Source organism: Chlorogloeopsis fritschii PCC 6912, from assembly GCF_000317285.1.
GTDB lineage: Bacteria > Cyanobacteriota > Cyanobacteriia > Cyanobacteriales > Nostocaceae > Chlorogloeopsis > Chlorogloeopsis fritschii.
The window spans coordinates 115,344-173,014 of the sequence record NZ_AJLN01000037.1; the positions used below are offsets into that span (position 1 = coordinate 115,344).

Below are 57,671 nucleotides of genomic sequence, written 5' to 3' on the forward strand. Positions count from 1 at the left end.
CAATTCCCAAAACCTACGAACTGCATTTTTAGGCCCCGATAACTCTGTTTTAAATAGAGTAGAAGAGTTCAAGCTTTGACTGCCTTCATGAAAATGAGTCCAAACGCCCTGAGCAAGCATCATGCTAGTTTCGCCCAAGCTATACCCCAATGCACAATCAGGCTGCAGTTGGAAGTAATTCCTCAGTATTGCACTCAACAATCCGGCAACACCCATTTCAGATTCGAGCATTGCAACTGGATCGTCTATTAATCGCTGTTCTAGGGCTTCCAATTGCCTTTTTGATAATTTGTTCAGGCTGCGGGGATAAAGGATTTTCTCTATATTGGCGACACGACTGTAAACGCTTTTGATAATTGGATCGTCGTGAATTTTGGGAAACAAGCGAAAGAGGTTACGGGCAATTCCAATATAAGAACTGTAAGCACCAGGGTAAACAAATGCAACAGTACCTTTTTTACCCAGTGGTTTGGACGTAAAATAACTACCTACAGGAGTTTGCCAGTCTTTACCTGTATCAAAAGCATCGGCAACACCCTTGAGAGCACGCTGAATTTCTCGCGTCAATTCATCGTGGTTGCGTCCAACAATTACCACTGTGTAAGCAGCATTTTGACGCTGTTGAAAGCCTGCAAAGGTAAGGCTTGCGGCAGTGGATAGGGAAGGGGAAATTGCGATTGTTTGTTCTAAAGCGTGGATCTGCTCTAATAAGGTTGGGCAATCATCACCAGCAAGTGGGAAAAGATAGAAAGGCGTTTGCTCTAAATATCTACTGCTGCGTTCTTTTTGAGTTGCCTCCTCTGACAAAATTAAATGCGCGTAGCTACCATCCATCTCCATACTATTTATGGCAGCGATTCTTTTAGTAGCTCCTTGTTCTAAAAACCACGGTTTTGATTCGGTAGCTACATAAAAAGGGGTATTCTGCCACAGTTCGGGCATTTTGGGAGCAGTCCACTGGGGTACACCGGGGATGTAGCGATGATACAAGCAGAGCGCAGTTTTAATTAAACTGACAATTCCTGATGCAGTGTAGGTATGACCAATATTGGCTTTAACACTGCCAAGGGCACAAGTCAGCTTGGGTTCGCAAGTTCGATAAGCCTGGAGCAAACCTTTAATTTCTGATTCATCTTGCTGGGGAACTCCACTGCCGAAAACTTCTAAATAGCCGATGTCTGTGGGCTTGATACCTGCTGAGTCAAAAGCTTGATGGCAAACTTGCGTTACTGCTGCCTCCTCAGGGAGTGTGTTGGAGGTGGAATCTTGTTTTAAGATATTGAGGGCGTCAATCACCCCATAAATGCGATCGCTATCTTTTTGTGCCGTTTCGTGGAGCTTTAACACCACCGCAGCTGCACCTTCACCTACCATCCAGCCATTAGCATCGCGATCGTAGCTGAGAGTATTAACGCCGGTGTTGACTTTTGCCATTTGATTTCGTGCTAAAACACTAGCACTGCTCCCAGCAAGCTCGACAGCACCGACAACAACAGCATCTACTTCTTTAATAGAAAGTAGCTTTTGTGCCACTTCTAAAGCTTTGAAGACAGAATTTTGTTCGGCAGTAAGTGTGAATGAAGGGCCAGCAAAATTCCATAAATTGGAAATACTACATAAATTGGCAATACTGTCTTTCGCTTCTTGTTTAATCAGACGAACAGAAAGTTTTGCTGACACAACAATCACAACTCCGACTCTGCTCCCTCGGTTGAGTTTTGCATCTTTCAGGGCGCGATCGGCTACCTTGAGCATCAACAATTCTTGAGGATTTAATTTGTCTGTCGTCTCAGGTGCTAATTGAAAATCTGAAAAATCTATTTCAAAATCTTTTATGTATGCACCTTGGGGTGTATTGCTGCTTTCAAAGCCATAGTTTTTTAGCAAATACTCTTGCTTTTCTACTGCTTGCCATCGTTGGGGAGGAACATCTATAAAGTGTTGGGTTCCTTCATAAACACTGCGCTCAAAAGCATCTAATCCCTTGCAGCCTCCCAAAAAGCAATCCATACCAACAATTGCTATCTTGGGATTTTTGCCTTGTTCACTTATACCCATTACTTAATCTCCTCGTACCAACGCATATTTTGAGAAACTCGTGCCTACTCCTGAAAGGAGTGGGGGGAGGGGGAGTGGGAGCTAGAAAATTAAAAATGCAATCGAGCAAAATTTTTACTTTTTAATTTTTAATTGATCTGTCCCCTTTCCCCTATCCCTTATCACCTTTTCGTAGATAGAATAGTTCCTTTTGCTCCTATCATGCGAGTATATATTTTTCCTTTCAAGTCATGTGCATAAACATCAGCAATCACAGATGACTCTGTTTTTGACTTTACTTCACAGGAAACATAAAACTTTTCATCAAATGGAATGGGTGCGAACTGTTCAAAAGTTTTGATTTCCGAAGGTAAACAACCTTCTCGATGGAAATATTGCGTCCAAATCCACAGTGAATGAATTTGAACATCCGCAATATAGGGATTAAATGTTATTACTGGAAATTGCCCTTGTTGTCTTTCTTCTAGGTTTGGTAAAACACATTCTATAGTTACTTGATCAGGGCTGGCATTTAAGATAGTTTTTACGCCCTGGAAATAAGGGCCGTGAAACAAGCTCATTGATCCATTTTGATAAAGTGAGTTACTGGAACCAAAGATGATTTCTTGCTGTTGTAAATTCAAGGAATCATAATTAGGGGTAACTGGAATTTGACGTTTAAGCTTTACTTGGCTGCTAAAATGATAGCGGATTTTTCCTTCTCGATTCTGGCTCCAGATTTTAGCATCAAGCTCTATCTCATCTGCATCGTTTTTAGCAATCTCTTGTAAATCTATCGTGTATTCACTGGCAAGATTTTCATCAAACACTATTCCCTTCAAAACCTTATAGTTTAGACAACTAAATGATTTATAACCGGGATAAAGTTGTTCGCAGGTACTTGCAATCCATGATAAGGCACAAGTGGCAGGTAAAACTGGGTGACCAGCAATCACATGATCTTGTAAAAATGGGTTGGCTGCTAATTTTAATCGCCTCTGGATGCGAAATTTTTGTAACTCAGGATTAAATGACTTGGGTTTGTATGTGAGGGGACTACCAATTACTACTTGCACAGTTTGTTGGTTGCTTTGTGTTAGTTCGTTAACCAACATTTGAGTTCCAACTTCTATAGGAATAGTCTCAATACCTCGTTCGGCAAAAGCTTTCTTTAACTCTGGAGTTACCATGCCACTTTCCCAAGGCCCCCAATTAATCGCAACTACGTGACAATTGGGATAATTGCGTTTAACTAGATGGGCTGACTTGTTGAGAATTTCGTTGGCGATCGCATAATCTGACTGACCAATATTCCCATAAAAACCTACTACAGAGGAAAACAGGACTAAATAATTCAGTTGATTGGACGACACACAGCGCAGCAGATTTTCTAATCCTTTAACTTTGGCGGCGTAAACCGTTTCAAAATCCCGTTCTGATTTGTTTTCAATTCGTTTGTCTGCTAAATTGCCAGCTCCGTGAATAATTCCTGTTACTGTTCCCAAACGTTCTACTACAGTATTAACTTGCTCTTGGAGCAGTGTTGCATCAGTTATATCCACGCTCAGATATTCTGCTTGTCCACCTGCCTGCTCAATTGCTCGTAGTGTTGTGTCAATTTCTCGCCTGGATGCAATAGCCTTATACTTTTTCTGCACCATTGCAGGTGTAGGCTTGTCCCCTTTGGCTACAAAATCATCCATAATCCGCTTTTTCAATTCCCCTTCATTGAAGCAGCCTTCAGCCCATACAGGTTCAGGATCTACAGGAGAACGTCCAAGCAGAATAAATTTGCATTGATAATGTCGTGCTAGTTGAATAGCGCATTGAGCTGTTATCCCTTTTGCACCACCGCTGACGAGAAATACTTGGGATTGGGGATCGGGGATTGGGGATCGGGGATTGGGGATTGGGTATTCCCTAGTCCCCTCTTCACACACCAGCGTCGTTCGTCCTTGCAAACTGTATCCAACTTCTGCAATTAAACGATTGGGATCGTAGAGTTCGGCGAGGATATACCGTACTGATGCTTGAGTATCCAAATCGGGGCTGAGATCTAGCGCTCGGCAAAATACGGGTTCCCATTCTTGATTCAAGGTTTTAGTTAACCCAAACAGTCCACTACCAATGGCACCAAAGTTGGTTTTCTGCCCTAGTCCGAACTCACCATCAAGACGAGCAACGGTAAGGAAGCAGCTACGCCCCTTAGTTGCAGCTTGATTGAGTGGTTCTTTAAGATGTTTGGCAATCAGAAAGACTTGGCGGAGTAGGGCTTTCTCAGTTTCTAGATAACGGATGTCATTACTGGTATTGTCATGACTTGCAGGATTGAGGTGGATGAATGCGGCAATTGAACCATACTCAGCAGCGATCGCTTCTAACTGATTTTTCAAATTGTCTTCGCTTAAAGAAGCCAACACCACGCGATTTATTCCTTCTGGTAAAGGCAACTGTTTTGCAATTAAGGTTTGGGGAAAACTCAAGACAACCACTTTCCAACCGCGTTCATAAAGAGCAAGAGCTAGTTCTGAGGTAGTGAGGGAGCCATCATCAGTAAGCAGGGCAATATGCTTATCAGGCAATGTAAAATCTAAAACATCAGGTTCGGGAAGAAATTTGAGTTTGACTGGACTGCGAAGAATCTTACAATCTAGCTCAGATGGCTGGTTGCAAGGCTCGGCTGGAAGTGTTTTTTTTTCCAGCAGATTAGCCTGTTGTTTCATGTAGTCAACAATTTGACCAAGAGTACGTAATTCTCCGAGCTCTTCCGGATTTGGCTTGGGTAAATCTGGGCATAGCTCCAAAAGCGCTCCCAGAATTTCAACTCGTTTGATCGAATCAATTCCCAAGTCTGCCTCCATATCCATCGAGAGTTCTAGCATCTCGACTGGGTAGCCTGTTTTCTCACTGACAATATTGAGCAGAATTTGACTGAGATTATTTAAGTCAAGGGATGGAACTGGGGAAACCGATTCTTCTGGAGTAATGGCAATGGCAGGAACTGAGGAAGCTGGTTCTTCTGGAGTAATGGCAATGGTGGGAACTGGCGAGGAAGAAGCTAGGTGTATATTTTCCCTCTCCGCATCTTCTAAAACTGCGTTGCTACCTTCGCTTGTCTTTGCCTCATCCAAAGTAGCTTCTTGTGTTGTCTTCGTAGTTGCAGACTCAATTTGAGCAATTGCTGGTACAAGAGTCCACATATACTCTACGATTTGGCCAAGGGTACGTAGTTGTCCCAGTTCTTCTGGATTCGGCTTGGGCAAATCTGGATATAACTCTAAGAGCGCTCCCAAAATTTCAACCCGTTTGATTGAATCAATTCCTAAATCAGCCTCAATATCCATCGACAGTTCCAACATCTCGATTGGATAGCCTGTCTTATCGCTAACAACGTTTAGTAGAGTCTGACTAAGGGTGGCTTCATCAATTGTTGTTGGTGATGAAGGCGCATCTAAAGATGGCAGGATAGAGTTATCAAAGGTTGTTATTGTAACTGGTTTTGTGCCATTACTGACATCAGAATGAACACCATTAGTTGTAACATCTTCAGAGCTAGTTACTAGCTTTACATCGTTGTTTATATCGTGATGAACGCCGTTAGTTGTAACACCTTCAAAGGTAGTTACTAACTTTACATCGTTGTTTGCATCATGATGAACGCCATTAGTTGAAATACCTTCAAAGCTAGTTACTAACTCTTTAGTAGGTACACCAACAACAGAACTAGATGTTTCCTCTGATGGCAGAACTGCAGGATGTTTATCTATTTTCTGTTCCCTTTTATTGCCCGTGTTTGCAAGCAACAGATCGTACTGTTGCTGGAGTAATTGGAAAAAGTTTTTAGTTTGTTCTGTCTGATGATTTAGATATTGCTCATGAACGCGCAGGGTTTCACCTTGATGCTCGTGAAATCGCATGATGCTGCGTTCAGCGTAGGAGAGTCCTATATGTTTATTTTCTGTCTGTGGAAGAGCAGATTGGCTATTTTTGAGTAAGGAATTCTGCTGCTGCATCAATTGGAAGAAGGTTTTAGTATATTCCGTTTGATGCTGTAAAGATTGTTCGTGGACACGCAGAATATCACGTTGATGGCGATTGAATTCTATCAAAGTGTATTCTAAGCTGTCTAAAACTAGCTGATAATTTTGAGGCTCTGGTTGAGAAGTTGCTTGAGAAGATTTCATCATCTCAGAAGACTTTTCTGGTTTATTACCGTTTGTAGCTAATGTGGGTTTGCTGTTTTCTGTATTTACATATTGGGGGGTGTTTTTAACAGCAAGATTAGATGGGATATCCACCTCAAAGGAATTATCTTTTGGATGTGCAAAAGTGACTCGATGCCCATTTTGGTAAGTTTTCTTGCTAGAAGATTCTGCTGATTTACTACCGTTTGCAACTAGTACGGGCTGGCGGTTTTCTGAATTCATATACAAGGGGATGGGTGCCTTGTCTATGTTTAAGACAGGCAGAGTAGAGAAATTATCTTTTGCATATGCAATACTGACTTGATGCCCATTTTGCAGAGCTTTTGCAAAAGCTTGTTTGGTTTTTTCTGACAGGTAGTTACTGCCATTTAACCAAACATTTAAGAGCTTATTTTTGGCTACTTCTGGTGTTTGGTACTCAATTTGATAGGGATCGGGATTTTTTAAAGGCAATCCAGCAACGCGTAACTGCACAACAGCTTCTCGAAGACAGCGATCGCTATCTTTTTGCTGAGTGCCATTCAAAGCCACAGTTAAATGGGGTTTTTCTGCAAGGATATCTTTCACCAAGTTGGTGAGAATACTTTTAGGCCCAAATTCAATGAAGTAATAACCGCCTTCAGCGTAGATATTCTCAATCTCTTGCTTGAAAAGTACCTGATTAATCAGGTGTTGTTTGAGGATTTTTTGAATGGCTTGGGGTTCACTTGGGTAGCGTTCTCCTGTCACATTTGTGTAAACAGGGATTTGTGGCTGGTTGAAACTGACTTTCTCAATTGCTTGGGCAAAGGGTTTCTGTGCATGGGCTACCAGTGGAGTATGAAAAGCTGCCGAAACCGATAGTAGAACGGTAGAGAAAGCGCGATTATTCAGTTCTTCCTGAATTTTGGCGATTTCAGCTTTCGCCCCTGCCAACACAACTTGACGAGGAGAATTCAAGTTAGCAATGGTGACTAAAGGAAAATTCTTGACTACTTCTTCAACTTGGCTGACATCTCCTTTGACAGCCAGCATAGCTCCCGCATCAAACTCAGGATCGTTTGGTGCAGCCATAGCTTGTCCTCTGGCTTTTACCAAGAAAAAGTAATCTTCCTCACTGAGAACACCAGCAGCCCACAGAGCAGTCAATTCTCCAAAGCTGTGTCCGATCGCAAAATCTGGCTTGAACCCTCCCTGTTGCAATATTTTGTATAGAGCAACACTAAAAGCTCCGATTGCTGGCTGGGCATATTCTGTCTGCTGTAATGCTTCAACCTGTGCCTGTCTTTGAGCTGGCTCGAATACAGGGGGAGGAAAAACTATTTCTGAAAGGGGCTGCAACCCATCTTTACAGAAAAGATTATCCATGCAACTATAACTCTGTCGCAAGCAAGGGAAGTTAATTGCAAGTTCTCGACCCATTTCCAGATATTGAGAGCCTTGCCCAGAAAATAGAGCTACTACTTTCCCGGCAGTTGCGATCCCAGATTTGCGGTAGTAAATTCCTTGGGGATGCTCCCAAGATGGAGTTTGTGGCTTATCTTTGAGCAATTTAATACTTGTTTGCAGTAGCTTGCAAGCATCTGTTAAAGAATCGGCAACAAATCCAACTCTGGCATCAGTGACAGGAATTTCTAATGATTGACACGCTGCAATCAGTAGTTCATAGTTCTGTTCTTTCTCTTCGGATTGCAATTTACGCAGTATTTCTTCACAACGTGATAATAGCTGCTCTGGTGTAGGCGCAAATATAAATATTGATTGGAGAGTTTTGTGTAAACGATAAGGGCGATCGTGTTCGCTGGAATATTCTTCTAAGACGATGTGATAATTAGTGCCACCAAAGCCAAAAGAACTCACTCCAGCACGTCTTGGTGTTTCTGCATTGGGGCAAATCCAAGGTCTGGTTTCTGTATTCAAATACAACGGTGAGTTTTCAAGATCGAGTTTCGGGTGCGGTTTAGTAACGTTTATCGTTGGTGGCAATACTTTGTGGTGCAGAGCTAATGCTGTTTTAATCAGACTAGCTGCTCCTGCGGCAGCTTTTGTATGTCCAATCTGCGATTTAACACTACCGAGTGCAATATGCTGTTTTTTTGGATTGTTTGCGCCAAAAACTTCTTTAAGAGCTGTAACTTCGGCAGGATCTCCAACCATAGTACCCGTGCCATGTGCTTCAATCAAACCGACACTTGTAGGTGAAATTCCTGCATCTTCATAGGCACGCAGCAAGGCTCTAACTTGTCCCTCTGGACGAGGTGCATAGATGCTTTTATAGCGCCCATCACTAGAGGTGCCAATACCTTTAATAACTGCATAGATGCGATCGTTATCTCTAACGGCGTCTTCAAGACGCTTTAGTACCAGCATCCCAATCCCCTCAGCCAACATCATCCCATCAGATTCGGCATCAAAAGGTTTTGGATTCTGGCTTGGGGAGACAGCAGGTGTTTTGCTGAAACACATATAGGCGACAATCGAGTTGTCGGTGTCAACTCCGCCTGTCAGCATCATGTCGGCTCGATACTCAACTAGTTCGCTGATTGACATTGCCAGTGCTCCTAAGGAACTGGCACAGGCGGCATCCACTACACAGTTCATTCCTCCTAAATCTAGACGATTGGCAATTCGTCCAGCAACTATGTTGGCAAGCATACCGGGAAAAGCATTTTCTTCCCACCGCACATATGCACTTTTGATTTTCTCGATAATTTTTTGTGTATCCTCATCAGATAAACCACTACTTTTGAGGGCTTTTTCCCAGATCGGATACTCTAGTCTAGTAGCCAATGGCATTGCTAGCTGTCTTGCCAGGGCTACACCCAAAATCACTCCAGTACGCTCTCGATTAAACTGGCTTTTTTCACCGTAGCCCGCATCTTCCATTGCTGCTTTAGCAACAACTAAACCTAGCAATTGCGAAACATCTGTAACTTCCAGAACATTGGGAGGAAGCCCAAACTCCATCGGATTAAATTCGATTTCGGGGATGAATCCACCGCGTTTGCAATAAGTTTTGTCAGGTGCTTTAGGATTGGGATCGTAGTAATCATCAATGCTCCAGCGCGATGGAGGAACATCGGTAATACAATCAACTTTGCGAATAATTTTTTCCCAATATTCTTGTAAATTTTTAGATTCTGGGAAGATAGAAGCCATTCCAACAATGGCAACGGGAGTATGTTGCAGTCGTCTATTAATTTTTTTAGTTTCTGTCGCTTGCGCGGACATCGCTTGTGCGGACATATTTTTTTTCACCTTTATAAGCTTGTGCAAGGCTTTTTCACAATTGCTTACTTCGTCTTGCAACTGTGCCAAGGTAGCTTCAATCCAAGAAGCAGTCATGACTCGATCTGATTATTTTTGTGAAATGTCGGGAGTTACCAAATTTTCTCCCTTTGTGCAAACAAAATTGAAATTGTAGTTAGTGAAGAAACACTTTTTTTTACAGAACAATACAATTGAGTATTTCTCCAAGGCAGCTAAATTAGTTATTAAGCAGCTTTAGCTGGGAATAGCTTCATCGAGAAAAAATAATTAGACTCTTTGTATTTAGACTAATTGCATTCCTTACTTTCGCTGCTTATTTTATGACTGGTTAATTCCTGATTACAACTCATATGCAACTCTGACGCAACGTTGATTGAATAGATTTTAGAAAGTAAGTTCAAATCAAATTGATATGTCTACACCTGTCATGACTAGAGGATATCTATAAACAAAAACTTAATAGAGCTTAAGTATTGAGAGGATGAGCACTGATAATTAGTGGCTTGTTTGAGGCAGCAATATGCAAAAATCAAGCATATTAATGCTTTACTCTATTTTTACAGATACTCTCTGATTTAAGAGTTAGACTTTGTACTACCAACTTAGTCAGGATTTGATTCTGAATTAGTATCATCTTCTCTAGTCCTCGATTTAGTCTGGAGATTAGCAGCTTCTAAGAGCTGCTTTTCAAATTCACTAATACTAATTCCAAGTTCAGAAGCTGATTTGGCTTTCCATTCTTCAAGTTCAGAATCGTGCTGATTGAGCCATTCATGTACGGCAAGGCGTGCCATCTCAGCTTTACGTACTGTTTGGCGGGCTGCATGAAAAATTAGCCGTTGGTTATCAAAATTTGGCAATGAGAGCATGAATCGCTGTAGCTTCATTATTCTGTAGTATGCAAAATTTTCTATAGTGTGTAAACGTTTGTACTTATATCACTTATTTTCATCATACCCATAAGTATGCTTACCAAAGTTGCATACAAATTGCACCTCTTCTGTTTGTATACTTATCCTAGCTTTAGTTCTCTCCGTGTTTTAGAACGATCGGGAAATTCTTGAAAAGAGTTTTTCAATTAGGAGTTTAACTTAATTTAAATTTCTGGACAGATATTCTAAATATCGTCTGATGGATTTGTTTCGATGAAGGTATAAGAATTGAGACTATTATTCTTTTGTAAAATTATAAAGTTGAATCACTACTCAATCTATTCAGTTTTACCATCTGTCAAAAAGTAGATATTTGTAATTTTTTATCGACCTATAAGGTCTTATAAGGCTCTTATAACGCTCTTATAATGCTCTTATAATGCTTGGGTATAAGGAATAGCGGTTATCAATTGAGTGCAATACAGTTTTTTTATAGAGATGCATCTATGTGGTGCTTTGGACTTGCGGTTATCTTCTATATCATTAAGAATTTACATTTTTGCTGTTATTATTAATTTTAGAACAAGAAGATTCAAATATCTGCAATAAGATAGATGAGAAAATTACATTGTCAATTAAAAGTAAGGATGTTGTGATTTTAATAACAAAATTTTTCTACAACAGATTGTTTAATAATTAAATTTGAAATTCGATTTCTATTTAGATTTAATATGTTGCATATCAGTTGCAAATGAGTATCACTCAGACTATGGTAGATGGTTAGATAAAAATGAATAAACAAGTGAATAAAAATGGTACTTCGTAGCCCTTGAGTAGCAAAGTAGAGGTCAGAAGAATGTAAACATAATTTCACTTTATATCATTCATCAAAACTTCTTATAGCTTCATCAAGAATTATAATTACACCTTGTCGCATTCCGCTTTCACCCAATTAAATTTCCATGAAAATAAACGGAGTTGCTGGCATGAGACTATCTGATTTAGATCCACTCATACCGCTATCTAATTTAAGAGAAGAGCTCCTCAAGTTACCAAAAGGCTACTGCTTTTATGAACAAGAACTAATAGATTTTTTATCACGACGACGGTGGCCTGAAAACAATCGCCGTATTGACAGAACGACTTTTTGGAGGTGGAGAAACGACAACGGTATTGAGCATCAAAAAGTATTTAGCCGATTAGATCTCTTAAAACTTTGCCAAATCTGCGACCATTATCGAATCGATGGAACTCGTAGTGAATACTTAGACATTGTGAAGAGAAAAAAAGAGGTATCCTAAATTAGTAGAGAAGCATATCTTTGAAGGCAGAAATTACGAAATGGCTCCCACTAGTACAGAGTGATGGATATTTTTGCTAGAATCCATCCTCTGATACTTCCAAAAATTCAAAGTGGAAATTATCTGTAAATTCTATCCAGTTTACTTTCTATATCCATGTGGTGTAGAGCGGAGCTATTACCATTTGTCTCTCTCTAATTAACAAAATAATTGAGAGAAGGCAGTATCAATTATTGGGAAAATATAATTATGGTGCATAAAGAAAGGCAACCAATAACGATTCCCGCAAATCGGCTGCCTATACTTTTAGCGATCGCTATGGCTGTAGGTATCGGTACAGTTTCTCTCTATGGCCTTTTCAGATTTTTGCCTAAGTCGGTAGACAACACTTCAGATACCCCAGTTACTTCTCCTGCCATCACTGCTGTTGCTGCACTTGGGCGTTTAGAACCTCAAGGAGAAGTGATTAGTCTGTCTGCTCCCAATTCTCAAGGTGGTGTCCGAGTTGCACGACTTTTGGTTGAGAAAGGAAACAAGGTGCGTAAGGGGCAACCAGTTGCGCTACTTGATACTTTCTATGTTCGTCTTGCAGCCCTAGAGCAGGCTAAAAAACAAGTTCAAGTTGCTCAAGCTAGCCTCAATCAGGTGAAGGCAGGGGCGAAAGCAGGAGACATCTATGCACAAAAGGCGACAATTGCTCGTTTGGAAGCTCAGTTAGCTGGAGAAATATCTGCCCAAAGTGCAACCATAGCTCGCTTAGAAGCAGAATTGCGTAATGCCCAAAGCGAGAATCGGCGTTATCAGATGTTGTACCAACAAGGAGCGATTTCAGCTTCTGATGCAGATACTAGGCGTTTGCGGATGGAAACTATCCAAGAACAGCTTAATGAAGCAAAAGCTGTGAAAAACCGAACCACCGAAACTCTGCAAAAGCAGTTAGTTGAAGCTAGAGCCAGGCTGGCAAGTATTGCTGAAGTTCGTCCTACAGATGTGCAAGCAGCGCAAGCCGACGTTGAGAGTGCAAAAGCAGCAGTTGCACAGGCTCAGGCAGATCTCGATTTAAGTGTGGTGCGATCGCCTATTGATGGTCAAATATTAAGAATTTATACTTGGCCTGGAGAGGTGATCGGCAATCAAGGAATTGCTCAGATCGGTCGTACAAATCAGATGTATGTGGTAGCAGAAGTCTATGAAGCCGACATCAAAAAAGTACATTTAGGTCAACTGGCAACTATTACTAGCGATGCCTTCTCAGGGAAAATCCAAGGAACAGTAGCAGATATAGGTTTACAAGTTACTCAACAAAATATTTTCAGCAACAATCCAGGAGCAGACACAGATAATAAAGTAGTTGAGGTCAAACTCCGTATTAATAATCCAGAAGATAATGAGCGAGTTGCAGGGCTTACCAACTTACAAGTAGAAGTACTGATTCATCTTGAGCAGCCTCAGCAACATAACAGAAGTCAGAAGCCAGGAGACAATAGGCAGTAGGCAGAAGCCAGTCCCTATGAACTTCGTACACCACCAACTATGAAAGAGGATTCTTTCCCCTACACCCTTGCACCCTCATACCCATTTCCAAGACAGTCCCGATGGGAATTGTTTCATCGCCAAGAATGAAAGTGGAATTCTTACTGTTCCTTGTTCCCGACTTTCAACTCAGCCATTCACGCCCGGTTTTGGCACAAACCTTGCCATGAAAATCTTACCCCTTCTGCCATTTGACTCCTGCCCTCTGCCTTATTTTCAAGCTAGAAGGGAAATCGCTATATTTCTTCCCTGTTCCCTTGTCTGACTCGATAATTTATTTTGCACGACTACTTAATACCCAGAGATTGAGAATGCAATCTCAGTTTTGAGGTTAAAAAAATGACTATAAAGATACCAGTAGCTTGGCTACAACTAGCTCGCCAAAGAATTCGCTTTCTAGTGGCTTTAGCTGGTATTGCTTTTGTCGCTGTTTTGATGTTCATGCAAATTGGCTTTCAAGATGCTCTTTATGCAAGTGCCACACAAGTGCAAAAAAACCTAAAAGGGGACTTATTTTTAATCAGTTCCCAATATAAATCTTTGACTTCTAATCAAAGCTTTCCGCGGATTCGCTTATATCAAGCATTAGGTTTTGATGATGTAGAATCAGTCAATTCTTTATACGTTCAATTTGCTAAACTCAAAAACCCGGTTAATGGTCGTAAATTTCCAATTTATGTGCTTGGTTTTGACCCGTCAAGATCTATTTTTAACTTGCCAGAAGTGAATGAAAATCTAAATCTTCTCAGACGTCCTAACGTAGTTTTATTTGACAGTGCTGCGCGACCAGAATTTGGCCCAATTGCGGAAAAATTTGCGCAACAAGAACCCGTTAGTGTGGAAATATTTGGATACAATTCGATAATTGGTTATAAAGTTAAAGTCGCTGGTTTATTCAAGCTTGGGCCTTCCTTTGGTGTTGATGGCAATTTAATGATTAGTTACTCAACGCTCATGAGGCTATTTCAAGATCGTTCTGCTGGTTATATAGATATAGGCATACTTACTCTCAAACCTGGTGCCGATCGCCAAAAAGTTTTAACAATGCTATCAGCACACTTACCCAAGGATGTAAGGGTTTTGACACGTGAAGGCTTTATTGATTTTGAAAGAAATTATTGGAGTGTCAGAACACCAATTGGATTTATCTTTAATTTGATGGTAATTATGGGTTTTGTAGTTGGAGTAGTGGTTGTATATCAAATACTTTATAGTAATATATCCAGCCACTTAGCTGAATATGCAACATTAAAAGCGATGGGATTTAAAAATAAATACTTACTAGGTATTGTTTTTCAACAAGCCTTTATTTTGGCAATCTTAGGTTACATTCCTGGTATAGCTATATCTACAATTCTCTATAATATGGCAAAAAATGCTACTAAGTTACCAGTTTTGATGAGCTATGATAAGGCATTAATAGTATTAATTTCCACACTATTGATGTGCTTAACTTCTGCATTTTTATCAACTAATAAACTACGGGTAGTAGACCCAGCTGATATTTTCTAGTTTAATTAAATGAATTACGAAATCCATGTTTCAACAAGAAGTTGTTGTTTCTGTTAGAAATATCAATCACTACTTTGGTCAAAACTCATTACGAAACCAGATTTTATTTGACATTAATTTAGTCATAAAATCTGGAGAAATTGTGATTTTATCGGGGCCATCAGGTTCGGGAAAAACAACTTTACTAACTTTGATTGGCGGTTTGCGTTCTGTTCAAGAAGGAAGCCTGAAATTTTTGGATTGGGAATTACATGGGGCAAGTAATGAAAGATTAGTGCAAGTTCGCCGCAACATTGGCTATATTTTTCAGGCTCATAACTTGCTGGATTTTTTAACAGCTCGACAGAATGTACAAATGTCCCTTGAACTCCACCAACATATTTCCTATCAAGAAGCTCGCTACAAATCAGAAGCGATGCTCAATGCTGTTAAGTTGGGGCATCGAATTAATTACTACCCTACAGAGCTATCGGGAGGGCAAAAACAACGGGTAGCCATTGCCCGTGCTTTGGTGAGTCAGCCCAAATTAGTTTTGGCAGATGAACCTACTGCTGCCTTAGATAGTAAATCTGGTCGAGATGTTGTAGAAATCATGCAGCAACTGGCAAAGGAGCAACAATGTGCTATTTTGTTGGTAACTCATGATAACCGAGTTTTAGATATAGCAGATCGAATCATTCACATCGAAGATGGTCGGCTGATTAAAGAAGAGTATTTTAACTGAAGAGCAAAATCCACACAGGAAGCATTAAGAGTAACAAGAGTGTAGAGAGGATGATACTGCTAGCAATTAAATCGCGATCCAGGTTATATTCCTCTGCCAAAATTAAACCAGCAAAAGCCGAAGGCATACCTGACATCAAAACCATTGCTAGACGCCGATCGCCTGATAATCCGAGTAAAAAGGTGGTAGCAATACCAACAAGTAAGGGAATGATACAAGCTTTGATAATAGCAGGTACGAAGCCCAGTTTAATACTTTTCCATCCTTGTAGTTGGGCTAAACGGATACCAGTAAGCAGAAATGCTAAGGCAATGATAATGCTAACAGAGTCTTGCAATCCTGATTCAATTACTTTTGGTAGTGGCACCCCAGAGGTGAGACATCCGAAAACAAAAGCCCAAACAGAAGGTACGGTTAATACCTCACGCAGTTGCATCCACCAGCGATTTGAGGCTTTTTGGGAATGACTGAAGTAGCTGGCAACTACTACTCCTAAACCATAGGGGCCTGTGACATTATGGATGATACTGTAAAGTACAGCCCAGCTCATCGCGTCAGAGTTAATTAAAAATGGGGCGATCGCTAAACCGACAAAACCAGTATTACCTAAAACAGCGGCAAGTATAAAACTAACCTTGGGTTTGAGGGGAAAGAGCCTGGGAAGAGGACACGGGGAAGGGGAGACAAGGGGAGGGGGAGAGGAATTCTGAGCGTCTTATTGTCTCCGTGTTTAACTTCTGGGAAGGTAAATTTTTCCATACCGATAAAATCAAAAATGCCACGAACAGGCCTAATACTAGTGTCCCCAAAGTTACTATTGGTGCTAGTAAGGGTAAGCTATTGCCATTGTTAAATTCACTGACTTGAGTTTGACGAGCTAGTGTAAAAAGTTCCAATGGTACACCAATCCAGTAAAGACCGCGACCCAATAATCGGGGAAGCCAATTAGGCAGTAACCTACATATAAATAACCCCAAACTCGTCCATAGAATCAAGGGCATATAGGCATGAAACAGAGTTTCTGTCATGGTTATGAACTAGGAGGGATTAGGGACTAGGGACTGGGGATTGGGACTAAGAACCTAGTACCCAATTCCCGATACATAACTCTAGAGATGGTCATAAATAATACTCAGGATTGAGGCGAAATAGGGACACACTTGACTTTGACTGATTTACACTAATTAACAATAAAAATTTTAAAGCTTTGTTGACGATTTTGCGATTAAAATTGCCCTTGTTGGTTGCTGTTGGCTGGGAATGAGAAGAAATTATTTTGTTTGCCAAGGATTTGTCAGCTAGGCTGATGCGATCGCAACTTCCGAACCTCGCACAATCAGACAATAATAAACATTTGCAAAAGCATAAGTAGGTACAGAAGCGATTGCGCTGATAATAAAACATAACTAACTGGCGATCGGTTCTACCAGCAAGAGTTATGGAAATGCAAGCATTATGAGAGATCACACCATCGACTCATACCGTGCCTTAGCCCTTCAAGTTAAGTGCCATGCAGTCAATCAGGCAAGCGATCGCCAACAAGCCCATTCTTTAATGCAAAATACTATCAACCGTTTGGGACAACAAATCGCTGCTAGTATAGCTTTCATTGGCTTCGACTGTCGTTTAATCGTCTTGCCCGAATACTTCTTGACTGGCTTTCCAATGGGAGAGTCAATTGCTGCTTGGGCAGAAAAAGCTTGCTTGGAAATGGCGGGGGCAGAGTACGATGCTCTCAGTAATATTGCTCAAAAACATAGTATTTTTATTGCTGGTAATGCTTATGAATTAGATCCCAACTTTCCGGGGTTGTACTTTCAGACTTGCTTTGTCATCAACCCATCAGGCACAGTAGTCTTGCGCTATCGGCGTTTAAATTCCATGTTTGCACCGACACCGCACGATGTTTGGGAGAAATATCTTGACTGCTATGGGTTGGATGGTGTTTTTCCTGTAGCTAAGACGGAAATTGGTAACTTAGCAGCTTTAGCATCAGAAGAAATTTTATATCCAGAAGTGGCTCGGTGTTTAGCAATGCGCGGTGCCGAGATTTTTTTACATTCTACATCCGAAGTTTATGGCAAAGAGCGTGCGCCCAAAGAAGCTGCCAAAATCTGTCGAGCAGTGGAAAACATGGCATATGTAGTATCAGTTAACACTGCTGGCATCGCCAATGTCTCTATTCCAGAAGCTTCCACCGATGGTGGTTCTAAAATCATCGATCATCGCGGATTAGTTTTAGCAGAAACAGGTGCAGGGGAAAGTATGGCAGCTTTTGCAGAAATTGATTTGGCTGCCTTACGACGCGATCGCCGCCGCCCAGGATTGCATAATTTACTCTCTCGCCAGCGATTAGAACTATATGCCCAGAGCTACAGTCAGTCACACTTTTACCCTGCAAACACCATGCTCAATCAACAAGTAGATCGCAAACACTTTATCCAAACTCAGCAACTAACCATCGAGCGTTTAGCCCAATTGGGGATTATTTGAGATTGGCGATCGGGGATTGGGAAAAGGACAAGGGGATAAGGAGCAGAGGGGCAGGGGGAAAAGGGGAGAAGCAAATGACAAATGACAAATGACTAATGACAAATGACAAAACCTATAGACATTCGCAATCCCCGCACGGGAAAATATGACTACGTGATTGTACCTCCGCCCCCGATGCTGTTAACACAACTGTGCAACCGCCTGCGGCGATCGCAAAAAAGTTGGCAGCAACTTGGTTTAGAAGGACGAATTGAAACTTTAAAACAATGGAAACAAGCTATCATTTCTACTCAAGATAAACTCACCGAAGCTTTAGTGGCTGATACGGGAAGGTTATCAATTTCGGAATTGGAAATTGGCTCGTTCCTCTCTAGTATCGATAGGTGGTGTAGATTAGCGCCAAAGCTATTGCAAGAAACCCAACAACACACATCAATACCGTTTATCGATTTGCAACAAACAGCAGTTCCTTATCCTTTAGTTGGGGTAATTAGTCCGTGGAATTTTCCACTGTTGCTTTCAACCATTGATACAATTCCGGCATTGCTGGCGGGTTGTGCCGTAATAGTCAAACCCAGCGAAATTACTCCCCGCTTTATGACACCGCTATTATCAGCAATTAACGCTGTACCTCAATTACGGGATGTATTGACTTTCGTTGAGGGAGGAGGCGAAACAGGTGCTGCTATCGTCGAAAATGTCGATTTGGTTTGCTTTACAGGCAGTGTAGCGACAGGAAGAAAAGTAGGGGAAAAAGCAGCAAAGCTATTCATTCCAGCTTTTTTGGAGTTGGGAGGCAAAGATCCGGCGATCGTTTTGGAATCAGCAGATTTAGAATTAGCAACCTCAGCAATATTGTGGGGTTCTGTCGTCAACACTGGGCAGTCATGTCTCTCGATTGAGCGAATTTATGTTGCAGAAACTATTTTTGAAGAGTTTGTCGAACTACTAACCCTCAAAGCCCAACGCCTGCAATTAGCTTATCCCACAGTTGAAAGTGGAGAAATCGGCCCAATCATATCAGAAAGACAAGCAGCAATTATTAACGATCATTTGTTAGATGCAGTGGAACAAGGAGCGATCGCCCATTGTGGCGGTAAAGTAGAAGAGACTGGCGGAGGATGGTGGTGTCGCCCGACAGTTCTCACCGAGGTTAACCATGCAATGAAGGTGATGAGCGAAGAGACATTTGGCCCGATTATGCCTATAATGCCATTTTCCACCGTTGAAGAAGCGATTAATTTAGCAAACGATACTATTTATGGACTGAGTGCGGCAGTATTTGCACAAGACGAAGCAGAAGCTATAGCCGTTGCCCAGTATATAGATGCAGGAGGTATCAGTATTAACGATGCAGCCCTTACTGCCCTGATATATGAGGGAGAGAAAAATTCCTTCAAATTCTCCGGTTTAGGTGGATCGCGGATGGGGGCAGCAGCACTGACGCGATTTATGCGCAAAAAAGCATTGCTTGTCAAAACCAAATCTATTCCCGATCCTTGGTGGTTTGATGCTCAGTAGTATGGGGACAGGAGACAGGGGACAGGGTTGGGAGAAAATGTTGTTATGGTGGATACTGGTTAATGCTGTTGGCGGTGCTATTGTTGGCGCGTTAGAGGAGAGCGGTTTCCAGTTTCTAGCAACATTAATTTTAACCGGGCCGATTCTTGGAGTTGCTCAATGGTTCGTGCTACGGCGTTATCTTCGCTATGCATATTGGTGGATATTAGCTAGTACATTTGGTTGGTTGTTGGGTATTCAAGTCAGGATCGCAACGGGAAGAATTCTCGATCCGATTGTGGAAATGCTTTTAGCTGTAGGTGGGCTTGGGGAGGTATTTTGGTTAAATGTTGTGAAGGAGCCTGTCACCGCAGTTGGGTTAGGAATAGCTCAGTGGTTAATTTTACGTCACTATAGCAACCAAGCAGGCTGGTGGATTGTTGCTAATGTTCTAGGAGGATGTGTAAATGGGGCAGTAAGTTCTGCCGTGTGTGCTGCCATATGTCAAACTTTAGCAATGAAACTAAATGCAGGAATCGCAAGTGCGATCGCCTACGGTACTGGTTGGGCTGGGAGTGGGTTAGTGACGGGTATCATGCTTGTATGGTTATTTTCAAATCGCCATAAATGAGAGGAAGGTTATCATGTCTACCATCCGAGAGGAGATGCCTGTTCTTGCCCGCCATGAAGGAGATTGGGTAGGCACGTACATACTAGTTGATACAGAAGGAAAAATCCTCGACAAGCATGAATCTCACTTAACTTGCCAATTTCCAACAGATGGTTCCTATTCTTACTATCAGATCAATCGTTACAAATGGACTGACGGGAAACAAGAAGAACATAAATTTCCTGGTACCTATCGAGATAAAACACTTTGGTTTAATACAGAACGCATTGAAGGCAAAGCCTGGGAAGTTGATGATTCCACAATTATTTTGTGGTTTTCTTATAAGGGAATGCCAGGGATGTACTTGTATGAAATGATTCAAATTAGTCCCTGCAATAACTATCGCGCCCGCACTTGGCAGTGGTTTAAGAACGATCAAATTTATCAGCGCACGCTGATTCAAGAGGAACGGATGCGATAGAGTTACCTTATAATTGGGCGGTTAGAAACCGAGTCTACACAAACGAAACCAGCCTGGCGCAGGTTTTGAAACCCCTAATTTTTTAGTCCACGCAGGTGGACTTTGATTGTGTAGCAGCGACTTACAGTCGCCAGCTACTTCCCAATCCAAAATCTAAAATCCAAAATTGATTAGAGGCATGGCAAAAGGCGAAAAAATAAATTTCTCTACTCCTAGTGGTTTCCCCGAATTTCTTCCTGGCGAAAAGCGCCTGGAAGTATATTTATTAGATACTATCCGTAGAGTTTTTGAAAGTTACGGATTTACTCCTATTGAAACTCCGGCAGTAGAACGGTTAGAAGTTTTACAAGCAAAGGGTAATCAAGGCGATAATATTATTTATGGTATTAGCCCCATTTTGCCTCCAAATCGACAAGCAGAAAAAGATAAAGCAGGAGAAACAGGTTCGGAAGAACGCGCTTTAAAATTTGACCAAACAGTTCCTCTAGCTGCATATATTGCCCGTCACTTAAATGAATTGACATTTCCTTTTGCTCGTTACCAAATGGATGTTGTATTTCGTGGAGAAAGGGCAAAAGATGGGCGTTTTCGTCAATTTCGCCAGTGTGATATTGATGTAGTCGGACGTCGAGAATTGAGCTTGCTCTACGATGCTCAAATGCCTGCAATTATTACAGAAATCTTTGAAGCTATCAATATCGGTGATTTTGTGATTCGCATCAATAATCGCAAAATTCTGACTGGTTTCTTTCAATCTGTAGGAGTTGAAGCAAGCAAAATTAAATCTTGTATTGGCATTATTGATACTTTAGAAAAAGTAGGTGAAAACAAAGTTAAGCAAGAGTTAGAAAAAGAGGGAATTTCACCTGAGCAAACCCAAAAAATCATCGAATTTATTAAAATTAACGGCACTGTTGACGAGATATTAGATAAGCTCAAATACCTCAGCCAAACCATGCCAGAAGCAGAACAATTTAGTCTGGGCGTTACAGAACTAGAAACTGTAATTGCAGGTGTTCGCAACCTGGGAGTAGCTGAAAATCGTTTCTGTATTGATTTAGCGATCGCTCGTGGGCTTGATTACTATACAGGTACAGTTTACGAAACAACTTTGTTAGGGCATGAAGCCTTGGGTAGTATTTGTTCTGGTGGTAGATATGAAGAATTAGTTGGAGTATTTTTAGGCGAGAAAATGCCAGGTGTGGGCATTTCGATTGGTTTAACTCGCCTAATGAGTCGCTTGCTCAAAGCTGGAATTTTAAATACTCTTGCACCTACTCCAGCGCAGGTGATGGTGGTAAATATGCAAGAAGATTTGATGCCACTTTACTTAAAAGTGTCTCAAGATTTGCGTAAGGCGGGGATTAATGTTGTCACTAGCTTTGATAAGCGAGGATTGGGTAAACAATTCCAATTTGCGGATAAACAGGGAATACAATTTTGCGTGATTATTGGTGCTGATGAAGCAGCAGCGCAGAAATCCTCGCTCAAAAATTTGAAAAGTGGTGAGCAGATAGAAGTTTCTTTAGTTGATTTGGCAGAGGAAGTGAAACGAAGACTGGGGTAAATAAATATTAATTTATATAGTTCAGGTGTGCTGTCTCGTTCTCGTTCCGAGTCTCTGACTCGGAATGCTGATTGGAGGCTCTGCCTTTCAAGGCGGCAGAGCCGCTAGCAGAGGCATTTCCAGCTAGAAGCTGGAAACGAGGTAATAGGCGATCGCCCAATGTTTGACGCTAAACTGTAAAATCTTAACTTTGCTTGCATGAACATAAAAGAAAAGCGATCGCATCCTTGGGCGGAGCACTCGTAGGAAGTGCGATCGCATTGCAAATTACTAGAAGAGTTATGATTTTGGACGCAGTTCAAATGCCATTTGTGAACGGTAAAAGCAAACATCAAATTCTAGGAAAAAGTTCATCCGCCCCAACAGTAATGGCACACTATCTGTCAGACTCCATGCAAATACCAATCGCACAGGTACAAAAGTACTGATTTGGGCTGATAAAACTAATCCTCTGGCTTCAACTGGCGCTAAATTTCCAGCTAGTTGCACGGAAGTACTTAATTCTTCCCAAACTGCTCCTAGTTGTATACCTAAAGAGTATGGTAAAACGTTAACGCTGGCTCCCGTATCTAACAGTCCTGTAACTTCCACAGTAGAATTTCGGTAAGCCAATATCAAAGGTAATTGTGGTACTGCGTCAATATCACCAAATGCATCACGTCCTTCAATGAAGGGAAACCTTTGAGCGTTAACCATCGTTTGCTTGTCTGTCTTCTTCCAACAGTGCGGCTAGCTTCAAAGCAGCATCATGGGAATTGAATGGAGACCATACATTGTAAGTAGCTCCCGGTTGCAGCGACAATGCTTCTTCATCTGCTAGTTGTTGAACTAAAAACTTCATGATTTGTAATTTTTCGGTACGAGACAGATTTTGCAAGATTGGTAATAATTCTGCTATGCTCATCTCCGCTGAGAAAGAATAACTAGATCCCATCTTAACTTGTCGCAATTAGACATTACTTCAAGTTCCCCAAAAAAGCAATTGAACACCGTTAACAGAACCAGTCCATAAATAACTTAAACCTAAAAGTCGCTTGAAATTCGCTCACTTTTAACTTGTGACAAATGCTCGGCAATGCGAATATCTAAAATATTGTCTAATTTTTAGCAAGTGTCGATTTATTGACAAGTAAGTGGGTTGGCGTAATGTATAGATAAAAAATTATGTTCAGACCTAATAGACTGAAGAAAATGCTTCAAACCGGTTCCCAACCAATCGGCTATGATTTCGTGACACCTGCTGCTGATGCCTGGTTGCTGTCTGATGCTGCGCGTTCGATTGTCACTGCAATGAGAGGTTAAAATCTTGAAGACTCGTGAAGTTATTATTCCCCCAGGGATGGAAATTTTATACGAAAAGTATCACTACTGCCCTGGCATTAAGGTAGGCAACACATTATATATATCAGGACAGGTGGGACGCGATGAAAATTTACAGGTAGTAGAGGGAGTAGAAGCCCAATTTGTCCAGACTTTCGAGAATGTGAAAAAGGTACTTACAGCAGCAGGAGCGACTTTTGATGATGTAGTAGAGATGATTACTTACCATGTGACAGGGGTGAATCTCAGTAATTTGCAAGTTCCGCCTGCTAATGCTTCAGAACAACAGTTTACTATTCCACACCTGCCACTGTTTATGCAAGTAAAAGACCGCTATTTCACTAATAATTTCCCTACTTGGACGGGATTTGGGATAAGTGCTTTATCTACACCAGGACTAATTGTAGAGATTAAGTGTACAGCAATCTTGGAAAATTAGAAGCTGAATTATTCCGAATCGTTGAGAAAGTCGATTACTGCCTGCGCGATTTCTTCAGGTATCTGATTCATCATGCAAATTGTTCCTTGTGCAAATTCAACAACTTTGCCATGAGGAATTGCTTGAGAAAGAAAATAGCGATCGCCAGCTTTTGCTAAACTTAGTTTTTCAAATTCTTTGACATCATCCATTCCCCAAATAATTAGAGTTGGACACTTGATGGCACGAAATCTTTGTGGTGCATCTAGACAGTAATTGCCTACAGCCCAAACTGCATACAAAGGATGACCAAAACATTTTAAATCGTCTAAAACCCAACGGTGATTTAATTCGGCAGAGCCTACGTATCGAGAACGGGCTAACCATCTTTTCATCAGGTGAGAGCCATCTTCTTGAATTTTAAAACCTTCCTCAAATTTTCTGAATAGCTCTGCTTGCCCTCCTTCACCAAAACCAGCTACATTACATAAAATCAGTTTTTCAACGCGATCGCCATAAGTTGCTGCTATTTCTCCAGCTACAAAAGCACCTGTATGGTTTCCCAGAATGCTCGTTTTTTCTATACCTAATTCATCTAAAAGCGCGATCGCCGTTTTCGCATAGTCGGCGATCGTATACATTCTAGGTGGTTTATCCGAATCGCCAAACCCCATCAAATCCATTGCTATGACTCGTCTGTGTTGAGCAAAGATAGGCATGAGTTCGCGATATTCATCGCTACTGCGGGGGTTCATGTGCAGTAAAAGCAGAGGTTCACCCTCGCCACCAATGCGATAAAGAATCTGTCCATCTTCTGTGTCTAAAAAAGCTCGTTTAATTTTTTGTTTCATTATCTTTGAGCGATCGCAGTTACATTTCTCTCCAGGTGGGCATTGCCCACCCTACAGATCCCAATTTATTACCAAAATTTGCTGCTATACTTATCTCACCGCCTTAGTTGGCAGTTGCCTGTAGCTCTTGCCGAGCAAAAGCTCTCGGCGGCATCTTCAGAATCTCACGCGCTTGCGCTGGCGTTGCAACTTCCCTACCGAGGGTATGTGCCATCTTTGCAACTTTTTCTACTAACTCACCGTTGTGCGGCTTGCCAAAGCGAGTGTAAGCATAATCTCCAAGTCCAATTCCGACGTGTCCACCAAGCGTTATTGCCCAGGCTGCTACCCTCATCACATCTCCATTCCAGCAAAGTGCCAGCCACTGGTTACCCGCAGGAACCTCAGCCATGAACGCCTGCAAACCCGGTATAGTCGCCGCAGCTCCAGCCGGCATCACTTCTCCGGTAAAGACAAATTCCCAAAGCGTTTCCTGTGGCAGAAGTCCCATTTCCTGGAAGCATCGCGCTGTTCGCATTTGCCCTACGTCCCAACAGACTGAACTGACGTAAATATTGTGTTCCTTGAATACTTCCAGCACCGCCTTGAGATTAGCACGAGTATTAACGTACACTTGGTCATAACTAGTAAACTGTTTTGCCTGGGGATTCCAGAAGTCCACGTTGAGCGATCCGAAATCCACTGGTGCCATGTCAACCCGCAGCACTGGATCGTCGTTCACTGCCAAGATGTGCCGAACGCGATCCTCTACCCGATTCTGTGTAATATAGCCCAGCGTCGGATGGATGAGGAGATCCGTCTGTTCGCGAATTCCCTGTATCACTTCGAGATAGAGTTCAACATCGTTGCGCGGTTTCCCACTCTCTGGATCTCGCCCGTGCCAATGGAAAATCGAAGCCCCTGCTTCCCAGGCACGAACAGCTTCGCGGACGATCTCTTTTGGAGAGTAGGGTAAAGCCGGATTGTCCTGGCGATAGGTTATTTCGTTACAACGACACTCGATAATCAGTGGTAATTCGTTGTTCATTGTCTTCCTCCTAAATAGGTAGGCAAATTTATTTGTATATTTACTAGGCAGTTATATTTTTTCTTCTCTGATTCTTTTTCTCTGCTCTCTATGCAAAAAAGCCTAATCAATTTTGCACAAGTACTTAGTATTTTTCCAAAAAATTAACTACTACTTTTAATACTTCTTAAAGTCAGACCTCTTCTCGCCGTTACAGTCTAAGCGAAACACTTAAACGTCAACTCAGAAGTTGCTACAGGCTGTGCGGAACACGGAAACGTCAAAGCAGAAGTTACTACAGGCTGCGCGGAACACGGAAACGTCAAGGCAGAAGTCGCTACCGTAAAGGCACAAACAGTGTCGCCTCAATAGCGCCACTAGCGACTGCCTTAGAAGTCAAGCGATCGTTCAAAAAATCGGGGACTTCTTCTAAGACACAAGGATACGTTGAGCTGCGCGACAACGCACTTCAATAATTCTATGTCTCTTTTCATACTTAGTTAGCTTAAGTACTTACTATTTTCCCAGAAAATCGACTACTACTTTTAATACTTCTGCCGACATTTGATTAACCATCCAAAGGTTTCCACCTTCTAGTTCAACTCTTTGACTATGAGGAATAACTTCCTGGAGCCAAAATTGATTTTCTGCTTTTGCTAAACCAACTTTTTCTAACGGTTCTAACGCCTTTTCTCCAGATAAAACTAAAGTCGGACACTTAATCAAACGAAATTTTTCTTGAGCAGAAAGACAATAGTTTGCTACTGCCAAACCAGGGTATACAGGAGAGCCAAAGCACTTCAAATCATCTAAAACACAACGGTGATTTAACTCTCCTTTGCCGACGTAACTGACGCGAGCTAACCATCTTTCCATCAGGTGAGAGCCATCTTCTTTAATTTGAAACCCTTGAGAATATGTCTTTAAAACCTTGTCTCTTTCCTCTTCGTCAAATCCAATTACATTGCACAGAATAAGTTTGTCAACACGATTTGGATAGGCTGCTGCAACTTCTCCGGCGATATAACCTCCTGTAAGACTACCGAAAATACTTGTCTTTTTTATGCCTAATTCATCCAAAAGCGCGATCGCAGTTTTGGCATAGTCTGCAACTGAATAAACTCTGGGGGGCTTGTCAGAATCACCTAACCCCATTAAATCCATTGCAATTACTAATTTTTTGGCTGCCAAAATAGGCATTAATTCTTGAAATTCATCACTACTGCGGGGAGACATATGTAGTAAAAGTATGGGTTCACCTTCTCCACCGATTCGGTAAAGAATTTGTCCATCTTCTGTGTCTAAAAATGCTCTTTTGATACGCTGGCTCATTTTTTTATACTCTTTATCTTACAGGAGTTTAGATTCTGAATGAGTCGGATGGGCAGCACTGTATGCTTTCAAGCCTTTGAGGGTGGAATTTTATTAGACAATTTTGGTGTAGGCGTTGAGGATATAGACTGAGGCTAATGCGATCGCTTCTACCAATTTTGGATTTTGGAGCCACTGCGGGGGGTTTCCCCTGTTGTAGCACGTGGCGTGATTTTGGATTAGAACCATTGATTAATAGGCTATTCCAGAATTAGGAGTTTTAGACACAGTAAACATCACACTAAAATAAGTACAGAACCCAAGAATGATATCAGCACTATACTGAAACGCAGATAAAATTCCATTATTCTGTAACGTTTTTTATTCAATCATCTTCAGGAGAAGAAACAATGACAAGTTTTAATGAGTATCATCTCGATCCAAAGCAATTTCCTTTTCTCAACAGCTTTGAAGATAACTGGCAAGTAATTAGAGATGAATTTACCTACTTTATTAACAATGCATCTCCAGATGAATTAAAATTCACTTATGATGTTCTTGGCCCTAAAAGTAAAACAATTAAAACCAAGGGAAATTCAAAATATAGTGCTTTTGGTATTTTATTTCAAGGTATATTTATTGAAGAATACATTCAATTACATCAAATAAAATATCCAGATTATAGTCCAGGTGATGCATCAGAAAAAGCACTTGCATTAAGAGAAAAATATTTCTCAAATTTGGCTAAGGTGATAGAAAAAGTGAACTTTAGCGATGATAATATCATCAGAAATGTGTATTTTGGTACATTTCATCCAGGCTTGGATATCAAGCTTCATGTGAACTATAATCCTCATATGAATCGTGGCTATTTAGGATTAATTGTGCCAGAGGGAGATGTGGCGATGAAAATATGTCACGAGCAGCTTTATTGGCATGAAGGAGAATTCATGGTTTTAGATCACAGCTATCCACATTGTCCACATAATTACACCGATTATGACAGAACTGTTTTAGTTGTAGACTTTTTTAAACCAAATCAGCCTAGAGAGGAAGTCATCCGATTTGAACAAGAGCAAGTCGCACAAAGGATGCAAGATAATCCTTATAGCTTGGGTGTTTTTGGGAAAAGCGATCGCGCTAAAGAAGAAGATTTTATTAAGTATGGTTTAGCTCATCAGTTGGAGTGGGATAAAGCCTTATAAGCTGAAGAGGAAATAATGATAAAACAGAAAACAATCGTTGGTATATTTTTTGGGTTAGCGTTTTTTATTTGTATATCACCGCTTACTTCTTTTGCACAGGTTAATAATTCTCCAATTATTGGACAAACAAATAATACTAATCCTCAAGTAAAAAAAGTCATTGCACGGATTTGGCACGGTAGAACTCTGACTTCTAAAGCAGATGAATACTATACTTATCTCAACGAAGCTGGAATCAAGAAAATACTGGCAATTCCTGGCAATTTAGGAGCGCAAGTACTTCGCCGTACTGATGGCAAAATTACAGAATTTACTGTCATCTCCTATTGGGAATCACGAGATGCAATTCGTAAGTTTGCTGGTAATGATATTGAAAAAGCCAGGTATCTTCCTAGAGATAAAGAATATCTGCTTGAACTTGAACCGAATGTGAAACACTTTGAGGTTTTACTTGACGATCGCAAATTTAAATAGAAGGCAGGAGGCAGGAGGCACAAGGCAATCCGTATGAAACAAGTTTCACCCGCCAAAGATGAAAGAGGTTTTTTCTCCTACACCCCACACCCTTACACCCTTACACCCCTCTTTCAAGTTAGGAAAATGAGTTCAAGAACTTACAAAAAACTAATAGCCAAAAAATTTTCTCAAGATTTTAAATCAGCGATCGAAATTATAGAATCTCCTATTCCTGAACCTACTGGTGATGAAATAGTAATTCGGAACAAATTTGCTGGCATCAATAGCGGATTTGATACATTACTGTGCCAAGGTAAAGTTCCCTATGTTAACTTAACTCCCCCTTTTGATTTAGGTGTAGAAGCTGTTGGTGAAGTAGTAGCGGTGGGAGATAATATTCAAAATTTTCAAGTTGGTGATGCTGTAGTAACTACTGTGCGGGGAGGAGGTTATCGCGAATACCAGGCTATCAATGCCAATCTTGCCGTCAAAGTTCGCCAAGCAACTCCAGAAGTACTAACTTTAATGCCAACAGGAATATCAGCTTTGGTGGCATTAGAAAAAGTGGGAGAGATGAAAAGCAATGAAGTAGTTTTGGTAACAGCAGCAGCAGGAGGAACCGGGCATATTGCGGTACAGTTAGCAAAGTTAGCAGGTAATCACGTTATCGGTACTTGTGGTTCGCCAAAAAAAGCAGAGTTGCTTGCAAGTTTGGGATGCGATCGCATTATCAACTACCACACCGAAAACCTCGATCGAGTTCTCAAGCAAGAATACCCTAATGGCGTTAATCTTGTTTTCGATTGTGTTGGCAGACAAGTTTTCGACACCTGCTTAGAAAATATAGCAATTCGCGGACGTTTAGTTGTGGTTGGTTTTATTTCCGAATATGGCAGAAATCTGGAGGAGGTAACACAACCACGTATTTATCACCAACTATTTTGGAAAGCTGCTTCTGTACGCGGCTTTCTGATGCCTCTTTATCAAGAATATGCTGCCGAAGCACGCGATCGCCTTTTACACCTGTTCTACACCAATCAACTCAAAGTTGCTGTCGATCCAACCCAATTCCAAGGGGTAGAATCTATACCGAATGCGGTTGAATATTTACTCAGCGGCAAAAATTGTGGCAAAGTTGTTGTGAGGTTTAGTCATTAGTCATTAGTCATTAGTCATTAGTTAGTGGTTAGTAGTTAATTGTCTGTTGCTCCCCCATCTTCCTAGCCTCTAGCCCCTAGCCCCTAGTACCCGCTAAATACTGCCATAAACAGGAACAGCTGCACCTCGGATATCTTTAGCAGCTTCTGAAGCTAAAAAGCAAATTACTTCAGCTAAAGATTCAGGTTTTACCCATCGATCGGCATTTTCTATACCCATAGATTCGCGGTTAGTGGGAGTGTCGATCACGCTGGGAAGAACAACATTAGCAGTGATATTAGTACCCTTGGTTTCGTCAGCGATCGCTTTTGTTAAGGCAACAACACCAGCTTTAGAAGCACAATATGCCGCCAGTTGTCCAGTCGGTTCTACTGCACCTCTCGAACCAACAGTTACAATACGTCCGTAACCATTGTGCAACATACTTTTCAGGCTATGTTTGCAAACTAGGAAAGTTGTATTCAAGTTTATATCAAAATCGCGTTTCCAATTCTCAAAACTGTATTCGTGGGTTTTCCCCATCGAAAAGCCACCCACCAGATGAATTAATACATCGACTCGTGCCATCTGGTTAATGAGATTCTCTACCGAAGCTTCATCTTTTAAATCCGCAGTCACAAATTGAATTCTGGCAAAGTCGGCGGGTGAGAGAATACCTTTGAGGCGTTCCATATCTTTAGGGTTGCGATAGGGAATAGTCACTGCTGCCGCACCTTGCGCTATAACCGTTGGTGTCACGCCTAGCCCTAAACCACCAGTACCGCCTGTAAGTAAAACGTGCTTGCCCTTCATTAGCTATGCACTCCTTTAGCCTTAAATATCAAGATAGCGCGATCGCAGATGTTGAGTAAAACAAAGCAAGCCAAAATCCAACACCCTAGAAGGGTGTCGCTATACAAACAAAGGCTGCCTCCGCAGCCTAGAAAAATTTCAGCCCACGGAGGTGGGCTTTGTACTTGTAGCCCCAGGCTTCCAGCCTGTGGGCGTTTCTGACTGACAAGGCTTCTCTTCTGTGGGCGTTTCTACAAAATATTTCGCGTGCAAAGTCCAAAATTTTGTGTAGTTATTCTGTTCAGAAAAATTACGATGTCTAGCATATAACTATATAACCCGACATCAGCAAAAACTATCGCCCCCATGCCAGTCATCACCATTCGGGAAACACAGAAATCTACTACCGGGTTTGAAGCACTTCTGATTTTTGAGGGGGGAGAATACCCGATTAAAATTACCGATCCCTTTACGTCTAAGGAAGAAAAACAACTAGAGTGGTATTTTGAAGATTGGATTGCTTTTCCCTTCACTGATATTACAATTGCCCAAAGGGCAGCAGCTAGCGTCAAAACCTATGGCGAAAAGCTATTTGAACAAGTTTTTCAGGTAAATTTTGATGCCTACAGTGCTTATCGGCAACTACGGGGCAATCTGAGCCAGGTACAAATTGAAATTGTTGGCAAAACTCCAGAATTTCAAGCTTTGCACTGGGAAGGAATGCGCGATCGCGATTTGCCTCGACCTTTGGCGGTAGACTGCATCATGGTGCGGAAAAATGTCAAACCTGCACCCCCTGTTGCGGCAGCCGTGCAAACCTCTCCGGTTATTAACCTGTTGGTAGTGACAGCGCGCCCAGATGAAGAAAGTGATGTGGGTTATCGTACCATTTCTCGTCCCTTGTTGGAATTAATTGAAAATGCCCATTTACGGGTGAATGTGGAGTTGCTGCGCCCTGGTACTTATCAGGCATTATCCGATCGTTTGGAGGAGAAGGGAGCAGGTTTTTACCACATAGTCCATTTTGATACGCATGGGGCGTTGATGGGTTATGGAGATATTCAACAGGGAGTAACGGCAAATCGCTATTTATATCAGGCAAGGTATGGGCGAGATGATTTGCAACCTTACGACGGGGTGAAGGCGTTTCTGTTTTTAGAAGGAGAAAGCAAAGGTAAAGCCGATCCAGTCGAGGCACAGGAATTGGCAGATTTGCTGACTGGGAAGGGTATTCCCGTGTGTATTCTCAATGCGTGTCAGTCGGGGAAGCAGGTAAAGAACCCCACCCCGCCTGCGGCACCCCTCCCCGCAAGCGGAGAGGGGTTAGGGGAGGGGTTGAGGGAAACTAGCCTCGGTAGTTGCTTGATGGCGGCGGGGATGCAGATGGTGGTGGCGATGGGTTATTCGGTGACGGTGTCTGCTGCCAAGCTGATGATGCAAGAACTTTATACAGAATTGTTTAACAATAAACCCATTACTGAGGCGATCCGCTTGGGTAGGCGGGAACTGTTGATGCAAAAGTCCCGCAAGGCATATTTTAATCAGACAATTGATTTGGAAGATTGGCTGTTGCCTGTGGTGTATTGCAATCAGGCAGTGAATTTTAATTTGCGGCAGTTTACGCCAGAAGAAGAGGAGAAATACTGGGAAAATTTTGGCAGTCAGTATCGGTTTACGCTGCCAGAATACGGTTTTGTTGGGCGGGATTTGGAGATTCTCAAAATTGAAAAGGCGCTACTACAGCATAATATTTTGCTGTTGCAGGGAATGGGAGGAACGGGCAAAACGACGCTGTTAAATTATTTACGGGAATGGTGGCAGAGAACGAATTTTGTCAAAGATGCTTTTTATTTTGGTTATGACGAAAAGGCATGGACGCTGACACAAATTTTGTTTGAAATCGGCAAGCGGGTATATAATCGCTTTGAAAAAGCACAATTTCAAGCCATGAATCAGGCGGCGCAGGTGCAAAAATTAGCGGCAAAATTGCGGGTGGAAACTTATGTCTTAATTCTGGACAATTTAGAATCGGTGACGGGACAACAACTGGCGATTCAAAATACATTACCAGAGGCAGAACGCAATCTAATTCGAGATTTTTTAGCGCGGTTGGTAGGCGGTAAAACTCGCATTGTGTTGGGTTCCCGCAGTCGTGAGGAGTGGTTGCAAGCAGCGACGTTTAAGCAGAATATTTATGATTTGCAAGGATTAGATAGAGAAGCGCGGACAGAATTAGCAGAGAAAATTTTAGAACGTCATGTAGCAGCACACCGCATTGATGGCATACGTAAAGACGCAGATTTTCAACAGTTGATGCAAGTGTTGGCAGGGTATCCTCTAGCGATGGAAGTGGTGCTGGCGAATTTGAAGAATCAGTCACCCCAGGAAATTTTAGAAGGGTTACAAGCGGCGAAAGTGAGCTTGGATGTAGCGAGTGAGGATAAGACGAAAAGTATTTTGAAATGTGTGGAATATTCTCATAGTAATTTATCGGTAGAAGCGCAAAAATTACTGTTGTGTTTGGCTCCCTTTAGTGGGTTTATTTACCGCAGTGGTATTCCGAATTATATTCAGCAATTGCAAAAGCTAGAACCATTTAAGGATTATCCTTTTGAAAAATTTGATGAGGCGATTCAAGAGGCGATTAACTGGGGTTTGTTGTCACCGCTTCATGAAGATGTGCCTGAATTACTGAGAATTCAGCCTGTTTTTCCCTACTTTTTAAAGACTAAGCTACAGGAACTTGATGAGTTAACCCGTGCAGCTTTGCGTGAAGGATTTAAAAATCATTATTTATGGTTAGCAGGTTCTTATAATGAGTGGATGGAATCTAAAGATGCCGATGAACGGCAATCGGGTATATTATTCTGTGGATGGGAATACGAAAATCTCTATAATGCGTTGCAAATTTGTTTAGAAAAGCAAGAAAGTATTGAGATTTTCTTTAGTTTAAAAAAATACTTTGACTTGATTAATGATAACCAAAGTAACCTAAAGTTGGCAGAAATGGTTTGTCAACGTTTAGAAAATTATCCACCTGCATTTATCGAGGGTGAATTAGGTTATCAAGTGGCTTGGGCAATGGCGAGACTGGGTAACTGCCAACTGAATGCAAAGCAGTACCAGCAAGCAAGAATATCTTATGAAAAGACTTTGGAAATTTGTGATTCGCTTAAGACTGAAGAAGAAAGACAAAAACAACTTTGGAAGGCTGTTTCCTACCACCAGTTGGGAATGGTAGCCCAAGACTTGCGGGAATTTGAAGAGGCGCGGCGCAATTACCAACAAGCTTTGGAAATCAACATCGAATATGGCGATCGCTACGCTTGTGCTTCCACCTACCACCAGTTGGGATGGGTAGCCCAAGACTTGCGGGAATTTGAAGAAGCGCGGCGCAATTATCAACTCGCTTTGGAAATCAACATCGAATATGGCGATCGCTACGCTTGTGCTTCCACCTACCACCAGTTGGGAATAGTAGCCCAAGACTTGCGCGAATTTGAAGAGGCGCGGCGCAATTATCAACTAGCTTTGGAAATCTCTATCGAATATGGCGATCACTACGCTTGTGCTTCAACCTACCACTGTTTGGGAATGGTAGCCCAAGACTTGCGGAAATTTGAAGAGGCGCGGCGCAATTATCAACTCGCTTTGGAAATCTCCCTCGAATATGGCGATCGCTACGGTTGTGCTTCCACCTACCAGGGTTTGGGAATAGTAGCCCAAGATTTGCGCGAATTTGAAGAGGCGCGGCGCAATTATCAACTAGCTTTGGAAATCTCTATCGAATATGGCGATCGCTACGGTTGTGCTTCCACCTACCAGGGTTTGGGAAGCGTTGCTGAAGATTTAGAAGAATTAGAAGAAGCAAAAGCAAATTATCTACAAGCTTTACAGATTTGGGCTGAGTTTAATGACGAGTACAATTTAGCAACTTATTCACTGCCTAGCATTGCCGATTTATATCAAGCTACGCAAGATGAGAGTCTGTTGCAAGCAGTGGCGGAAATTCTCGGTGTGACGGTGGAGGAAGTGAGGGAGAGGTTGAGAGAGTGAACCCCACCTCGCACGCGAGGCTAAGGTGTACACACAAGTCTTTTTTCTCATTACCATGCTCTGTATGGTGATGAAAACTCGGAGGCGGAGCCTCAATCAATGCTTTCCCAGGCTGGAGCCTGGGAAAGAGAAAAGAGACTGATTCATCTATTGCTAATACTCATTGACGAGTTGTAAAGACTGATTCATCTATTTGTGATACTCGTTGACGAGTCTCAAAGACTGATTCATCTATTTGTGATACTCGCTGACGAGTCTCAAAGACTGATTCATCTATTTGTGATACTCGCTGACGAGTCTCAAAGACTGATTCATCTATTTGTGATACTCGCTGACGAGTCTCAAAGACTGATTCATCTATTTGTGATACTCGTTGACGAGTCTTAAAGACTGATTCATCTATTTGTGATACTCGCTGACGAGTTATAAATACTCATTATTTACTACCATTTATCTATTAATTAGCTTCTTAATCTAGCCCGCGCAGGCGGGCTTAGTTCTTATAGCCCAACCCTTCTAGGGTTTGGGCGATATTATACGTCACGCTGTTGTTAGTGCAGCTTACATTATTATTCCAAATCCGGGTCTTCCAGTAAAATACCAAGATTTTGTGCTGCATGGGCGAGGCGATCGTCGATTGTTGCTAACAAAATTCCTGCCCGAATTGCTAATTCTAAATAAGCTGCATCATAGACGGCAAGATTGTACTGTCTCGCTAAATTTAAAGTAGCAGTAATAGTCTCAGTCACAGCTATTGCATCAACGTTAATAGGCAAAGCCTGAGGCATTGCAATAGCAGCATCACTTTGTTCTCTAGTATTGCGCTTTTTCCTTTCTGCAACCCACAATACATTACTAATTTCCAACCCAAAAAAAGCAGGCACTATAGCCTGATTTTCTCCTGAAAGTATATTATAAACTGCATTGGCATAAGTATTATCTTCATCCTGCAAACACCAACTTATGCCAACAGAACAATCTAAAACAAAAAACATTAATACCTTCTTCCCTCTTCCCTTGCTTCCCGAATTGACAATCCTCCCAGAGTCATTTCTTTTTTTAATTCCTTAAGCCTGGCTTTAATTTCAACTAATTCCTGTTCATTCCATCTGGTTGAGGTACTCATTAATTGATCAACAGATTTACCCTTAACCTGAGCGTGACGTGCAATTTGTTGCAACATTAAAGCTGACTTACGCTGAATGATTTCTTCTTCGGATTTGATATTCACCCTTTCCATAGACTTTGCATGAAACTGGCTTTACTTGTACATTGTAAGCTGAAAATCACTGCCTGCTTGTGGGAGTGCGAGGAGCGCGATCGCTGGGAACAATAAATAAAAACCAGCAGAAAACAAAGACACAAATATGCTCCACATCAACATCTAAATTCTACCTCCCCGTCTACGGGGAGGGGTGAGTTAATTTTCTGGGGGTAGGGTTCCAGAATTATTGGTGGGTGGTTCGGTATACTCGCAAAATATATTCAGACTAATTTTCAGAATATACAAAACAATAACAGTAGCGATCGCTGGATCAATTGGTATGCCATTTGCCCCTGCTATACCTACAAGGGAAACAATTAACCCTGTCAATAATGGCGCGCTTCCTGGATTTTTAGTATATTCGCTAACTTGACCACGAAAACCATCGTCTCCACAAAGTTCCTTTCGCAATACCTTTAGCGTTACTTCCCAAAAAGATTTTCTCTCTGGCATTGCCATTAAACCATGCTTTTCTATCCACAGATCCTGAAAAGTATTTTCAACGTCACCATTATGCCTTTCCAACTCATCTAATGCGTGCTGTGCGGGTTCGTAATCTTGCAAAATATCTCGCGTCAAATCAATTTCGTGAGCTGTTAATTGAATATCCATTCCTAGCCTCTTTTTTTGGACAAACTGCAAATAATCTACAATCTTCGAGCTTGAACTTTCAAAAAACAGTGTGCTTTTCAAATCTTAAAATTCGTGGCTTCTAGTCGTCTAAGCTGTGAGTAGTGGGATTGTTTGTTAGGGTGCGCTTATGTTTTGCCAAACGTAACAACTTTGCCCCTATCTAAAACAGTAAATTAAATCCATAAAAACTCACATCCACTCATATTTGGTGCAACTATGCAAATTACCCAATCTCTCCATACAGCAATTCTGGTTACAGATTTAGAACGCTCCGAACATTTTTATGGCACTGTATTGGGATTAGCCAAAGTAGAACGTCCAATGAAATTCCCTGGTGCTTGGTATCAAGTCGGCGAGTATCAAGTTCACCTAATAGTTGCGCCAACTGTCCCCAACGAACCCAAAAATGAAAAATGGGGACGCAATCCCCACATTGCTTTTTTAGTTTCCGACTTAGATGCCGCTAAACAGCAGCTTCTAAATTATAACTTTCCAGTGCAACCTAGCGCTTCTGGTCGCCCCGCTATTTTTACCCAAGATCCAGATGGGAATGTAATTGAGTTAAACCAGCAGTAAGGGGAGGAGAGGGGGAGACAAGGGGAGTATTGAAGAAGAATACAGAATTCAGAATATTCTGGCTTCTGGCTCCTGAATTCTATTTAGATAAACCACTAACCACTAACTAATGACCAATGACCAATGACTAATTCATGAAAATTTTCGCTTATACTTACACCGATCCGCTTCTAGAAAATGCTCCCGATCCGACGACTTGGGAATGGCAGGTAAATCGAATTTATCAAGATTTGGGAGAGCGATCGCAATTACAACAATTCTTTGCAGACTGCACAACCGATCCACCCGATTGTTTGCTAATTCGCCGTTTGGAAGAATTGGGGGATTCTGTCGAACAAATAAGCGATCGCCTCTCGCAACTAGAAGCACTGGGGATAACGTTGATTGCATTTGAACAGGGTTACAATTCTTCTGAACAATCTCCCCATCTCCGTGCTGAGTTGCTGAAATTATTACAAGAAATCCAGCATCAGCAACACAGCCGCCGCATTCGCCAAGGGCACGCCCGCAACCGTTTAGATGCAGCTCCTCCACCCGGTAAAGCTCCTTACGGCTATCGTCGTGGTAAAGATAAATACATCTTAGACCGCAGCACTTCTCCAGTAGTCAAAGATTTTTTTGAACACTTCTTACTTTACGGTTCGCTGCGGGGAGCAGTGCGTTACCTGGCAAAAAAATATAGTAAGAAAATTTCTGTTACTACCGGACGACGTTGGTTGACTAATCCAGTGTATCGCGGCAATACAGCTTATCAAAACGGCGAAATTATCCCCAATACTCATCCTCCAATCCTTTCTAAGGAAGAAGCAGCACAAGTTGATCGGCTTTTGCGCCGCAATAGTCGCTTGCCATCGCGAACTGCCAGCGCACCCCGTTCTTTGGCTGGGTTGGTAGTTTGTGGCGAATGTCGATCGCACATGGGTGTCTGTCGCGTCACAATTCGCAACCAAGATAAAGAGTACCTTTATCTACGTCCGATTAGTTGTCCTAAACGTCCTAAATGTCGTTCTATTTCCTACCAGGAAGTATTGGATAGTACTATTGGTGCAGTTTGTCGCGATTTGCCGATGGCAGTAGCAAAAATGAATTTTCCCCAGTTGGATGTAGTTAAAGATAGTTTAGGAGAAGCGATCGCCCGTCAGCAAGCAATTCTTGAGCAGTTACCTAATTTAGTAGAAACTGGGATTTTGGATACAGAAACAGCCAAATTAAGAACATATAAACTCCGCACGGAAATATCTGCACTTGAGGCGAAGTTAGCAACTTTACCGCCTGTAAATCTGCGTTCTGTTGCTCAAGCTGTTTCTATTCCTCAATTTTGGTTAGACTTATCGGAAGCAGAGCGGCGGTTTTATTTTCGCGAATTTATCCGCCAAATAGCAATTATTCGTCAAGAAAAAGAATGGGAGTTACGAGTTATTTTTATTTTCTGATAAGTTGCAAGCTCTCCGACTTCTTAAAGAAATCGGGGATCTGTATTGTGTAATGTGACAGGTGAATATCAAGACAAAGCAACCTTCAATAGTACTTTCTCAATACCATCAACCATTCTGTCTAAAGTGAACTTACCTAAAATATGCTCGCGACACCTCTCACCTAGCTCAGAGTCTGTATATCTCCAATTGATAGTCTGAATTAAAGTATCTGCCAAATCTCGTTCATTTCCAGGCTCAAATAGCCCAGATTGGAACTCTCCTGTTAAAATTTCAGGAATACCGCCAACTCGGCTAGCTACCACAGGCGTTCCACAAGCCATTGACTCAACAATTACTCTTCCAAAAGGTTCTGCCCATAAACTCGGTAGAACTGTGACATCACTGACTTGATAGATAGAGGTAGTATTACTTACATGACCTAAAAAATCCACATAATTTTCTATACCTAAATCCTTTGATAGCTGTTTTAAGGAATGCTTGTATTTTTCGCCTTCTTCAGGATTTTCCTTACCATCAGCAGCGAAGTGAAGTATAGGCTTTCCAGCAATCAATAGTTTAGCACTAATACCACTTTTCACAAGTAAAGCACAGGCTGCAATCAACGTTTCTAAACCCTTTTCTTTATCCAGCCTTCCTACATACGATATTACCTTAGCATTTTCAGGAATATTCCACTCTTTTCTAAGATTGAAAAATTTTTCTGAAGGTTTGAACTTTTCGATATCAGTTCCGTTATATACAATATCGATTGCATCCTCTTTAATGCCAAAATCAACCCAATTCAATTTTGTTTGATTTGATACAGCAATAAATCTTTTGACATTTTTAAATCCAATAATCTTCTGATAGTTAACTTTTTTACTAGAAGGAGGAACCTGAAAGTAACAAACCAAAGGAATATTTTTAATTAAAGATAAAACGTAACCAAAAAATATTGAATTATAAGCATTGCAAAAGACAACACCATCTTTCCTAGTTGGGATATTCCAAATACTAGCAATTCCAGGCAAGAAGTTTAATATTTCAGCAACTTTGTATCTATTAAATTCATACCTATTAACCTTTACTAGGCAATCACAAAACTCTTGATACTGCTCAATTAGATTGCCTAATTTTAAATAAATAACACTAATATTGTGTCCGCGTTGAGATAACCCACGGCAAATTTCAAACAGGTTTAGTTCCTGTCCACCGCGAGAAAAAGTAACTTCATTTTCTAAAACAATCAAGTGCATAAATTTATTTCTCCAAGCAAATTTTTAGTAACTTCTTTCACTACTACACTAGTTCCATAATTAAGTTTTTCACTTTTTGTGTTGCTACTGACCAATTTAAACGAGATTGATACTCATTGAATGATGAGCGAGCTAATCTTTTATATTCACTATAGTTGTACATAAGAGAAGTGATATAAGAGCAATACTCTTCTACTCTAGAGTTAATTGAAAATGTTTGACCGTTTAAATTATCTTTAATAATACTTGGTATGCCACCAACATTAGTTACTAAACACGGTAATCCGAAGGAATTTGCTTCACACAAAACATGGGGAGAGCAATCTGCTCTTGAAGGCATAATTAAAAAATGTGATTCACAAAACAATTTGTTGATTTTATTGATTCCTTCAATTGTAAATTTATCGATAAAACCTATATTTTTCACAAAGTTCGGAAGAGGTTCATGAGTAACAGGTTGACAGCCAACTACTAATAATTCAGTATTTAATCCTGTTTTATTTAATTCTTTAGCTACTGCTAACGCGATATCTCCTCCTTTTCTGAACCAGTCCACTCCAATAAACAGTAATTTACAGGAATGTGTATCTTTATATTGCACAATATTATTAATGTCTTCATCATTTCTATTACACTCTATATTTGCTCCCCAGGGAACTACTTTTACTTTAGATGATTCAATTCCATAAATCTGAATAGCATTTTGAGCAGCCCATTCTGATAAAAATATAACTAATTTACTTCTATCTAATGCTGCTTTTTCCATTGCATATATATGTCTTTTCGTTTCATTACATAAATTACTAAAAACTGAGTACATATCGATTAACGCTGTCTGAGGTGCATCTGTCCAAAGAACAATAGGCTGCTTGCATTCAAGATATGCTACTGGTTGAGCATTCTCTGGACACAGAACTATATTTGCGGTGGAGCTAGATAGCTTTTTAGAGACTTGAGATGCATAATCTCTAATCACTGCTGGATCTGCCCAGCAAGCATAAACTTTTTTCAAGAATTTATTATATAATTTTTTCTTAAATTTATTTATAAATTTATACTCCACTTTTAAAGGGCCAATATAATCAAGTTGTACATATTGCTTTTCCAAGTGTTTTGCTAAATGATAACCAGCTCCTCGAATCCCAGCTAAATCTTTTGGCCAATCTGAGTTATCTAAAACGTTATAACTAGTAACATATGCCAATAACATACTCTTGTTAATTCCTAATAATCCTCAATTTGTAAAACTTTTTATTACTCACTCACAGCAAGTTTATTAAAAGTTTTTTCACGGCTTTATTGTTCAACAACTCTCAATAGCACTTTCTCAATTCCATCAAACATTTTGTCTAAAGTAAATTTATTTAAGATATGTTTGCGACACCTCTCACTTAAATGAGAATCATTGTCTCGCCAATTCATAATCAGATTTAGAGTATCTGCCAAATTCTGTTCATTTCCAGGCTCAAACAACCCATTTTGAAACTCTCCTGTCAAAATTTCAGGAATTCCACCAATTCGGCTAGCCACCACAGGTGTTCCACAAGCCATTGACTCAATGATAGATCTCCCAAATGGCTCAGACCACAAACTGGGTAGGACTGTAACATCAGTAATTTGATAGAGGGAGGTGGTATTATTTATATGACCTAAAAACTTCACATAGTTTTCTATACCCAAATCTATTGCTAACTGTTTTAAAGATTGTTTGTATTTTTCGCCTAGTTCTGGACATTCTTTTCCATCTTTACCTATGTGAACTAAAGGCTTGCCAGCAATCAATAATCTAGCACTAATATCCTTTTTTAAAAGTAGAGCAAAGGCTTTAATCAGTGTTTCTAATCCCTTCGCTGTATCCAGCCTTCCTATATATGATATCACTCTGACATCTTGAGGAATATTCCATTCTTCTCTCTGCTTACAAAAATCTGTTGAAGGTTTAAACTTTTCTGTATTAGTTCCATTGTAGACAACCTCAACTTTATCTTCTTGAAGACCAAAATTAATCCAATCAGACTTTGTTTGGTTTGAAACTGCGATGAACTTTTTTACACCTTTTAGTCCAAGAAGCTTCTGTCTATTAAAATCACAGGGTGGTATTCTGAGACTGCAAACAAAGGGAATATTTTTGGATAAAGATAAAACTGAACCGAAAAACGCTTCATGATATTGATTACTGAAGATAACACTATTTTTGCTTGTTGGAATCTTGCTAACGGTAGTAATACTAGCAATAAATTCTAAAATTTCAGTAATTCTTTTTTTAGCAAATACATAACGATGAATCTTTATAATGTCGCCACAAAAATCTTGATAATACTTCAGTAAATTTCCTTCTTGACAATAAACTAGACTGATTTTATGTCCACGTTCAGATAAAGCACGGCAAACTTCAAACAGGCTCAGTTCTTGTCCACCACGGAAAGAAGACGGTTCGTTTTCTAAAACAATAAGGTGCATAAACTTGTAGATTTTTTCTAATACGCTTATTGAGTTTGTGTTCTATCCTACTTGACCTAACTCATGCTGAAGTTGGTGGTATTTCCACAGCTTACCGCGTTGTTCTAATAACTCTTGATATCTCCCCTGCTCTACAATACGTCCTTGCTCAAGCACTACCACCTTATCTGCTCGAACAATTGTAGAAAGCCGATGAGCGATCGCAATCACTGTTCGACCTTCAGAAAGCTTTTCTAAAGATGCTTGAATTAACCGCTCAGATATAGAGTCTAATGCACTCGTTGCCTCATCCAAAATCAGAATATCTGGATCGCGCAACAAAGCGCGAGCGATCGCTATACGTTGGCGTTGTCCTCCAGATAGCCGAACCCCTCGATCTCCCAGTTGGGTATCAAAGCCTTCAGGTAATTCTTGAATAAATTCCAGCGCATTAGCCAGTTGAGCTGCCTTCCGAATTGCAACTTCATCTACCTCTTCCATCGCATATGCAATATTGTTGCGGACAGAAGTGTTGAAAATGAATGTATCCTGACTTACAACAGCTACCTTTCGACGCAGCGAGTTAATCTCAAACTCTCGCAGATCGATTCCATCGATCAAAATCTTACCTTGTGTTGGATCGTAAAACCGTGGGATTAGATCGGCTAGTGTTGATTTGCCAGCACCAGAGCCTCCAACTAGTGCTGTCATTTTTCCCCGTTCGATAGTTAAGCAAATGTTACGCAAAACTAAATCATTAGGATCGTAGCCAAAATCTACAGCTATAAACTCAATAGCTCGCTTCAATCCAGAAAACTGAACTTTACCATTTTGTAAGTAAATTTTGTTGTCAGTTCTAAGCAGTTCTTTGATATTGCTTAATGCTCCCTGATAATTATTGAATTGTGCTCTGGCTGCATCAATAGCACGTACATTTGGCGAAGCACGCAATAAAACAAATAAAAATGTCAGTAACGAAGCTGATTCCAAAAGTCCATTTTGAATTAGGAATGCAAATGCCAGAACTAACATTCCAACGAGCAGTATAATCGAGGCTCCTTCTGAGAGAGGTTCTATTAATGCCATAGCTGAAACAGATTTGGTAGCAGCATTTAATAGTTTTGCACTAGCATCATAAAACCGTCTGCGCTCAAAGTCTTGGGCTGCAAATGACTTAATTGTGCGAATACCATTGATAAATTCCAGTGAAATTGAAGTGTACCAACTACCAGCTCTTGTTCTTTCAAAACTAGCTTCCCGTACCTGTCCTAGTAATGTTGTCATCCCTACCGACAGCAAAGTAAACATCATCACGGAAATAAGTGTTAACTGCCAGGATAGCAATAACATTGACACTATATAAACTAGCAGGATTGAACCTTTGGTAAAAATAAAAGAAATTACACTAAAAGCCTGTATTAGCTGGTATATTTCTGCTGTGAGGCTATTAATTAAATCGCCGGAACGTGTTTTTGCAAAGTAAATTAAGCTCAATCCTTGCAATTGTTCAAAAGCTAGTTTACGCAATCTATCAGCCACATTAAGCTGAATTTTCTGGCTGTAAACCTGCCCCAAGTAATTAGAAATTGAACGTAATAATGTTGTAATTATAATTAGAGCACATATTCTATAAATTCGTTCATTCACAGGATCATTTACTCCCAATATCCAGGTATCAAACCAGCGAATACCTGTTTGGATTGGTTCTGCATTAGGAGCAGTCACACTTTGTAAAAAAGACAGAATAAAACCGATTCCAAATCCTTCCAAACCTGCTGCTATTAACATGAACACCAGAGCCAGAATTGCCATCCGACGAAAGTATTTGAACTCTCGAAAGATGAAACCATTATCTTGCCAAAAACTCGTAGCCTTTAGCAGCCTGTAGATTGGAATTGCAAGTCTAATACGCATATAATTTCCTACAGAAGTAAATGCCATAGTTCTAATTCTTTGCTGAACTGAATCGGCGTTCTAGTACTTTTTCAAAATCATCAACCATTTTGTCTAAACTAAATTTGGATACAATATGCTCACGGCATCGTTCACCCAACTGAGGGTTTTTATCTCTCCAATTCATAAATTGGCTGAGAATATCTGCCAAATTTCGTTCATTTCCAGGCTCAAATAGCCCAGATTGGAACTCCCCTGTTAAAATTTCAGGAATACCGCCAACTCGGCTAGCTACCACAGGCGTTCCACAAGCCATTGACTCAACAATTACTCTTCCAAAAGGTTCTGCCCATAAACTCGGTAGAACTGTGACGTCACTGACTTGATACATAGAAGTAGTATTACCTACATGACCTAAAAATTCCAGATAATTTTCTATACCCAAATCCTTTGATAGCTTCTCTAAGGATTTCTTGTAATCTTCACCTTGAATTACAGGCTGTCCAGCAATCAATAGCCTAGCGTTAGCACCACTTTTCAGCAATAAAGCGAAAGCCTTAATTAGGGTTTCTAATCCCTTTACTTGATCTAGCCTTCCTATATAAGAAATGACTCTGATATTTTCAGAGATATTCCATTCCTTTCTAATCAAGGAAATATCATTAGAAGGTTTATATATTTCTAGGTCAATTCCGTTATATACAACATCAATTATATTTTCTTCATAGCCACTTTTTACCCAAAAAAACTTAGTATGATTTGAAACTGCAATAAAATGCTTAACGCCCTTAAGTGCTATACCCCACTGAAATTCAATATTTGCAAGCGCAATAATTTTTTTTAAGTTCTTAAGTCCGATATTCCACTGCCATGTAATCAATTTAGTAGGTGGAGGTAGATGAAGATAACAAACTAAAGGAATATTTTTGAATAAAGATAAAGCATAAGCAAAAGGAGTATCTTGAAACTGATTACTAAGGACAATATTGTTTTTTAATCGCGGAATATTCTGAGAAGACTTCCAAATATCAGTTAAAAAGCTGAAGACGTGTTCCGGTCGAAAAATTGTAAATCTATTAACCTTTAATATACAAGTACAAAACTCTTGATACTGTTCAAGTAGATTCTCTGGTTGAGTATAAAGCAAGCTGATGGTGTGTCCTCGCCGAGCTAAACCTTTACAAATATCTAACAGCATTATTTCCTGTCCACCGCGACGAGAAGATGGATATTTTTCTAAAACAATAATATGCATCTATTTACATCTCCCTTCGCTAGTTGATAACAATTCAATTACTGGATTGGAATGAGAGGATTAGCAATAAGGTAACTAGCTAAAAACTCCCAACACAGGCTGACGCAACATATGAATAAGCTTTCGCACTTTGTCATAGCTATGAAATCCAAACCAGCGGATCGTGGCGATCGCTAAACTCAACCGCAAACATTTTTTAGAAAAAAATACTTGTGGATGGTGTAAAAGAGCTTGTTGATGGTAAGAAATTGCCTTTTTGTAGTCCCCTTCACCTACAGCAAGCCATGCCATACCCAAAAATATGCTGGCATAAGCTCGGTTTCTCAAATACAGCAACTCTAATGGCACGGACTGAAATGTTTTCTCAATGACTGTGCGAAGACCCTGAATCATCTTCTGGCGATTTTTGGTCGTATTGTTAGAATGCTGTCGATAAAGAGTTAAAGGTTCTTTAACCACTGCAAAAGGATAACAAAAAGCAATACGCAGCCACATATCATAGTCTTCTGCGAAAGCAAGGCTTGGATCAAATACTCCCACTTTGTCAAAGCAACTATGGCGAATCATAGTTGAACTACCAGTGGAAATCATGTCATTTTCAATAAGTTGCTTCCATGCATTAGCTTCTACATTAGAAGCCAACATTTTGCCAGTGGGCTTGCCCAACTCATCAATCAAAACAGTCCAGGTATATACCAACCCTACTGCCGACTTCTGTTCTAAACAACGTACCTGTTTTTCTAGTTTGGTCTGTTCCCACAAATCGTCAGCATCCAGAAATGCCACATACTTCCCTTGAGCATGAGCAATGCCCTTATTGCGTGCTGCGGATACACCTTGATTATCTTGCGAAATTAGTTTGACTCGTAAATCTGTAATGCCAGAAGCCCACTCCACAATACTGTCTGAACTGCCATCATTAACAATCAATACTTCAAAATCAGTAAAAGTTTGCTGCAAAACACTTGCTAAAGTTTCTGGCAAAAACTCCATAGCATTATAGGCAGGAATGACAACAGAAACTTTTGGCATATTTGAACTCCAGAAAAGTTAGTTATTAGTCATTAGTCATTGGTCATTTGTCATTTGTTAGTGGGTAGAGACGCGATGAATCGCGTCTGTACAATTGGTTGTTAGTAGTAGAAAACAAGACATAATTTTGTTTATTTTCGTAAAACTTACGGGTGATTTAGATCCCCGACTTCTTGTAGAAGTCGGGGATCTGGCAACCCAACTTCTTTTGACTCCACCTTTTGCCTCAACATAAAGTCTCGCAATTGTTTGCCTATTACCTGAGGCGAAAAGTATTCTTCAATGCGACGACGAGCGCGCTTACCTAACTCGCGTCCCCAAGCTTCATCATCGAGAACGCGACCGAGTGCTTGCGACAGTGCGAGTGCATCTTCCCTTGACACAACTAAACCACCAGAAATCTCCCCTCCTTGGAGGATGTCAGGCACGCCAGGAGCATCAGCTGCAACTACGGGCAAGCCACAAGCCATTGCTTCTAGGGGTGCGATGGGAAAACCTTCTTGCCGAGAAGCGAGAGTGTAAACATCTGCTGCCGAGAGATAAAGCCGAAGTATAGAGCGATCGTTGACAAATTCATTTCGCCAGATCACGCCTTGTAAGTTCATATTTGCAATACATTGGCGTAATTTGTCTGCGTCTGGGCCTGTTCCTAGTAGGAGTAACTGTAAGTCTCGATCGGGGCGATCGCGACAAATTTTCTCCCAAGCGGCTACCAGAATATCTAGCCCTTTGCGATGAAAATCTATCCGACCATGACACACCACTATCTGAGCATCCAGTGGAATGCCAAGTACAGAGCGCGCCTGAGTGCGATCAATGGGATACCAGGTTTCTGTATCCATTGGATCGAAAATGCGAGCGATTTTGGCAGGCGGTACTTGATAGCGATCGCGAACCCGTTCAATCTCTTTTTGTGTTGAAATAATTACACCTGTACATCCTCGAAATGCCATCTGTCGCAGGGGGTATTCCAGAAAACTGTGTGTCTTGTCACCTCCTTGAAAAGTAGCAAATACTGGTAAATTCATTAACTTTCCCAAAAGTACGCAAGCATCAAAGCGGGCATACTCATACTCTTGACACAAAATTGCTTCACAACCCTCGCGTCTGATTTCCTGAGTAAGTAAGCCTAGTGGTGTAGACAGGTAAGTTCCTACACTCTGAGCTAGATTCTTAAGTGTTGTCAGTAGGGAACGACGGGTAGCATTCAAGTCTTGAATGTCTTTGAATGTTTTTCCCTCACTCGCGCCGTAGAGTTTGAGTGCTTGATGTCGCACAACCCGGTAGCCAAGATAGGCTTTGGGAGCAGGTAACACACAGATGGTGGTACCAGTAGGCACATGGGTAAAGCGTGAAACTTCAGTGAAACGAGCAGAAATGCAGAAAAGTACTGTCCGTACACCAACCAGTTTCAGGGCATTGATGTAGCCAAACATCCAGCTACCTATAAACTCATTGCAGTAAGTCTCGAATGAAATATTGATGTGATCCAAAAAATCGTCGATTAGATCCATGCAATGTAGTAATGCGATCGCTGGTTCTTTATCTGTTCCTCTATGGGAGTCTAAAACCCCATCCTGAACCCCCTGTTCCCCGTTAAGAGTTCCCCGTTCCCTTTTATAGTCCAACATAATTAGGAAATCTCACAGTTATCTTTGGATTTTGATATTTGAAAAAATGCGTAAAAAGCAAATAATTTTGGAATATGATTTACAGTTATTGAGTAGATTTATCTACAAGGCTGAAACTATTTGTAGAATTTAATTTTGGGACATTTAAAATACGTCGGCGCAGAGCATAAGCAAGTTCTAGCAGTTTGCTATAGCTATCATTTCCAAATAATTGCAGCGCTGTTATTGCCATACTCAAGCGCATATACTCGCGAGTATAGCGTAGCTGAGGGTAGTAGGAAATAGCTTGTTGCCGATAAGAATATGCTAGGTTGCAATCTCTACAACTACTTTGCAAAGCTTTCCAAGCTAAACAAAGGTTGGCATAACCGTAACTGTGATTTTTCAAGTACAGTAGCTCTGGTGGTACAGAGCGGAACGCCTTTTCAATTACGAAATAAAATGCTTGTTCCAGCACTTGAAGATTTTTGGAGAGGCTGTTGGGAACTTGCCGATAATAATAAAGAGGTTCTTTGATAACAGCAAAGGGATAATGAGAGGAGATACGAATCCACATATCCCAATCCTCAGCAAAATGTAAATTTGGTTCAAATCCTCCGACAGTTTGCAAACAACAACGACGAACCATAACCGAAGAACAAGCTACCATATTTTTCTCAAGAAGTTGCTTTTTAGCATCGCCCTCAGCATTGGAAGTCATCACTCTACCTGTAGATTTACCTTCGCGATCAATGAAAACCATCCAGGTATGTACTAAGCCGACTGATGGATGACGATCTAGACAAATAACTTGTTTTTCTAACTTTGTCGGTGCCCATAAATCATCGGCATCTAAGAATGCCAAATATTCTCCTTGAGCGTGAGCAATAGCTGTGTTGCGTGCTACGGATACACCTTGATTATCTTGCGAAATTAATTTCACACGCGGATCTTCTAGTTCAGATACCCACTGCACAATATTATCTGAGCTACCGTCATCAATAATTAAGACTTCAAAATCTGTAAAAGTCTGCCTCAAAACACTCTCTACTGTTTCTGGCAAATAAGTCATTGCGTTGTAGGCTGGAATAATGACAGAAACTTTTGGCATATTTTGAACTCCAAAATTATTTTAGATAGTGTAAATAGCACTCTACCAGCAGATATTCTTTTAAAAAATAATCCTAATGTTGGCATATTTGGTATTCTTGAAATTTCTTATTTGTTGGAGATAATTGATTTATCAAAACAGAAAGTTGTTTTGTAAATGCTTCAGGAGAAAATTTCTCTTTCATGTAATTTTGAAGCTTGATTGCTTTATTAATACGATTTTCATGGTCTTCCCAGTAATACTTAATTCTAGAAATCATTGTTTCTACATCTGATTCAGCCACTAAAAGGTCTCTACAATCATCAGGATAGTAAAGTTTAGTTGCTGGAGTCTCAGTCGATATCACCATTTTGCCTAGCAAAACAGACCTGATTAAGACTATCAAACCAGCAGTAACTTTACCAACTAGTGGTAATAGAACCAGACGAGATTTTAACGCTAAAGAATAGAATTCTTCGTCACTAGTGTCAAAAAAGACTTCAACGTTTAATGTTAATTTCCTGCTAAAATTCCAGTACATTCTCCGAGCAACAATTTTAAATTGTATCTCTGGGCAAGCAGCCGCAACTGCAAGCAAAGTATCCCAATCTCTAGCAGCTTCACCTCCTGAAAATATATATTTATCATCGTTATTATTAGGTGGCAATATTTCATAATATGAATCCCAACAATCATATAAAACTGAAATAATTTGTGGTGGAATCCCAAAACTTTTAATGTACTGCTCTCGCAAATCTGAAGAATTTACTGTCATTAAAAATTTATCTGATAAAAATGCTAGTCGATAAGTTATTTGACGTAAGAGTTGATTTAAAATTCCCTTATTATGTGCAAGCAAAGTCAAAGCTATGACTGGTTGCTTTTTATTTGTCAAAATTGGGGATAGTATAGTTACAAAAACTCCTACCAAAAAATGAAGTGATACTACTACACTTTTATTTTGTTTAGCTACTTTTATACCACGTAAAGCTAGCTTGAAGTAATCAAACCAAAGTAGTATTTCTCGCCACTTAACTATACGATTTTTAAAATTGTAGTCAGGAATATCTAAAGTAGTTACATTAAAGCCAAGTTTCTCTAATTCTTGATGTAGCCAAAATTTTTCTTGAATTAAACGAAACGACGCTAGAATAATTATGGGAATTTTATCAACTTCATTAAACATTTTATTAGCTCCTCTTAAATTTTGAATTTAAATATTTATAAATTAATTTAGTTACAAATCATCCATTATAATAGTGTCAAATACAGGCAATTTAGTACTATTATTACTGCGGATTACTCTTGCTGGATTACCTGCAATCACAGTTGATTCTGAAACATTTTTGACAACAACTGAACCTGCTCCAATCACAGCATTGTCGCCAATAGTGATTGAACCGATAATTACAACATTTGCTCCAATATCTACATTATTTCCAATTTTTGGTGAACTACTGTATGAACCATCTGGCAGTTTTTTATTACCAATAGTTGTTGAATGCCTGATAGTACAATTCGCACCGATTATAGTGTCATGATTTATAACCAAAGCATGACCGTGATGAAGTTGAAGATTAGCTCCTATTTGTGTATTCCAATGCAAATCAATCCCTAAAATCCAATCAATTATTAATATGTATAAAAAACGGTAAGGAAGAAATAATAAAGAAAAAGGTACAGGAAAAGACTTAATTATTTGTGCCAAGCGAAACATTAATAAAATAAAGCGAGACTTAGAACTCGTTTCAGCATTAACTTGCCAATCTTGGAGTATATAAGTAAGAAAGTTATTCATAATATGTTACGTAGAGCTTTAAAAGTTGACTTAGGTTATACGTGGTTCATTCCAGTTCCAGCCAGCGATCGCTAACAAAGCCGATAAGTAGAAGAACAGAGTGGTGTGACTCCAGATGTTTTCGGTAATCATCCCGACAAGGATGGCTGGAATAAAAGCTAACAGGATTAAGCACAGTTGTTGTTGGGCACTGCCGCTAGGTGCATACCGCAGTAACTGAATCAGGCGCAAAAACATCGCACCGAACAATGTTAGAAAACTAACCAAACCGACAACTCCCCCTTCTACCAAAGCCCGAACGTAATCATTGTGGGGAAGAAGACCATTGCCAGCAACTGGAATACTCAAACCTATGCCATAGCCAAACATAGGGAACTGTTGCCAAGCCCTCAATAGGTAATCCCATTGAGAAATCCGCCAGTTAAAACTGTTGTGGTCTCCCTGTGATAATAGGATTGCCCGTGATATATCGATGTCTGGATTGAGTAAGGGTGTGTTAGTGAGTGAAAGGAGGCGTTCTTGCCCAAACTCCGTACTCACAAACAAACCTATAACCAATAACAACAGTACTGCTCCCCCAATCAGCTTAGGTAAGCTCAATCTGGGAGCCAGCAAACCTAGAACAAAGGTAACAAGCATCGCCAGACTAAACAAAGCCCTGGTACTGACAAAGAAAAAAGCGAGTACACCCAGCAACAGTAACCAAGGCCAATGTTTGTGCGATCGCTCCAGCTTCCAGCAAGTCAGAGCAATAAACAGCAACAGATAGGTTGCGAAGACATTCGGGTGAGCAAAAGTCCCTTTGATTCGCTCATCGGTTGACAGAAGAAAAGGTACGAATGATGGAGGCACGAATAACTGCATCGATGCAACTGTGAATGGCGCGATCGCAGATAAAAACAGCAAAGAAATTGCCTTTTCAGGATAAATTCGCCCTTTGAGCTGCATTACCAGCCAATAAACTACTGGCCACAAAAGTGTACGCATCCAGTCGCGGATGCTCATTGGTAAAAACGAAGCATCCAATCCTAATGCTCCTAAAGGCAAGAGTATCAGCCACAAGCCCTGTAGTATTATCCAAGCAGTAAAAAACCAACAAAACCAATCGGTACGCACAGCTTGACCTGTTAGTAACCTTATCGTTACATACAGCAAAGTTAATAAAATTAAGCCAATGCCAAATGCCGCTGGTATCTGTTGAGCAGAGAAAACATCCAGAGCACTACGCACAATCAACAAACCCAGTACGGCTTGCTCAAATCTAGCAAAGAAGAAAATCAGCGTCGGTACCGCAATTAGAGCTAATAGCAGCAATAGCGGTTTAGCACCTGCAAGGAATCCTGCAACTATACCAACTCCCACGCCTGCCAACCCAACCAAAAGTGCCAGACGAGAGGAATGACTTGAGGTTCGATCGGACAACATACCTTATCTAGACCTTGAACTGTTTGAAGAATTTCTACCAGCGCCTCCCAGATTGGCTAAACGTCTGAAAGAACTGGACGATCGCGGTTCGTAACCGTTCACGGGATAGCGGTAATACTGTTCGGTTTGATCTGTGATTCCATTCACAACTACTCCCATAATTGGTATTTGATTATGTGTTAATTCTGATACTGCTCTTTGTAAAACCTCCTTAATTGTGAAACCAGGGCGTGTTACTATCAGAACGCCATCGCTTTGTCGGCTTAATGTATGAGCATCAGCACAAGCACTAAGAGGAGGAGTATCTAAAATAACGCAGTCGTATTGTTGCACTGCTTCTGCCAACAGAGACTTCATCGCATCTGACTCTAGCAACTGCAAGGGGCGTCCGTACAATTCCCCGCAAGTCAACACAAATAGATTCTCAATCCTAGTTGGCTGCACCGTTTGCTGTAAGGATCTCTCTCCATAAATCAAATCGGTAATCCCTGGCTGGGGAGCTAAGTTAAACAGTGTGTGCTGCGCGGGGCGACGCAAATCTGCATCTATTAGCAGCGTGCGTCGAGACAACATCGCACAAACAGCAGCTAGGTGTGAAGCAACGACGGATTTACCCTCTCCCGATATGGTGCTGCTAACAACAATCTGTCGCAACGGCTCACTACTGCGAAACTCTAAGTTTTTGAAGAGCATCCGGAAAGGCTCAATCAAGGCACTATTATCCAAGAATCGTTCGGATGGCTCAAGCATAAGAGTTTTAGCAGGCAAACGCGGCAGCACTCCTAGCAATGGCAAATCCAGCAGTTCTTCTGCTTCGGAAGCATCCTTTAAAGTGTTATCCATTAATTCCAGTAGCAGGACAATTCCGGTAGCTAAAGCAGATCCGAACACAATAGCGATCGCCAGGACAGCTTTCTTGTGAGGCGAGGTGGGTTTAAGTGGAATTTGAGCGGCTTCGATAATTTGAATGTTCCCTACTAGCTGGGCTTCTGCAATCCGTGCTTCTTCTAGTTTGCTTTGCAGTAATTTCAAAGATGCCGCACTTTCTTCCCGTTGCCGGATGAGTGGTGTCAGCTTTTGCTGTCTAATTGGTAGTTCTGCCAGGCGAGTTTGCAGATTGGCACGATTTGCTTGCACAACTCTAAGCTTATTTTCAACTGCCGTGCGTTCAACATCATTGACAAGCAATTGGGAGGTAAGATCTTGACTGATGCGATCGCTGGCGACAGCATTTGTAGGAATGGCTTGATTTTGAGGTGATACGCGGGCTAGTTCCTTTTGATAAAAAGCACGCAATCCGTCTCTTTGCTCGACGAGCTTAATGACAGTGGGATGGTTTTCTGTAAAGTACAAGCGAGTCTCAATTACCTTTGCCTCCAACTCTGCCAACTTAGCGCGCAACATCTTGAGTTCTTCATTTTGTCCACCACGTACAGATGCGTAAGCTTGATCGAGGGCTTTGGCGTCGGTGACTTGTCGCAGTGAAACTTCTTTTGAGCGCAATTCTTGGAGTTGAGCACTCAGAGTACCTTCTTGTTCTTCCAAGGTGGCGAGGCTATTTACTAAACTCTTGGTTTGTTCATCAAAGGAAACAATACCGCTATCTTGTCTATATTTGTTTTCAATCAGTTCAGCTTTCTCCAAGCGTTGTCTGGCTTCTGGTACCTGTTGTTGTAAAAACTTCCGCACGTTGGCAGCTTCTTGGCGAATGATTTGCGTATTATCCTCAACCATTGCCTGAGAAACAGCATTGACTAGCTTGCTAGCAAGTGCAGGATCTTTGTGTTCATAACTCACCTCTAGAATATTGGTAGCTGGAACAATTTTCACTTTCAAGCCTTGACGAACTTTCTCAGGCGTAAGTGGAGTTGAAAGCGAACTACTGTTGAGCTGAGGAATAACCCTGGCGATCGCTCTACGCAGAACACGTTGAGACTTAATTAATTCTGCTTGATCGGCTAACGGGCTAGGGCCACCTGGTATATTTGTTGGCATCTGGGTAAGATCGCGCCCTAATTCGGAAACACTCACCCTTTTGTCGTCAAGCATGAGTCGTGCTGAGGTTTGGTAACGATGGGGAGTCACTTGGAGATAGGCGATCGCTCCACCAATTACAGCAGCGAATGTAGCCAAGGCAGGGAAAGCACGCCGCTTAAATATCAAGAGTAAAGATGAAAAGCCTTTTTCCATTACGTATACCCTAAAAGGTAAAGATAGTAGCTGATAAATCCTAGTACTCTGTAATTTTGAAGGGTTAAAAATTCTCCGCGTCTCCGTATCACCGTGTCTTTGTGTCAGCCTTAACCTGTTAATTTTTGGTTGCAGACAACTAGGTTAGTTGTGGGATGTCTACTAGCTCAGGCGAGTTCAAAAGATTTGTATATAGTTTCAAGGTTTCAGAAGTAATGCGCTCCCAGCTGTAGTTAAGTTGCACGTGTCTTTGTGCATTCTTAGCCATTGCTGTCATTTCTGTGGGATGATGAATTGCCCAATCTAGAGAGCGAATACAGGAGTTGAGATTTCCTGTTTCAAAAAGTATTCCCCGTTCTTTACCTATTAATTGCTCATGGGGTGGAATGTCGCTTGCTAAGACTGGTATGCCTTCTTGCATGGCTTCTAACATTGCCAGAGGCAATCCTTCCAAATCCGAAGGCAGCACAAACAACCCCGCACCTCTGACTATCTCCCAAAGACGAGCACCCCTGAGTTCGCCTGCAAAGACGATATTGCAATCGTTTGCTATCTTTTCTAAGAGCTTGGTGGTGAAAGATTTTGTATCGCTAATACCTCCAGCTAGAACTAGTTTCCATCCCTGCGGTTTTAAAGTGCTAAAGGCTTCGACAAGCAAGTCGGGACGTTTTTCTGGTACCAGTCTACCCAAGAACAGCAGATAGCGTCCTCGCTCCAAGCCTAGCCCAGTTCCATAGCTAAAATTCGGATCTGATTTACCGTAGCTAGCTGGAGCATTAGGGATGTAAACTGTATCCCTACCATAGGTTTGCAAAAAGTAGAACTTCAGGGCATCCGAGACGACAATGATGCTGTGGGCAAAACGCACTGCTGCTTTCTCTCCAGCGTGAATTAAGCGAGTCGAAAAACTACCCCACTTAGCACGTTGCCAGTCTAGCCCCTGACAGGTAACTACCACCTTGGCAGGAGTGGTAAATTTAGCTAAACCAGTAAATAGAGATGGGCCCAGAGCGTGGAAATGAATGATATCGTATTTATTCCCAGCCGATGCGATCGCACCTAGAGCTGAGGAAATCAAAGCATCTGCACCTCTGATTTGCAAACTGGGTAAAGAGATGACTCGCACCCCTTGAAAGTTACACTGGTTAAGCCAAGAACCCTGGGTATAGGAAGAGCGGGCGAATAAATCTACAGTGTGTCCCTGTGACACCATTCGGGGATACATTTCTGCGCAGTAATGTTCAATGCCACCCTGTTTGGGAGGTAATCCTTTTGCACCAATTACAGCAATCTTCATGTCAGTTACACTTGTGCTAAACGTACAAACTTGTACCAAGTTGTATTAAGCCCTCACAACTGAAACACCTGTATAGTTTTTGATAATTTGTTGTTTCAGCTATCTTTTGTTGCAGTCTTTCTAGCGGCAGGCAAACTCACTGATTCGCATACTTAGACAACAGCTGAGTGGTTTCGCTGTTCCCAGCGTTGCCACATTTGGTTGTAAACTTCATTGACAACAGTACTTGCAGCGTAGGGTTGTGCAGTCCGTACACAAGATTCAGTTGGATAATTCTCTGGATGCAGCAGTACCTTGCGTAAGGCATTGGCGATGCACTGTGGGGTACGTTCTTCACACACAACTCCACTATCACTAGTAAGGAGTTTTGGTGTTTCACCGCATCTAGTCGTAACAACTGGTGTGCCACTGGCAAGTGCTTCCAAGGCTACCAAAGGTAGTCCTTCAGTTACACTACTGAGAACAAAGGCATTACAAATACGATGTAATTGTGCCAGCTTTTCTTGAGGAATAGCCCCAAGCAACGTTATGCGATCGGATAACTCCAGTTGACTAATTTCTGCACGTACTTCTGGTGCTAACTCCCCATCACCTGCGATCAGTAAATGAACCTTTGGATCGTTTAAAGCTGCGATCGCGCGCACTAATAGAATGGGATCTTTATGTGGATGCAGCCTACCGGCAAATAGAATAAAACGTGTATCTGGATTCAAACCCAGACTAGTTGCTACCTCACACCTAGAAACTTCCCGTTGTTTGTGATTCAATGGATAGAAAATTTCGCCATCAAATGAATTTTTAATGTCAGCTACACGCTTTGCAATATTTGGGTAACGCTGTCGGTATAATTCTGACGAATTGATATTGCATGAAAGAATTTGATTAAACTGCCCAACTAACAATTTTTCTAGGGCAAAATATGCTGCCGGAAAACTTTGCCATAGGATTACCTTTTTATTATCCGTAGCTTGTGTTTTTGTCAGAATCGTTTGAACATCAGTGTGAACAAACAGTGTTTTCTCCCCACGCCACTTCAGAGCGGCTAAAGTTGGTTCTAGCCTATGAAAATGCATGAAATCTGAAGCAAAGCAACGTCCTAAAAGAGCTGCTGTATATTTCAAGGTAGTAGGTACAAAATGTCTGATATTATCGTTTTCTAACGGAAATAATGGTAGGAAATTTATTGCCCGTCCTGCCAATTCTGCTTCTTGCCATTTACCTACTAATTGGTAGCGATCGCCTCCGGTGGGAGCAAAGCAGGATGCTGTTCCTACAAGCCTTACCTCAAATTCACTGGGTGCATACTTGATAAAATTTTTGATTAGTGTCTGAATACCGCCAATAGTAGTATTCCAAGGGTTAAACTGGTAAAAAATTGTGAGAACAGGTTTACGCATGATATGCACCTGATAAAATAACTGGACAATCAATTCAGCATTTTATATGTCAAAAAATCTTTGTTATTCTCTTCAGTTTTAAATAGTTTACTTAAAGTTCAGAATATCCAACAGGAAATTATCAGAAAGCATATACAGCAATCTTTTCAACTGTTCTATGGCTTAGGAATTAATTTCTTGTGAGTTAAAAAATCAAATCTTTCTCTTCTTTGAATCTTTATCCCCGGCAGGTGCGGTCATTCTGACTCCTGTATTCTGTCTGATGCTTTCTTATTATGTTTCTATCAATGTAAAGAGATTAAGGATTTACTGAATTCCTCCTATAGTGGTATTCATTATGTAACTAAAATATTCAAAGTAAGATTCAAAGTCATCAAAAAATACCCATACATAACCACAAAAGTAGATAGCTCTGGCACTACCGCCAAATAAACTGTCTACTTTAAAGATATGCAGATAGAATTT

At 40.9% G+C, this 57,671-nt stretch carries 46 protein-coding genes and 1 pseudogene (1 of these 47 only partly in view); 16 read left to right on the plus strand and 31 right to left on the minus strand.

What is annotated here, in order from left to right; genetic code table 11:
* The 3 genes from UYC_RS0102835 to UYC_RS0102845 all read right to left on the minus strand — a co-directional run.
* A protein-coding gene (locus tag UYC_RS0102835) for a PfaB family protein (protein WP_016873127.1) crosses the window boundary here: on the minus strand, nucleotides 1-2,058 show its 5' portion. 1,146 nt of this gene lie to the left of the window's left edge; only the first 2,058 of its 3,204 coding nucleotides appear in the window; its start codon is at nucleotides 2,056-2,058; its stop codon lies off the left edge, out of view.
* A gap of 161 nt (nucleotides 2,059-2,219) precedes the next feature.
* Complete coding sequence (locus UYC_RS0102840; protein ID WP_016873128.1) at nucleotides 2,220-9,566, minus strand: type I polyketide synthase; 7,347 nt, start codon at nucleotides 9,564-9,566, stop codon at nucleotides 2,220-2,222.
* A 527-nt stretch (nucleotides 9,567-10,093) separates the two neighbouring features.
* The gene (locus UYC_RS0102845; protein WP_016873129.1) at nucleotides 10,094-10,360 is read right to left on the minus strand and encodes a hypothetical protein; all 267 of its coding nucleotides are present in this window, start codon (nucleotides 10,358-10,360) and stop codon (nucleotides 10,094-10,096) included.
* Between the two features lie 989 nt (nucleotides 10,361-11,349).
* On the opposite strand from UYC_RS0102845, the gene UYC_RS36280 reads away from it, so the two are divergent.
* The 4 genes from UYC_RS36280 (at nucleotide 11,350) to UYC_RS0102860 (ending at nucleotide 15,433) form a co-directional block, all read left to right on the plus strand.
* Entirely contained in the window at nucleotides 11,350-11,664 is a 315-nt protein-coding gene (locus UYC_RS36280; RefSeq protein WP_071588417.1) for a hypothetical protein, read from the plus strand.
* 249 nt (nucleotides 11,665-11,913) lie between these two features.
* Nucleotides 11,914-13,158 (plus strand): ABC exporter membrane fusion protein, encoded by a 1,245-nt coding sequence (locus UYC_RS0102850; RefSeq protein WP_016873130.1) that lies wholly within the window; start codon nucleotides 11,914-11,916, stop codon nucleotides 13,156-13,158.
* A 378-nt stretch (nucleotides 13,159-13,536) separates the two neighbouring features.
* Complete coding sequence (gene devC / locus UYC_RS0102855) at nucleotides 13,537-14,709, plus strand: ABC transporter permease DevC (RefSeq protein ID WP_016873131.1); 1,173 nt, start codon at nucleotides 13,537-13,539, stop codon at nucleotides 14,707-14,709.
* Nucleotides 14,710-14,734: 25 nt separating this feature from the next.
* Nucleotides 14,735-15,433 (plus strand): DevA family ABC transporter ATP-binding protein, encoded by a 699-nt coding sequence (locus UYC_RS0102860; protein ID WP_016873132.1) that lies wholly within the window; start codon nucleotides 14,735-14,737, stop codon nucleotides 15,431-15,433.
* Here the strand turns inward: UYC_RS0102860 and UYC_RS40145 are convergent.
* Both UYC_RS40145 and UYC_RS38500 read right to left on the minus strand, forming a co-directional pair.
* Nucleotides 15,426-16,461 (minus strand): annotated as a pseudogene (locus UYC_RS40145) (AEC family transporter). The gene UYC_RS0102860 and the pseudogene UYC_RS40145 overlap by 8 nt on opposite strands.
* A 91-nt stretch (nucleotides 16,462-16,552) precedes the next feature.
* Nucleotides 16,553-16,900 carry a hypothetical protein gene (locus tag UYC_RS38500; protein WP_016879233.1) on the minus strand — a complete coding sequence of 116 codons (348 nt, stop codon included), beginning with the start codon at nucleotides 16,898-16,900 and terminating at the stop codon, nucleotides 16,553-16,555.
* Between UYC_RS38500 and UYC_RS0102875 the strand changes: the two genes are divergently transcribed.
* The 5 genes from UYC_RS0102875 (at nucleotide 16,889) to hisS (ending at nucleotide 22,084) form a co-directional block, all read left to right on the plus strand.
* Nucleotides 16,889-17,926 (plus strand): nitrilase-related carbon-nitrogen hydrolase, encoded by a 1,038-nt coding sequence (locus UYC_RS0102875; protein WP_016873135.1) that lies wholly within the window; start codon nucleotides 16,889-16,891, stop codon nucleotides 17,924-17,926. The two genes, UYC_RS38500 and UYC_RS0102875, sit on opposite strands and share 12 nt — an antisense overlap.
* Before the next feature lie 102 nt (nucleotides 17,927-18,028).
* Nucleotides 18,029-19,447: an aldehyde dehydrogenase family protein gene (locus UYC_RS0102880; protein WP_016873136.1), complete on the plus strand. Its 1,419-nt coding sequence runs from the start codon at nucleotides 18,029-18,031 to the stop codon at nucleotides 19,445-19,447.
* The gene (locus UYC_RS0102885; RefSeq protein WP_016873137.1) at nucleotides 19,437-20,057 is read left to right on the plus strand and encodes a hypothetical protein; all 621 of its coding nucleotides are present in this window, start codon (nucleotides 19,437-19,439) and stop codon (nucleotides 20,055-20,057) included. The genes UYC_RS0102880 and UYC_RS0102885 overlap by 11 nt, the downstream gene beginning before the upstream one ends.
* Nucleotides 20,058-20,070: 13 nt before the next feature.
* Nucleotides 20,071-20,517 (plus strand): DUF3598 family protein, encoded by a 447-nt coding sequence (locus UYC_RS0102890; protein WP_016873138.1) that lies wholly within the window; start codon nucleotides 20,071-20,073, stop codon nucleotides 20,515-20,517.
* Nucleotides 20,518-20,695: 178 nt separating this feature from the next.
* Nucleotides 20,696-22,084 (plus strand): histidine--tRNA ligase, encoded by a 1,389-nt coding sequence (gene hisS, locus UYC_RS0102895; RefSeq protein WP_016873139.1) that lies wholly within the window; start codon nucleotides 20,696-20,698, stop codon nucleotides 22,082-22,084.
* 123 nt (nucleotides 22,085-22,207) lie between these two features.
* On the opposite strand, the gene UYC_RS37425 is transcribed toward hisS, so the two are convergent.
* The 3 genes from UYC_RS37425 to UYC_RS0102905 are packed head-to-tail and all read right to left on the minus strand — an operon-like array spanning nucleotide 22,208 to nucleotide 22,988.
* The gene (locus tag UYC_RS37425) at nucleotides 22,208-22,345 is read right to left on the minus strand and encodes a hypothetical protein (protein WP_157171200.1); all 138 of its coding nucleotides are present in this window, start codon (nucleotides 22,343-22,345) and stop codon (nucleotides 22,208-22,210) included.
* An 18-nt stretch (nucleotides 22,346-22,363) separates the two neighbouring features.
* On the minus strand, nucleotides 22,364-22,780 hold the full coding sequence (locus tag UYC_RS0102900; RefSeq protein ID WP_016873140.1) for a pepsin/retropepsin-like aspartic protease family protein: 417 nt from the start codon (nucleotides 22,778-22,780) through the stop codon (nucleotides 22,364-22,366).
* Entirely contained in the window at nucleotides 22,773-22,988 is a 216-nt protein-coding gene (locus tag UYC_RS0102905) for a hypothetical protein (protein WP_016873141.1), read from the minus strand. The genes UYC_RS0102900 and UYC_RS0102905 overlap by 8 nt, the downstream gene beginning before the upstream one ends.
* 402 nt (nucleotides 22,989-23,390) lie before the next feature.
* Between UYC_RS0102905 and UYC_RS0102915 the strand changes: the two genes are divergently transcribed.
* Nucleotides 23,391-23,843, plus strand: coding sequence for a RidA family protein (locus tag UYC_RS0102915; protein ID WP_016879236.1), 453 nt, complete (start codon nucleotides 23,391-23,393; stop codon nucleotides 23,841-23,843).
* Nucleotides 23,844-23,851: 8 nt separating this feature from the next.
* On the opposite strand, the gene UYC_RS0102920 is transcribed toward UYC_RS0102915, so the two are convergent.
* The 5 genes from UYC_RS0102920 to UYC_RS39825 form a co-directional block, all read right to left on the minus strand.
* The gene (locus UYC_RS0102920; protein ID WP_016873144.1) at nucleotides 23,852-24,673 is read right to left on the minus strand and encodes an alpha/beta fold hydrolase; all 822 of its coding nucleotides are present in this window, start codon (nucleotides 24,671-24,673) and stop codon (nucleotides 23,852-23,854) included.
* A 103-nt stretch (nucleotides 24,674-24,776) separates the two neighbouring features.
* Entirely contained in the window at nucleotides 24,777-25,700 is a 924-nt protein-coding gene (locus UYC_RS0102925) for a beta-keto acid cleavage family enzyme (protein WP_016873145.1), read from the minus strand.
* Nucleotides 25,701-26,016: 316 nt separating this feature from the next.
* Nucleotides 26,017-26,142, minus strand: coding sequence for a hypothetical protein (locus UYC_RS39820; protein ID WP_268743979.1), 126 nt, complete (start codon nucleotides 26,140-26,142; stop codon nucleotides 26,017-26,019).
* Nucleotides 26,143-26,195: 53 nt separating this feature from the next.
* A complete protein-coding gene (locus UYC_RS0102930) occupies nucleotides 26,196-27,011 on the minus strand; it encodes an alpha/beta fold hydrolase (RefSeq protein WP_016873146.1) in 816 nt (271 codons plus the stop codon).
* Between the two features lie 93 nt (nucleotides 27,012-27,104).
* Nucleotides 27,105-27,239: a hypothetical protein gene (locus UYC_RS39825; protein ID WP_268743980.1), complete on the minus strand. Its 135-nt coding sequence runs from the start codon at nucleotides 27,237-27,239 to the stop codon at nucleotides 27,105-27,107.
* 161 nt (nucleotides 27,240-27,400) lie between these two features.
* Between UYC_RS39825 and UYC_RS0102935 the strand changes: the two genes are divergently transcribed.
* The 3 genes from UYC_RS0102935 to UYC_RS0102945 all read left to right on the plus strand — a co-directional run bounded on the left by UYC_RS0102935 (nucleotide 27,401) and on the right by UYC_RS0102945 (nucleotide 29,809).
* Nucleotides 27,401-28,195 (plus strand): aspartyl/asparaginyl beta-hydroxylase domain-containing protein, encoded by a 795-nt coding sequence (locus UYC_RS0102935; RefSeq protein WP_016873147.1) that lies wholly within the window; start codon nucleotides 27,401-27,403, stop codon nucleotides 28,193-28,195.
* A 15-nt stretch (nucleotides 28,196-28,210) separates the two neighbouring features.
* Nucleotides 28,211-28,669: an antibiotic biosynthesis monooxygenase family protein gene (locus UYC_RS0102940; RefSeq protein WP_016873148.1), complete on the plus strand. Its 459-nt coding sequence runs from the start codon at nucleotides 28,211-28,213 to the stop codon at nucleotides 28,667-28,669.
* Between the two features lie 126 nt (nucleotides 28,670-28,795).
* Complete coding sequence (locus tag UYC_RS0102945; RefSeq protein ID WP_026087339.1) at nucleotides 28,796-29,809, plus strand: zinc-binding dehydrogenase; 1,014 nt, start codon at nucleotides 28,796-28,798, stop codon at nucleotides 29,807-29,809.
* Between the two features lie 93 nt (nucleotides 29,810-29,902).
* Here UYC_RS0102945 and fabG read toward each other — a convergent pair whose 3' ends face one another.
* Nucleotides 29,903-30,601 carry a 3-oxoacyl-ACP reductase FabG gene (gene fabG / locus UYC_RS0102950; protein ID WP_016873150.1) on the minus strand — a complete coding sequence of 233 codons (699 nt, stop codon included), beginning with the start codon at nucleotides 30,599-30,601 and terminating at the stop codon, nucleotides 29,903-29,905.
* A gap of 345 nt (nucleotides 30,602-30,946) precedes the next feature.
* Here fabG and UYC_RS0102955 point away from each other — a divergent pair, with 345 nt between their 5' ends.
* Nucleotides 30,947-34,636 (plus strand): CHAT domain-containing tetratricopeptide repeat protein, encoded by a 3,690-nt coding sequence (locus UYC_RS0102955; protein ID WP_016873151.1) that lies wholly within the window; start codon nucleotides 30,947-30,949, stop codon nucleotides 34,634-34,636.
* A gap of 569 nt (nucleotides 34,637-35,205) precedes the next feature.
* Here the strand turns inward: UYC_RS0102955 and UYC_RS0102960 are convergent.
* The 3 genes from UYC_RS0102960 to UYC_RS0102970 all read right to left on the minus strand — a co-directional run bounded on the left by UYC_RS0102960 (nucleotide 35,206) and on the right by UYC_RS0102970 (nucleotide 36,512).
* Nucleotides 35,206-35,631: a type II toxin-antitoxin system VapC family toxin gene (locus tag UYC_RS0102960; RefSeq protein WP_016873152.1), complete on the minus strand. Its 426-nt coding sequence runs from the start codon at nucleotides 35,629-35,631 to the stop codon at nucleotides 35,206-35,208.
* Complete coding sequence (locus UYC_RS0102965) at nucleotides 35,631-35,876, minus strand: hypothetical protein (RefSeq protein ID WP_016873153.1); 246 nt, start codon at nucleotides 35,874-35,876, stop codon at nucleotides 35,631-35,633. The genes UYC_RS0102960 and UYC_RS0102965 overlap by 1 nt, the downstream gene beginning before the upstream one ends.
* Nucleotides 35,877-36,056: 180 nt before the next feature.
* On the minus strand, nucleotides 36,057-36,512 hold the full coding sequence (locus UYC_RS0102970; protein WP_016873154.1) for a hypothetical protein: 456 nt from the start codon (nucleotides 36,510-36,512) through the stop codon (nucleotides 36,057-36,059).
* A 237-nt stretch (nucleotides 36,513-36,749) separates the two neighbouring features.
* Here UYC_RS0102970 and UYC_RS0102975 point away from each other — a divergent pair, with 237 nt between their 5' ends.
* Together UYC_RS0102975 and UYC_RS0102980 are read left to right on the plus strand one after the other, a co-directional pair.
* On the plus strand, nucleotides 36,750-37,109 hold the full coding sequence (locus UYC_RS0102975; protein ID WP_016873155.1) for a VOC family protein: 360 nt from the start codon (nucleotides 36,750-36,752) through the stop codon (nucleotides 37,107-37,109).
* A 134-nt stretch (nucleotides 37,110-37,243) separates the two neighbouring features.
* Nucleotides 37,244-38,542 carry a recombinase family protein gene (locus UYC_RS0102980; protein WP_016873156.1) on the plus strand — a complete coding sequence of 433 codons (1,299 nt, stop codon included), beginning with the start codon at nucleotides 37,244-37,246 and terminating at the stop codon, nucleotides 38,540-38,542.
* Between the two features lie 68 nt (nucleotides 38,543-38,610).
* On the opposite strand, the gene UYC_RS0102985 is transcribed toward UYC_RS0102980, so the two are convergent.
* The 14 genes from UYC_RS0102985 to UYC_RS0103050 form a co-directional block, all read right to left on the minus strand.
* Entirely contained in the window at nucleotides 38,611-39,780 is a 1,170-nt protein-coding gene (locus UYC_RS0102985; RefSeq protein WP_016873157.1) for a glycosyltransferase family 4 protein, read from the minus strand.
* 43 nt (nucleotides 39,781-39,823) lie between these two features.
* Nucleotides 39,824-40,990 (minus strand): glycosyltransferase family 4 protein, encoded by a 1,167-nt coding sequence (locus tag UYC_RS0102990; RefSeq protein ID WP_016873158.1) that lies wholly within the window; start codon nucleotides 40,988-40,990, stop codon nucleotides 39,824-39,826.
* An 86-nt stretch (nucleotides 40,991-41,076) separates the two neighbouring features.
* On the minus strand, nucleotides 41,077-42,240 hold the full coding sequence (locus tag UYC_RS0102995) for a glycosyltransferase family 4 protein (RefSeq protein WP_016873159.1): 1,164 nt from the start codon (nucleotides 42,238-42,240) through the stop codon (nucleotides 41,077-41,079).
* A gap of 42 nt (nucleotides 42,241-42,282) precedes the next feature.
* A complete protein-coding gene (gene hepA / locus UYC_RS0103000; protein ID WP_016873160.1) occupies nucleotides 42,283-44,160 on the minus strand; it encodes a heterocyst formation ABC transporter subunit HepA in 1,878 nt (625 codons plus the stop codon).
* Nucleotides 44,161-44,164: 4 nt separating this feature from the next.
* Complete coding sequence (locus tag UYC_RS0103005; RefSeq protein ID WP_016873161.1) at nucleotides 44,165-45,367, minus strand: glycosyltransferase family 4 protein; 1,203 nt, start codon at nucleotides 45,365-45,367, stop codon at nucleotides 44,165-44,167.
* A gap of 75 nt (nucleotides 45,368-45,442) precedes the next feature.
* Complete coding sequence (locus UYC_RS0103010; protein ID WP_016873162.1) at nucleotides 45,443-46,399, minus strand: glycosyltransferase family 2 protein; 957 nt, start codon at nucleotides 46,397-46,399, stop codon at nucleotides 45,443-45,445.
* A 146-nt stretch (nucleotides 46,400-46,545) separates the two neighbouring features.
* Nucleotides 46,546-48,030: a glycosyltransferase family 4 protein gene (locus tag UYC_RS0103015; protein WP_016873163.1), complete on the minus strand. Its 1,485-nt coding sequence runs from the start codon at nucleotides 48,028-48,030 to the stop codon at nucleotides 46,546-46,548.
* Nucleotides 48,031-48,115: 85 nt separating this feature from the next.
* Nucleotides 48,116-49,120 (minus strand): glycosyltransferase family 2 protein, encoded by a 1,005-nt coding sequence (locus tag UYC_RS0103020; protein ID WP_016873164.1) that lies wholly within the window; start codon nucleotides 49,118-49,120, stop codon nucleotides 48,116-48,118.
* A gap of 73 nt (nucleotides 49,121-49,193) precedes the next feature.
* Nucleotides 49,194-50,285: a glycosyltransferase family protein gene (locus tag UYC_RS0103025; protein WP_016873165.1), complete on the minus strand. Its 1,092-nt coding sequence runs from the start codon at nucleotides 50,283-50,285 to the stop codon at nucleotides 49,194-49,196.
* A gap of 51 nt (nucleotides 50,286-50,336) precedes the next feature.
* Nucleotides 50,337-50,897 (minus strand): serine O-acetyltransferase, encoded by a 561-nt coding sequence (locus UYC_RS0103030; protein WP_016873166.1) that lies wholly within the window; start codon nucleotides 50,895-50,897, stop codon nucleotides 50,337-50,339.
* Between the two features lie 30 nt (nucleotides 50,898-50,927).
* Nucleotides 50,928-52,322, minus strand: coding sequence for an O-antigen ligase family protein (locus UYC_RS0103035; RefSeq protein WP_016873167.1), 1,395 nt, complete (start codon nucleotides 52,320-52,322; stop codon nucleotides 50,928-50,930).
* 3 nt (nucleotides 52,323-52,325) lie between these two features.
* Complete coding sequence (locus UYC_RS0103040; RefSeq protein WP_016873168.1) at nucleotides 52,326-54,512, minus strand: GumC family protein; 2,187 nt, start codon at nucleotides 54,510-54,512, stop codon at nucleotides 52,326-52,328.
* A 139-nt stretch (nucleotides 54,513-54,651) separates the two neighbouring features.
* Entirely contained in the window at nucleotides 54,652-55,809 is a 1,158-nt protein-coding gene (locus UYC_RS0103045; RefSeq protein WP_016873169.1) for a glycosyltransferase family 4 protein, read from the minus strand.
* Between the two features lie 152 nt (nucleotides 55,810-55,961).
* Nucleotides 55,962-57,206, minus strand: a complete 1,245-nt coding sequence (locus UYC_RS0103050; RefSeq protein WP_016873170.1) for a glycosyltransferase family 4 protein — start codon at nucleotides 57,204-57,206, stop codon at nucleotides 55,962-55,964.
* Nucleotides 57,207-57,671: the final 465 nt, after the last annotated feature.

Excerpts from the sequence above, each read along its gene's own strand:
- UYC_RS0102840 (WP_016873128.1), bottom strand. The coding sequence starts at position 9,566 with ATGACTGCTTCTTGGATTGAAGCTACCTTGGCACAGTTGCAAGACGAA.
- UYC_RS0102845 (WP_016873129.1), bottom strand. The coding sequence starts at position 10,360 with ATGCTCTCATTGCCAAATTTTGATAACCAACGGCTAATTTTTCATGCA.
- UYC_RS36280 (WP_071588417.1), top strand. The coding sequence starts at position 11,350 with ATGAGACTATCTGATTTAGATCCACTCATACCGCTATCTAATTTAAGA.
- UYC_RS0102850 (WP_016873130.1), top strand. The coding sequence starts at position 11,914 with ATGGTGCATAAAGAAAGGCAACCAATAACGATTCCCGCAAATCGGCTG.
- devC (WP_016873131.1), top strand. The coding sequence starts at position 13,537 with ATGACTATAAAGATACCAGTAGCTTGGCTACAACTAGCTCGCCAAAGA.
- UYC_RS0102860 (WP_016873132.1), top strand. The coding sequence starts at position 14,735 with ATGTTTCAACAAGAAGTTGTTGTTTCTGTTAGAAATATCAATCACTAC.
- UYC_RS0102875 (WP_016873135.1), top strand. The coding sequence starts at position 16,889 with ATGAGAGATCACACCATCGACTCATACCGTGCCTTAGCCCTTCAAGTT.
- UYC_RS0102880 (WP_016873136.1), top strand. The coding sequence starts at position 18,029 with ATGACAAAACCTATAGACATTCGCAATCCCCGCACGGGAAAATATGAC.
- UYC_RS0102885 (WP_016873137.1), top strand. The coding sequence starts at position 19,437 with ATGCTCAGTAGTATGGGGACAGGAGACAGGGGACAGGGTTGGGAGAAA.
- UYC_RS0102890 (WP_016873138.1), top strand. The coding sequence starts at position 20,071 with ATGTCTACCATCCGAGAGGAGATGCCTGTTCTTGCCCGCCATGAAGGA.
- hisS (WP_016873139.1), top strand. The coding sequence starts at position 20,696 with ATGGCAAAAGGCGAAAAAATAAATTTCTCTACTCCTAGTGGTTTCCCC.
- UYC_RS37425 (WP_157171200.1), bottom strand. The coding sequence starts at position 22,345 with ATGCGATCGCACTTCCTACGAGTGCTCCGCCCAAGGATGCGATCGCTT.
- UYC_RS0102900 (WP_016873140.1), bottom strand. The coding sequence starts at position 22,780 with ATGGTTAACGCTCAAAGGTTTCCCTTCATTGAAGGACGTGATGCATTT.
- UYC_RS0102905 (WP_016873141.1), bottom strand. The coding sequence starts at position 22,988 with ATGAGCATAGCAGAATTATTACCAATCTTGCAAAATCTGTCTCGTACC.
- UYC_RS0102920 (WP_016873144.1), bottom strand. The coding sequence starts at position 24,673 with ATGAAACAAAAAATTAAACGAGCTTTTTTAGACACAGAAGATGGACAG.
- UYC_RS0102925 (WP_016873145.1), bottom strand. The coding sequence starts at position 25,700 with ATGAACAACGAATTACCACTGATTATCGAGTGTCGTTGTAACGAAATA.
- UYC_RS0102930 (WP_016873146.1), bottom strand. The coding sequence starts at position 27,011 with ATGAGCCAGCGTATCAAAAGAGCATTTTTAGACACAGAAGATGGACAA.
- UYC_RS39825 (WP_268743980.1), bottom strand. The coding sequence starts at position 27,239 with ATGGTTCTAATCCAAAATCACGCCACGTGCTACAACAGGGGAAACCCC.
- UYC_RS0102935 (WP_016873147.1), top strand. The coding sequence starts at position 27,401 with ATGACAAGTTTTAATGAGTATCATCTCGATCCAAAGCAATTTCCTTTT.
- UYC_RS0102940 (WP_016873148.1), top strand. The coding sequence starts at position 28,211 with ATGATAAAACAGAAAACAATCGTTGGTATATTTTTTGGGTTAGCGTTT.
- UYC_RS0102945 (WP_026087339.1), top strand. The coding sequence starts at position 28,796 with ATGAGTTCAAGAACTTACAAAAAACTAATAGCCAAAAAATTTTCTCAA.
- fabG (WP_016873150.1), bottom strand. The coding sequence starts at position 30,601 with ATGAAGGGCAAGCACGTTTTACTTACAGGCGGTACTGGTGGTTTAGGG.
- UYC_RS0102955 (WP_016873151.1), top strand. The coding sequence starts at position 30,947 with ATGCCAGTCATCACCATTCGGGAAACACAGAAATCTACTACCGGGTTT.
- UYC_RS0102960 (WP_016873152.1), bottom strand. The coding sequence starts at position 35,631 with ATGTTTTTTGTTTTAGATTGTTCTGTTGGCATAAGTTGGTGTTTGCAG.
- UYC_RS0102965 (WP_016873153.1), bottom strand. The coding sequence starts at position 35,876 with ATGGAAAGGGTGAATATCAAATCCGAAGAAGAAATCATTCAGCGTAAG.
- UYC_RS0102970 (WP_016873154.1), bottom strand. The coding sequence starts at position 36,512 with ATGGATATTCAATTAACAGCTCACGAAATTGATTTGACGCGAGATATT.
- UYC_RS0102975 (WP_016873155.1), top strand. The coding sequence starts at position 36,750 with ATGCAAATTACCCAATCTCTCCATACAGCAATTCTGGTTACAGATTTA.
- UYC_RS0102980 (WP_016873156.1), top strand. The coding sequence starts at position 37,244 with ATGAAAATTTTCGCTTATACTTACACCGATCCGCTTCTAGAAAATGCT.
- UYC_RS0102985 (WP_016873157.1), bottom strand. The coding sequence starts at position 39,780 with ATGCACTTGATTGTTTTAGAAAATGAAGTTACTTTTTCTCGCGGTGGA.
- UYC_RS0102990 (WP_016873158.1), bottom strand. The coding sequence starts at position 40,990 with ATGTTATTGGCATATGTTACTAGTTATAACGTTTTAGATAACTCAGAT.
- UYC_RS0102995 (WP_016873159.1), bottom strand. The coding sequence starts at position 42,240 with ATGCACCTTATTGTTTTAGAAAACGAACCGTCTTCTTTCCGTGGTGGA.
- hepA (WP_016873160.1), bottom strand. The coding sequence starts at position 44,160 with ATGGCATTTACTTCTGTAGGAAATTATATGCGTATTAGACTTGCAATT.
- UYC_RS0103005 (WP_016873161.1), bottom strand. The coding sequence starts at position 45,367 with ATGCATATTATTGTTTTAGAAAAATATCCATCTTCTCGTCGCGGTGGA.
- UYC_RS0103010 (WP_016873162.1), bottom strand. The coding sequence starts at position 46,399 with ATGCCAAAAGTTTCTGTTGTCATTCCTGCCTATAATGCTATGGAGTTT.
- UYC_RS0103015 (WP_016873163.1), bottom strand. The coding sequence starts at position 48,030 with ATGTTGGACTATAAAAGGGAACGGGGAACTCTTAACGGGGAACAGGGG.
- UYC_RS0103020 (WP_016873164.1), bottom strand. The coding sequence starts at position 49,120 with ATGCCAAAAGTTTCTGTCATTATTCCAGCCTACAACGCAATGACTTAT.
- UYC_RS0103025 (WP_016873165.1), bottom strand. The coding sequence starts at position 50,285 with ATGTTTAATGAAGTTGATAAAATTCCCATAATTATTCTAGCGTCGTTT.
- UYC_RS0103030 (WP_016873166.1), bottom strand. The coding sequence starts at position 50,897 with ATGAATAACTTTCTTACTTATATACTCCAAGATTGGCAAGTTAATGCT.
- UYC_RS0103035 (WP_016873167.1), bottom strand. The coding sequence starts at position 52,322 with ATGTTGTCCGATCGAACCTCAAGTCATTCCTCTCGTCTGGCACTTTTG.
- UYC_RS0103040 (WP_016873168.1), bottom strand. The coding sequence starts at position 54,512 with ATGGAAAAAGGCTTTTCATCTTTACTCTTGATATTTAAGCGGCGTGCT.
- UYC_RS0103045 (WP_016873169.1), bottom strand. The coding sequence starts at position 55,809 with ATGAAGATTGCTGTAATTGGTGCAAAAGGATTACCTCCCAAACAGGGT.
- UYC_RS0103050 (WP_016873170.1), bottom strand. The coding sequence starts at position 57,206 with ATGCGTAAACCTGTTCTCACAATTTTTTACCAGTTTAACCCTTGGAAT.